Origin of the sequence: Sphingopyxis sp. BE259, from assembly GCF_031457495.1 — a bacterium.
Taxonomy (GTDB): Bacteria; Pseudomonadota; Alphaproteobacteria; order Sphingomonadales; family Sphingomonadaceae; genus Sphingopyxis.
Map to the genome: position 1 here is coordinate 1742460 of NZ_JAVDWM010000001.1, position 57671 is coordinate 1800130.

Here is a 57671-nt window from a genome sequence, read left to right on the forward strand (position 1 = left end):
GCCGCGCACCCGCTAAGCCACCCCGAAACAGAGCACTTGCTTTCGCGCATCCACTATGCGAAATGAATATTGATAACGTTCACATAATGATGATCGAGTGACAGGATGGGAGAGACAATGCGCCGACAGGCTCTGGTTATGGCCACCGCGCTGCTTTTGGCAGGAAGCGCCGCCGCGCAAACCCCGAGCGGCGATGCCGCAGCAGTTCATCCCGAACTATGGCCCGCGGCGAAAAGCCCAGCCACGATTTCCGACGCGAAGACCGAGGCACGGATCGACGCACTGATCGCGCGGATGACGGTCGAGCAAAAGGTGGGGCAGCTGATTCAGGCCGACATCAGCACGATCACGCCGACGGACCTTGAAACCTGGCCGCTCGGTTCGATCCTCGCGGGTGGCAACAGCGGACCGAATGGCAATGAACGATCGACCGCCGCCGATTGGGCCAAGCTGGTCGGCGATTTTCGCGCCGTGTCGATGCGCCCGCAGGCCAACGGCGTCGCGATCCCGATCATCTTTGGTGTCGATGCCGTCCACGGCCATAACAACATCCCCGGCGCGACACTGTTTCCGCACAATATCGGCCTGGGCGCCGCGCGCGACCCCGAGCTGATCCAGCGGATCGGCGCGGTGACCGCCGCCGAAATCGCTGGCAGCGGCATCGAATGGACCTTCGCCCCGACCTTGGCGGTGCCGCAGGATCTGCGCTGGGGCCGCAGCTATGAAGGCTATGCCGCTGATCCGGCGCTTGTCGCCGAATACGCGACGGCGATGGTGCTGGGCTTGCAAGGCGAACTCGCCAGCGGGCGGTCGATCGCCGCCGACAAAGTCGCCGCGACGGCCAAGCATTTCCTGGCCGACGGCGGGACGTTCGAGGGCAAGGATCAGGGCAACGCGCGGATCGACGAACAGGAACTGATCGCCAAACATGCCATGGGCTATCCCGCCGCGATCGATGTCGGAGCACTGACCGTGATGGCCAGCTTTTCGAGCTGGAACGGGGTCAAGCATCATGGCAACCAGGGGCTGCTGACCGACGCGCTCAAGGACAAGATGGGCTTTGCGGGCTTTGTCGTCGGCGACTGGAACGGCCATGGCCAGGTTGCGGGATGCAGCGTCACCGACTGCGCCCAGTCGATCAATGCCGGGCTCGACATGTTCATGGCGCCCGACAGCTGGAAGGGGCTGTACGACAGCACGCTGAAGCATGCGAAGGACGGCACCATCTCTGCCGCCCGTCTCGACGATGCAGTCCGCCGCATCTTGCGCGTCAAATACAAGCTCGGCCTGTTTCCCGAGGGCTACGTGGACCGCAGCATCGTGAAGGCGGTCGGCGCGCCAGAGCATCTCGTCATCGCGCGCGAAGCGGTCGCCAAGTCATTGGTGTTGCTAAAAAACAATGGCAGCGTCCTGCCGATCAAGCCCGGCGCGCGGGTGCTGGTCACCGGCCCGGCGGCGGACAATATGGCGATCCAGTCGGGCGGCTGGACAGTCAGCTGGCAGGGGACCGATGTCGTCCGCTCGGACTTTCCGAACGGCCAGACGATCTGGGAAGCGCTGGACAAATCGGTGCGCGAGGCGGGCGGTGTCGCGGCGTTGTCCGAGGGTGGCGTGTTCAAGGAAAAGCCCGACGTCGCGATCGTCGTATTCGGCGAAGACCCCTATGCCGAATTTCAGGGTGACGTGCCCACGCTCGACTATCAGCCGACCGGGGCGACCGACCTCGCGACGCTCAAGAAACTGAAAGCCGCTGGCGTTCCGGTCGTGGCGCTGTTCCTGTCGGGGCGGCCGATGTTCACCAGCCCCGAAATCAACGCCTCCGACGCCTTTGTCGCCGGGTGGCTGCCCGGGTCGCAGGGGGCGGGGGTCGCCGATGTGCTGGTCGCGGGCAAGGACGGCAAGACGGCACGCGGCTTTACCGGTACGCTGCCCTTCGCGTGGCCGGCCGACGCGCGTTCGCCGATCGACAAGCCGCTGTTCTCGGTCGGTTACGGCCTGAAATATGGCGAAACCCGCGTGGTCAACAAGCTGTCCGAAGACCTCGGCGTTGACATCACCAAAGCGCTGAATGTCGAAAATTTCTTCTCGGGCGGCCGCGCGCGGGCGCCTTGGGCGCTCACGGTCACTGACGCGGGCGGATCGCGCCCGGTCGAATCGCCGCCGACGGCAAGTCCAGGCGGGCTGATCGCGGCACGGTCCGTCGATGTGCGCGCGCAGGAGGACGGCAAGGCGTTCGTGTGGACCGGTCCTGCCGCGCTCCACCTGTCGGGCCCCTATGCCGACCTGTCGCGGCAATTGAACAACAGCTTCGCCTTGCGGATCGAATGGCGGATCGACGCGGTCGACGCCGCACCGGTCCAGATTGCGCTCGGCGGCAAGGCGTTCGACATCTCGGATTGGGTGAAAGCGGCACCAAAGGGGCAGGTTTCGACGATCAAAGTGCCGCTGCGCTGCTTCGCCGATGCCGGTGCCAATCTGCAACGCGTCGATTACGCGCTGTCGGTGCAGGCCGACAGAGGCTTTGCCGCGACGTTGCTGAATACGAATGTCGAAGCCGTGGGGACGAATCTGCCTTGCCCCCCGGTGGCAAAATGACGACACCTGTCTGAGGCTTAGCCGAAAAAGAACATCGGGAGAGACGATATGGCTTTGGCGCCAGACATGACTTCGAGCGCAGATCCGGCTGCCGAAACGGGGCAGGGGGCGCATGTCGATGCGCCCGAATTGCGGCTGTTCGTGATGGGACTGTTTTTCATCTTCGGCGGTATTACCAGCCTCAATGACGTCATCATTCCCAAGCTCAAAGAGCTGTTTACGCTGAATTATACCCAGGCGATGCTGGTGCAATTCTGCTTCTTCACCGCCTATCTGGTGATCGGGATTCCCGGCGCCAAGCTGGTCAAGAAGATCGGTTACATGCGCGGCGCGGTCGCCGGGCTGCTGACGATGATGGTTGGCTGCCTGCTGTTCATTCCCGCCTCGCAGAATGCGACCTATGCGCTGTTCCTGTTTGCGCTGTTCGTGCTGGCCAGTGGCGTGGTGATTGTGCAGGTCGTCGCCAACCCGCTGATCTCGCTACTCGGCAAGCCCGAGACGACGCACAGCCGGTTGACCTTTGCACAGGCGTTCAATTCGCTCGGTACCACCGTGTTTCCGATCGTCGGCTCGATCCTGATCCTGGGTAGCCTGGCAACGATGAGCGCCGATCAGTTGTCGGGGGCCGAACTCGATGCCTATCGCACCGCCGAAACCCAGGCGATCGTCAACGGCTACCTCGGCATTGCGGTGGCGCTTGCAGTGGTTGCGGGCGCGGTGTGGATGTTCCGCAATCGCCTGCAGGGTGAGCGGCATGAGGCGAGCGCAGGTCTGGCGGGTGTCGACCTGCTCAAGCGCCCGCGCTTCGGATATGGTGCGCTCTGCATCTTTCTTTATGTCGGTGCCGAGGTGTCGATCGGATCGCTGGTCGTCAACTATCTGATGCAGCCGGGTGTCATGGCATTGCCGGAACAGGCCGCGGGCAAGCTGATCGGGCTGTATTGGGGCGGCGCGATGGTCGGACGCTTCATCGGTTCGGCGCTGATGCGGGTGGTCAGCCCCGGCAAGCTGCTGGCGGGTGTCGCGGCGGGTGCTATTGCGCTGATCCTGATTTCGACCAACACCACCGGGATGCTTTCGGGTTACAGCCTGCTCGCCATCGGGTTGATGAACTCGATCATGTTTCCGACCATCTTCAGCCTGGCGTCCGAAAAGCTCGGCAGCCGTGCGGCCGATGGGTCGGGGATCATCAACGTCGCGATCTTCGGCGGCGCGGTTGTACCGCTCGCAACCGGCGCGATCGCCGATCTGACGGGCAGCCTTGCCACCGCATTGCTGCTCCCGGCGCTCTGCTACGCGGTCATCGCGGGCTTTGGCATTTACGCCCGGCGCCCCGCCGTCTGACACGGAAAACGCCGCGGGGCGGTGCGCTCTGGCGCGCGCTGCCCCGCGGCGTCCCGCCCCCTTGCGGGAAGCTGGATCGGTTTATGCCAGATCGGCGATTTCGATGCGGTTTCGCCCGCCTGCTTTCGCTTTGTACAGTGCCTCGTCGGCGGCCTTCAGCGCGCCGCGCGTTTCACCATAGCCAAACACATCGGCGACCCCACCCGAGAAGGTGATCTGACCGAAGGGTTCGTCGGTCTTGCGATTGATCAGGCGCCGTTCGGCCAGCCCCTCGCGCGCCTCGTCGAGCTTTTCGGCCGCCTGCGTCGGGGTCAGGCCCCGGAACAGCATGACAAATTCCTCACCGCCATGGCGTGCGACATGACAGCGGTCGTCCGAAATCCGTGCCAGCGTGTCGGCGATCGCCTTGATCACCCGGTCGCCGGCTTCATGGCCGTGCAGGTCGTTGACCTTTTTGAACTCGTCGATGTCGCAAAAGGCGACGCTGAGCGGTTCGCAGGCGGCGCGCGCTTCCTTGTGATGCCGTTCGAGCAGGATTTCAAAGGCGCGCCGGTTGGGTAGGCCGGTCAGGAAGTCGAGCTCGGCATCGCGCTTGGCGCGTTCGAGGCTGCGGCGGAGCGATTTCGCTTCGTCCTCGCTCTTACGCATATGGTCTTCGGCCTTGCGCGTGCGTTCGAGCATGACCTTGGCTAGGTCGGCGAGGCTGGAGACGATCCGGCCGGTTTTCTGAAGCTGTTCCAGATCATCGACATGCTGTTCGAGCTCGGTGCCGTAATCGCTGGTGACGGTCCGCGCTTCCTTGGCGTGGACGTGGAAAGATTCGAGGTTGGTTTCGAGCCGCGTCATCAACCGGTCGAGATCGGCATGGTCGGCGGGGGCACTGCTTTGGTCGTTCAGTTCGTTGAGCCATTGCTGGCTGATCCCGTCGGGCGATTGCGACCGCGTCGTGATCTGACGCGCCAGATGCGGGTTCATCCCCGAAAAGGCGGCATGCGCCAGCAACAGGTTGGCGGGCGACACGTCGAGGTCGTTGTCTACCAGAAACGCCATGATCGTGCCGATCAGCTGGTGCCTAGCAAGCTGCGCGAGGTCGCGGGTGCCGCCGCCGCTATCGGGCGGGGCATGGCGTCCTGCGGGGGGCACGCCTTGCGTCCGGCGTAGCCCCAGCCAATCCAGGAGCCGTCCTACCGGCTCGGTCGATGGTGTCGCTTTGGTGGTCATGCGAGAATTAACGGGCCGACATCGACGGTTTTAAGCCGAATTTGGCAGGAATTTGCGCTTGCACGCGCTGCCGTTGAACTAGTCCATGCAAAGCGATGTCAAAACAGCAGCTTAGTAACGCGACTTTTTTGTCACTGCTGTGGCGATGTCAGCGGCAGCGGTTCCAGCCCGGGCCGCGCACCGCCCGCCCCGGGGTCGCACCGCTATGTTCGCCGTTCTGGAGCACCGCGACGCCGTTAACGAACACATCGCGCACGCCGACTGAATATTGATGCGGTTCTTCGAAGGTCGAGCGATCAGCGATCTTTGCCGGGTCGAACACCACCACGTCGGCAAAATAGCCGGGTTTGAGCGCGCCGCGGTCCTTGATCCCCAGATTGGCGGCGGGGAGGGTGGTGAGGCGATACACCGCCTGCTCCAGCGAGATCAGCTTCTCGTCGCGGACATAGCGGCCGAGCAGCCGTGCGAAATTGCCATAGGTGCGCGGGTGCGCGCCCGATTTCAGGAAATCGCCCTCTGCCGCCTGCGACGCGCCATCGGAGCCGAAACTCATCCACGGCAGCTGGACCTGCCTGCGGACATTGTCCTCGGACATCAGGAAATACACGGTGCCGACGCGCGAGCCGTCCTCGACCACCAAGTCCATTGCGGTTTCTTCGGGTGATTTGCCACGCATCGCCGCGACCTCGGCCAGCGTCTTGCCGGTCAGCGGTTTGAGTGCGGAATTTTTGAACCCCGACAGGATCATCTTGTCGGCGCCCGCGCCGAGATAGAGATTTTCCCAGTCGCTGCCCGGCTGCTGCATCTCGGCGGCGACGCGGGCGCGGGTGGCGGGATCTTTCAACCGTTCGATCCACGCTTCCAGCCCGCCTGCCTGGACCCAGGTCGGCATCGCGGCGTCGAGCCCGGTGGCGCCCGCGGTATAGGTGTACATATCGGTTGTGATCCGATGGCCCGCGGCGCGCGCGGCCTCGATCTTTTTCACCACCGCGTCGAGTTTGCCCCAATTGCCGCGTCCCGCCATTTTGAGATGATAGATTTCGGCCGGGGCGCCCGAACGGCGCGAGATTTCGATGAGTTCGTCGACCGCTTCCTCCAGCCGGTCGCCTTCGGAGCGCATGTGGCTTATATACATGCCGCCGCATTTGGCGGCCTCGCTGGTCAGTGCGACCAGCTCGTCGGTTTCGGCATAGGAGCCGGGGGCATAGATCAGCGAGCTGCCGACGCCCATCGCGCCTTCGTTCATCGCCTGCCGCACCAGCGTGCGCATCCGGGTCAGTTGCGCGGGGGTCGGATCGACATCTCCTTCGCCCAACTCATGCACGCGCACCGTCGCGGCGCCGACGAAGCTCGCGACATTGGTCGAAACGCCGCGCTTTTCCAGATAGTCGAGATAGTCGCCGAGACTGGTCCATTCGATCGGGAATTTCAGGTCGCCCTGGCGCTCGGTTTCCTGGCGCTTCATTGCGGGGCTCAGCGGTCCCATCGACCAGCCTTCGCCCATCACCTCCAGCGTCACGCCCTGCCGGATGTCGCTCTGGCTTTTGGGATCGACAATCAGCGATTCGGTGGCCCAGCTCAGCATGTTGATGAAGCCGGGCGCGACCGCCATGCCGTCCGCCTGCACGACGCTTTTTGCCGTACCCGCGACTTTCCCTACCGCGACGATCCGGTCATCCTTGATGGCGACGTCGCCGATGACCGGCGGCTGGCCCGATCCGTCGTAAATCGCACCGCCGCGAATGATCAGGTCATAGACGGGGGCCTGCGCGGCGACCGATGCCGACAGCAGCATCGAACTGCACAGCAAGAGCAGCGAGGGTGCGAACTGCCGACGTAATGCCATCTATTTTCTCCTTGAAAGGATGCTGGGTTTGTCTCGCTCAAATCCAACCGTTGGTCCTGAGGAACCATTGAGCTTGTCGAAATGGTGTCTCGAAGGACGATCGCACTGCACCCTTCGAGACGAGGCTTCGACGGGCTCAGCCTCTCCTCAGGGCAAACGGAGTTTTTGTTTCGGTCTTCATCAACGCAGGCTTTAGCCGTGCAGGCTCATCAATGAATCCATCAGCCCGTCGTCGGCGCTGGAGCAGACGCCGAGCACCAGCGCCTCTTCAAACCCTTCGGCCACGACATAAGCGTGCCCCATCGACGAATCGAGATAGATGCCCTGGCCGGTCTTGAGCGTGACGGGATCATAGAATTCGGTGTGAATCTCGATCTCGCCTTCCAGCACATAGATGAATTCCTCACCGTGATGGCGGACGAGTTCGCCGAATTCGCGTGCGCTGTGGGCACGGATACGGGTGATGATCGGGATCATCCGTTTTTGGCGCAGGTCGGTGCAGAGGTAATGATAGTCATAATTGTCGGTGGTCACGCGCACCGCCTGATCGATCGTTCCGACGCTGCGGCGACCGGTGACGCGCGGCGCGGCGTCGCCCTCCTCTTCTGCAAACAGGTCCGACATGCGGATGCTGAGTCGCTGGCTGAGCTGTTGCAACTTGTCATAGCTGAGCGTCAGCCGGTCATGCTCGACCTTCGACAACGTCGAGACCGGGATGCCCGATTTCGCGCTCATCTCCTTGAGCGTCCAGCCGTTTCGGGCGCGGATGCTCTTCATCACGGTGCCGAGCGTGGGTGGGGCCGTACGAGCCGCCATCAATATTTCCATTCCATGTTTGACAATTTTCTAATCAGGATCATTATGTCCCTATTGGGTTAACAGTTGTTGGCCCTTGGTAAGACGTCGCGCGGCTTGCTGCAAGGTCAGACAGGGCGGGCCAGACAAAAGGGGAAAGAGATGCGTTTCATCCGCAAGGCGATGATCGGGCTGGCAGCGCTCGCGGCGCTGCCGCTGGCGGCGCAGGGGCCGCTGCCCGCGCCGACGGCCAAGAAAGTCGAGACAGTCGCGGCACCTGCCCCCGCGGTTCCAAAGGCGCCCGTCACGCTCAACGCCGCCGATCTTGAAGCGTGGATGGACGGCTATCTGCCCTATGCACTCGAACGCGCGCGGATCCCCGGCGCGGTTGTCGTCGTCGTGCGCGGTGATCAGGTCGTGCTGCAAAAGGGCTATGGCTTTGCCGATGTCGCGAAGCGCGCGCCGGTGCTGCCCGAAACCACGATGTTCCGCCCCGGTTCGGTGTCGAAGTTGCTGACCTGGACCGCAGTGATGCAGCAGGTTGAGGCGGGCAAGATCGACCTCGACAAGGACGTCAACGCTTATCTCGATTTCAAGATTCCGCCCTATCAGGGCAAGCCTGTGACGATGCGCAACATCATGACCCACACTGCGGGGTTCGAGGAATCGGTGCGCCATTTGATCAGCAGCGATCCCAAGGCGGTGATGACGCTGAAGGAGCAGATGCCGCTGGCGCTGCCGCAGCGCGTCTTTGCGCCCGGAACCACGCCTGCTTATTCCAATTATGCGACGGCGCTGGCGGGGTATATCGTCGAGCGGGTGAGCGGAGAGCCGTTCGACAATTATATCGAAAATCATATCTTTACGCCGCTGGGCATGACCCATTCGACCTTTCGCCAGCCGCTGCCCGCGCGCCTCGCGCCGCATATGGCAAAGGGCTATCCCGACGTGACGCAAAAGGCGAAGCCGTTCGAGATCGTCATCCCGGGACCGGCGGGCAGCCTGTCGGCGAGCGGCGCCGACATGGCCAAATTCATGATCGCGCATCTGAACGACGGTGCCGGGCTGCTGAAGCCCGAGACCGCCAAAGAAATGCATGATTTCAAGGCGCCCGGCGTCGGGCCGCTCAACAGCATGGCGCTCGGTTTCTACGAACAATGGGTCAACGGCCGGCGCGCGATCGCGCATGGCGGCGATACGGTGTGGTTCCATTCCTATCTGTGGCTGTTCCCCGAAGATGACGTCGGGGTCTATATCTCGATGAACAGCGCCGGGACGCAGGGCGATGCGGGCGCGGTGCGCAGCGCCTTGTTCCATAAGTTCGCCGACCGCTATCTGCCGGGCGAGGATAAGGTGGGGCAGGTCGATGCCAAGACGGCCGCTCAACATGCCCAGATGATGGTCGGCAATTATGTCAGCAGCCGCGGGTCGTTCACGAACTTCATGAGCCTGCTCGGGCTGTTGGGACAGGCGACGATTTCGCTGACCGAAGATGGCAAGATCACCTTCCCCGCGCTTGACGGGCTCGGCGCTGGCGCGCGCGATTGGGTCGAGGTCGAACCCTTTGTATGGCGCGACCGCGGCACCGGCGAACGGCTGGCGGCGGAGGTCAAGGACGGCCGCGTCGTGCGCTTCAGCGTCGATGCCGGGTCGCCGTTCATGGTGTTCGAGCCAGCCCCGCCGAGCGTCAATGCCGCGTGGCTCAATCCGGCGCTGATCGCTGCACTTGGCATCGTCCTGCTCGCCGCCCTGGCATGGCCGGTGCGCGCGCTGGTGCGGCGCAGCTTCAAGGCCGATTTCGCGCTCGAAGGCAAATCGCGCCGCGCCTATCGCTTGTCGCGGATTTTCGCCTGGCTGGTGCTTGCGGCGCTGGTGGGCTGGCTTGGGCTGATCGCAGCTTTCTCAGCCGACATTGGCAGCCTGGGCGGCCCGCTCGACTGGCTGATCCATCTGCTACGCATCCTGACCCCGGTGGCCGCATTCGGCCTGCTGGCAACCGCAGGCTGGCACCTGTGGCTGACGATCAAGGATAAGCGTCGCTGGACGATGAAGCTCGGTGCCGTGCTGCTTGTGCTGGCGGCACTGGTGCTGGTGTGGGTGACGCTCGTCTTCAACCTCTATGGCTTTGGAATGGTTTATTGATGGCGACGCAAATGACGCAAGAACTGACGCTCGACCTGCGGGTCGAGCGGTTTCCCTATCACCAGCCGTTCCGCATTTCGGGGCATGTCTTCACTGAAACCGCGCTGTTGGTTGCCGAACTGTCCGACGGCACGCATGTCGGGCGCGGCGAGGGGGCGGGGGTCTATTATCTTGGCGATGACATCGATCATATGCTGGCCGAAGCGACGCGGGTGCGCGAGGCCATCGAGCGCCGCGCGACGCGTGAGGATTTGCAGCAACTGCTGCCGCCCGGGGGCGCGCGCAACGCGCTCGACTGCGCCTATTGGGATCTCGAAGCGAAGCAGGCGGGGCGGCCGGTATGGGAACTGGCGGGATTGAAGCCGCCGCGCCCGCTGCCCTCGACACTGACGCTCGGTGCCGACAGCGCGGGCAATATGGCGAAAGCGGCGCTGGCGATCGATCCCGAGGCACCGATCAAGGTCAAGCTGACGGGTGATTTGGCCGATGACATCGCGCGCGTCGTCGCGATCCGCACCGCGCGGCCGCATGCGTGGATCGGGGTCGATGCCAATCAGGGCTATGATATTCGCACGCTGGCCGAGCTGTTGCCCGTGTTGGTGCAGACGCGCGTCGCGCAGCTCGAACAGCCGCTGAAGCGGGGGCGCGAGGCCGATCTCGACGGGCTGAAGCGGCCACTGCCTTTTGTCGCCGACGAAAGCGCGTTGACGCTCGCCGACACCGCGACGCTGGTTGGCCGGTTCGACGTCGTCAACATCAAGCTCGATAAATGCGGCGGGCTGACCGAGGGGCTCGCGATCGCGCGGCAGGCGCGGAAACTGGGGCTCGACGTGATGGTCGGCAATATGATGGGGACCAGCCTGTCGATGGCGCCGTCGTTCGTGCTGGGGCAGCTGTGCGACATCGTCGACCTCGACGGGCCGACGTTCCTGGCGCGCGATCGCGCACCAGGCGTCGAATATCGCGACGGGATGATTCACTGCCCCGCAGAAATTTGGGGATAGACGATAGTTGCATGTCCTAAATGGGTTGACAATTCTCTGATTAGGACAATAGTCTTTAATCTGTAAATTTCGTGAGTGGAGGGTGGAATGAGTCGATCATTCCCGTTGACGCGCCGCGCCATGGTGGCGGGCGCGGTGGGGGCTGCTGTGTCTGCGCCGATGATCAACCGCGGGGCGTTTGCCTTTGCGGCGGCGCCGGGCCGCAATTACTCGCGCCGCGCGGTCGATCTCGTTGCGTCGTCGCTCGTCATCGACATGCTCGCTCCGCTCAAGATCACGCTGTCGGCGGACTATGTCGCGCACCGGGTGACCGAGGCGGAGGCGGCCGAGTTTCGCGCCAGCGGCATCACCGGCTTTCACAACGCCTATGGGTTGGGCGGCCCCGATGCGAAGCAACAGGCGCTGACGTTCCTTGCGGGCTGGCAGGGCTTTGCCGGGCGCAACGGTCATGTGTTCACCCTCGTCGATAGTGTGGCGGATCTGGATCGTGCCAAGGCCGACCGGAAATGTGCGGTCATCATGGGCATCCAGAATGCCGAGCATTTCGAGAGCGTCGAGGATGTCGCGCTGTTCCGCCGCCTGGGTCTGCGCTGCGCGCAACTGACCTATAACAGCCAGAACCGGATCGGATCGGGCAGCACCGAACGGATCGACGGCGGGGTCAGCGATTATGGCGCCGCGATCATCGCCGAGATGGAAAAACAACACATGCTCGTCGACGTCTCGCATTGCGGCGACCAGACAACGCTCGATGCGATCGAAATCGCCAAAGGGCCGATTGCGATCACGCACAGCAACGCTCGTGCGCTCGTCGATCATCCGCGCGTCAAGACCGACGCCGCGATCAAGGCGCTGGCAGCCAAGGGCGGGGTGATGGGCATTACCGGGGTGCGGATGTTCGTGCGCACCATCGATCCGACCAACGTCGGCCATATGGCCGACCATATCGACCATGTCGCCAAGCTGGTCGGGATCGATCACGTCGGTATCGGGTCCGACGCCGACCTGCACGGCTATGACGACATGAAGCCGGACGAATATGCGCTGCTCAAAGGCAGCTACAAGGGCAGCTACGCCTTTCGCGACAAGATCGACATCGACGGCTTCGACCATCCGCTCAAGACCTTCGACCTTACCGAAGAACTCATTCGCCGCAACTATTCGAACGACAACATCCGGGCCGTGCTGGGTGGCAATTTTCGCCGCCTACTCGCCCAAGTCTGGGGGTAAGACAATGAAACAGGGACTTTATATCGCCGCGAGCATGATCGCACTTTTGGCTGCTGCTCCGGCGCAGGCGCAGGAACCGGGGGCGGTCGAGGCCGCAGGCGAAATCGTCGTCACCGCGCAAAAGCGCGTCCAGAATGTTCAGGACGTGCCGATTTCGATCGCCGTGGTGAATGGCGAAGAGCTTCAGCAACAGGGCTCGGCATCGCTGGTCGATTATGCGGGTTACGTCCCCGGCATGAATGTCAGCAACGGCGGCACGCCCGGTCAGACGACGATCACGTTGCGCGGTGTCGCCCCGCTAAACGCGAGCCAGACCGTCGGCATCTATCTCGACGATGCGCCGGTTGGATCGAGCGCGATCTACAACCGCGCGGGCGCGTTCACGATCGACCTGATGCCCTATGATCTGGAACGGATCGAGGTGCTAAAAGGACCCCAGGGCACGCTTTATGGCGCCAGCTCGATCGGCGGATTGGTGAAATATGTCACCGTCCAGCCGAACACCAATGCGTTCAGCGTCAAGGCGGGGGTCGAGGGCTTTGCGATCAAAGGCGGCGACGGTTTGGGCTGGGGGGCGCAGGTCATGGTCAATGTGCCGCTGATCCAGGACCGGCTTGCGGTCAGCGGCAGCTTTGCCTGGCGCAGCACGCCGGGCTGGGTCGACAGCGTCAATAATGCCGCGCTGAAGGATCAGAATGATTATGAACAGCGCGGCGGCCGTGCGGCGCTGCTGTGGACTCCGACGCCCGAGTTCAGCGTGAAGCTGGCCGGAATCTGGCAGTCGCTCGATTCAGAGGGCAACGCGCTCTATGCCGCCGACCTGACTGGCGTCCGGCTTGGCGACGGGCGTTCGTACAACAATTTTGTTCCCGAATCTTTCGACGTCGATCTCGACTATTATTCGGCGACGCTCGACTATGATTTCGGCTCGGCCACGCTGACGTCGGCGACGACCTACAGCAAGACGAAGAGCGCGCAGGTACAGGATGCGAGCTATGCCTTTGGCGTGCTCTTCCCGCTGCTCACCGGCGGCGCGGTGCCGCCGGGGATCACGCCGTTCCTGCTCGATCTCGGCCTGAAGAAATGGACGCAGGAAGTGCGGCTTGCTTCGCCCAGTGGCGGACGTTTCGAATGGCTGATCGGCGGTTTCTTCACCGACGAGACGACGAGCAATTCGCAGCTTGTCCGTTCGTTCGATATGGCAGGCAATCCGATCGCGGGGCTCGATCCGCTCGCGATCGTCGGGCTGCCCGCGACGTACAAGGAATATGCGATCTTCGGCAACGGCACCTTCAAGCTCAGCGATCAGTTTGAAATCACCGGCGGGTTGCGTTGGGCGCGCAACAAACAGACCTTCCGCCAGATCAGTTCGGGCGCCATCGTGCCGCAAGCCGACGACCCCGGCAAATCAGCCGAAAGCGTGTTCACTTACTCGATCAGTCCGCAATTCCACATCAACGAGGACGCGATGCTCTATGCGCGCCTCGCGACCGGCTATCGCCCCGGCGGACCAAATGTCATCGTCCCCAATGTCCCGCCGACGGTCGATGCCGACCGGATGAAAAACTATGAGGTAGGGCTGAAAGCCGACTTCGCCGATCGCATGGTTTCGGTCGATGTCGCGATCTTCCTGATGGACTGGACCGACATCCAGGTCGTGCGCTCGTTCGGCGGCGTGTCGGGCGGGGCGAACGGCGGCAAGGCGCGCAGCAAGGGGATCGAGGGCAGCCTCGCGCTGCGTCCGACCCCCGGCCTGACGATCAGCGCGACGGGCAGCTATACCGACGCGGTGCTGAGTGAAGACGTGCCCGACATCAGCGGCGTCAAGGGAGACCGTTTGCCCGCGGTACCGAAATTCAGCGGCGCGCTGCGCGCCGATTATGAATTCGAACTGGGCGGCGGCAACAAGGGCAGTTTTGGCGCCGGCATTCGCCACGCCAGCAACCGGCTGTCGCTGGTCGAAAGCGATCCGCTGGTCGCCACGGCCAAGCCCTATACGTCTGTTGATCTCAACGCGTCGATCACCTTCAATGACCATTGGACATTGCGCGCTTATGCTCGCAATCTGCTCGACAATCAGGGGGAAATGGCGCGCTCGACTTTTGCCAATGGGCTCAACCAGCCCAGCTTCCTTGGCATTTCGCCGCTTCAGCCGCGGACCGTCGGCGTCGCGCTCGACATGGCTTTTTGAGCGGATTGGAGTTGGCCACGATGAACGCGCCCACCGGCAGGCTGGAAAGCAGCCTGACCCTGCCGCAACCCTATCTGCTGTTCCTCGGCGATACGACCGAGGCGGGCTATGCCAAGACCGCCTTTGGTCTGGCCGATTGGGCGGCCGATCGCTGCGTCGGTGAGCTTGCGATCGGTGGCTGCACCGTCACCACCGGCCTGCCGCCGATGTCGCCCGCCGAGGCGCGGGCGGCGGGGGCGCGGTCGCTGGTGATCGGGGTCGCCAACCAGGGCGGTGTGATCGGCGACAGCTGGATCGCGGCGCTGGTCGAAGCGATGGAGGCGGGGCTCGACATCGTCAGCGGGCTGCACGTCCGGCTGGCGAGCCTGCCCGCGCTGGCCGAGGCGGCAAAGCGCACCGGGCAGCGGTTGATCGATGTGCGGACGCCGCCGCCGTCGATCCCGATCGGCAACGGGCGCAAACGCAGCGGCAAAAGGTTACTGACGGTCGGCACCGACTGCGCGCTCGGCAAGAAATATACCGCGCTCGCGCTGCACCGCGCCTTTGTCCAACGCGGCATCGATGCCGATTTTCGCGCGACCGGCCAGACCGGCATCATGATCGCCGGCGGCGGGATGCCGATGGACGCGGTGGTGTCGGATTTCGAAGCGGGGGCGGCGGAGATTTTGAGCCCCGACGCGCCAGAATCCCATTGGGATCTGATCGAGGGTCAGGGCTCGATCTTCAACCCGGCCTATGCCGCGGTGTCGCTTGGGCTGCTCCACGGTAGCCAGCCCGACGTGTTTGTCGTGTGTCACGATCCGACGCGCAAGGTGATCCTGGGCATGGAGAGTTTTGCGCTGCCGTCGATCGAGGAGGTCATCGATCTGACGATCCGCCTAGGCAGCCGGACCAATCCGGCGATCCGCTGCGGCGGGGTCAGCCTCAATACATCGAGTTATGACGCCGACGCCGCCGAAGCGCTCATGGCGGCGGAGCGGGCGCGGCTCGGTCTGCCAGTCGCGGACCCGATCCGCGGCGGTGCCTCCTTCGACGCGCTTGTCGAAAACGTTCTCGCATGACGGCCCGTTTTTGTGCCCCTGCGAAGGCAGGGGCCCATCTCCGGCCTTTGCGAAATCCGGCGAGCGGCTGTTGAGAATGATGGAGCAGGTGATGGGCCCCTGCCTTCGCAGGGACGCAAGCGAGGAATTAACCGATGCCGTCCAATTCTAGCTGGTTCCAGCGCTTCCTGCTGCCCGGACTGGCACTGAAAGCGGTGATCATCGGCGGCGGCTATGCCACCGGGCGCGAACTCGCCGAATATTTTGTGCCGGCGGGGCCGTGGGGCGGGCTGTCGGCAATGCTGCTCGCGACCTTGATCTGGAGCGTCGTCGCCGCGGTCACTTTTGCGCTGGCGCGCAAGATGGGCGCCTATGATTATCGCGCCTTTTTTCAGGGACTGCTTGGACCGGGCTGGGTCGCGTTCGAGCTGGCCTATCTGATTTTTGTTATCCTGATCCTTGCCGTGTTCGGCGCCGCGGCCGGCGCGATCGGCGCCGCGACCTTTGGCTGGCCTGACCTTGCCGGTTCCATATTGCTGGCCGTCAGCATAGTGGCCTTCACCGCCTTCGGAACCGACACCGTCGAGACGCTGTTCAAATATGCCTCGATGCTGATCTATGCGGTTTATGCGCTGTTCCTGATCTTCGCTTTGACCAGCTTCGGCGGCCTGATCTCCGAGGGTTTTGCCAATGCGCCGCCGCCGTCGGGCAATTGGGTTGCGGGCGGGCTAACCTATGCGAGCTACAACATCGTTGGCGCGGTGATCATCCTGCCGGTGCTGCGCCACCTGACCAGCCAGCGCGACGCGGTGGTCGCGGGGATCATCGCCGGGCCGCTGACGATGCTCCCCGCGATTCTGTTCTTTGTCGCAATGATGGCATTTTACCCCGCGATCGGGACGGAGACCTTGCCGTCCGATTTCCTGCTCCGCCAGATGGCGGTGCCGGGGTTCCATATCCTGTTCCAGCTGATGATCTTTGCCGCGCTGCTCGAAAGCGGAGTCGGCGCGATCCATGCGATCAACGAGCGGGTGTCGGGGGTCGTCGAGGCGCGCGGCCGCCCGCCGCTCGGCACGAGCGCGCGCGCCGCGATCGGCGGTGTCATTTTGGTCGGGTGCATGTTCGTTGCGGCGCGCATCGGCCTCGTCGATTTGATCGCCAGCGGCTACCGCTTCCTCGCCTGGCTGTTCCTGATCGTCTTTGTCGCGCCGCTGCTTACCATCGGCCTCTGGCGCCTGCTGCGCCCCGCTCCCGTTCGAATGGAGACCGTCCCATGAAAGCCGTCCGCCTGCTTGCTCTGTCATTGATGCTGTCGGTTGCGGCGCCCGCCTGGGCCGAACCGCCGAAGGACATCGTGGAAACGGTCGAAACCTTGCGCCAGAAGATCGGCGCGCCCGGCGTATCGATCGCGATCGTCGAGAATGGCCAGACGACGCTGTCGCGCGGCTGGGGCGTCCGCAAGCTAGGCGAACGCGCGCCGGTCGATAAACAAACGCTGTTCCAGACCGGATCGACCGGCAAGGCGATGACCGCGGCGGCGCTCGCGATCCTTGTCGATGAGGGCAAGATCGGTTGGGATGACCCGGTCATCAAGCATATGCCGTGGTTCCGCATGCACGATGCGTGGGTCACGCGCGAGATCACCATCCGCGACCTGCTGGTCCACCGCAGCGGGCTGGGGCTGGGGCAGGGCGATCTGATGTTCGTGCCGCGCACCCATTTGACGCGCAGGCAAACCGTCGAGCGTGTCGCTTACCTCAAGCCGAAGACCAGTTTCCGCTCGGCTTATGCCTATGACAATATCCTCTACGCGGTGGCTGGCCAGTTGATCGAGGAGGTCACAGGCAAGACGTGGGAAGTGTTCATGCGCGACCGCCTCCTGCGCCCCGGCGGGATGAAGGACGGGACGACCGACAGCGAGGACCGTTTCCGGATTCCTAACCGGTCATGGCCGCACGCGCGGCTGTCCGGCGCGCTACGTGGTCTCGGCCCGCAACAGGCGCTGAACGAACGCGACGAGTTGGGCCGCAACGGTGCGCCCGCGGGCGGACTGGCGCTCAGCGCCGACGACATGGCGGCTTGGCTCAAGATCCAGCTGGCCTATGGCGCGCTGCCGAATGGCAAGCGGCTGTTCAGCGAAGCACAGGCCAGGGAGATGTGGGCGCCGGTCACGCCGATGCCGATCACCCTGCTGCCCGACAGCCTGAAACCCGCGCAGCCGAACCAGCAGGCCTATGCCTTGGGCTGGCAGGTGCAGGATTATCGCGGCCACCGCATCGTCCAGCATAGCGGCGGCGTGTTCGGATCGATCACCCGCGTCGTGATGATCCCCGACAAGAATGTCGGCTTTGCGATCATGATGAACAGCGAAGACAGCGGCATGCTCCTCGGCCTCTATTACGACCTGCTCGACCACTATCTCGATCAACCCGACTATGGGTGGATCACCAAATGGGAGGATTGGTATCAATCGCGGCTTGCGGGCGGGGTCGCGTATCTGAAACAGACGCAGGCATCGCCAGCGAAGAGCGGTCCCTCGCTTTCGCTGACGGGCTATGCCGGGCGCTACCGCGATCCCTGGTATGGCGATGTGGTGATCGGGTCGGGGGCGAGCGGACTGACGATCGACTTTACTTCGACGCCGCGGATGGCGGGACGGCTCAAACATTGGCAATATGACAGCTTCATCACCGATTTCGACGACCCGGCGATCGAACCGGCCTATGTGACCTTCGCGCTTGATGCCGAGGGCAAGATCGCCGGGGTGACGATGAAGGCGGTGAGCAAGATTGCCGATTTCAGCTGGGACTATCACGACCTCGACCTGAAGCCGGTGGAGGACAAGCAGTGAAGCACCTGACGATCCTGCTGGCCGTCACCGCGCTATCGGCGTGCTCGACGGGCGAGCAGGCGGTGAAGGCGCCCGAGGCGCCGCTGCACAGCCGGATGCTCGTGCTCGACACCCACCTCGACACCCCGCTGCATTTCGAGCGGCAGGGGTGGAGCTTCGCCGACCGCCATGGGCTGACCGATGACATGGTCCAGCTCGACATTCCGCGGATGAAGGACGGCAACCTCGATGGCGGCTTCTTCGTCATCTACACCGAACAGGGGGCGCTCGATGCCAAAGGTTATGCGGACGCGCTGGCGTTTGCGCGAGCGCGGTCGGACCTGATCGATGCCACCATCGCCAAGCATGGTGACGCAATCGGTGCGGCGCGCGCCGCCGCCGATGCGCGGACACTGACCAAGGCGGGCAAGCTGATCGCGTATAAGTCGATGGAAAACAGCTATCCGCTGGGCGAAGACGTCGCGCTGCTCGCCGAGTTCCATCAAAAGGGCGTCCGCATGGCGGGGCCGGTGCATTCGAAGACCAACCAGTTCGCCGACAGCGCGACTGGCGAAGCGCGCTGGCAAGGCCTCAGCCAGTTGGGGAAAAAATGGGTGGCCGAAATGAACCGGCTGGGCATTGTCATCGATGCCAGCCATTCGTCCGACGCCGCATTCGACCAGATGCTGGCGTTGTCGAAATATCCGATCATCCTTTCGCACTCGAGCCTGCGCTCGACCAACGACCATCCGCGTAATCTCGACGAAGCGCGGCTGAAAGCGCTGGCGGCGAAGGGCGGGGCGATGTGCATTTCGACGATCTTCATGTCGGATATGAACATGACCCCGGCACGCGGCGAGTTGTTCGGGCAATATGAGCGTATCGGCACGCTCTCTCCTGCGCAGCAGGCCGAGCTCAACCGCAAATGGCGCGAGCTCGACAAGACAGAACCGCTGTGGGCCGCCGATTTCGAGCAATATATGGCGATGGTGCTGCGCGCGATCGAGGTCGCCGGGCCTGACCATATCTGTTTCGGCGCCGACTGGGACGGCGGCGGCGGGCTCGCCGGGATCGAGGATATTTCGGCGCTGCCCAAGGTCACCGAGCGGCTGAAGGCGGCGGGCTATTCGGACCCCGACCTTGAAAAGATGTGGAGCGGTAACGTCCTGCGGATATTGGCGGCGCAGCGGGCGCGCTGATCAGTCGGGCCGGGCGCCGCGCAGCGACAGCCGGTAACCGACCGCGAGTTCATTGACGATCAGCCGCGGGCGCGCCGGATCGGCCTCGAGCTTCTGACGCAGACCGCGCACCGCGATCCGCAGATATTCGACGCGTTCAACATGCGCTGGACCCCACACCGCCTTGAGCAATTGGGCGTGGCTGAGTACGCGGTCGGGGCGCTGGGCAAGCTCGGCGAGAATAGCATATTCCTTGGGGGTCAGATGCACCTCGTCGCCGCCGCGCGCGACGCGGCGATGGTCGAGATCGATCCGCAGGTCGCCGACGTCGATCACCGACACCGCTTCACCCGCCGCGCTGGCCCGCTGATGGCGCAGCGTCGCGCGGATCCGCGCCAGCAACTCGTCGGTGTCGAACGGCTTGGTCAGATAATCGTCGGCGCCCAGGTCCAGCGCCGCGACTTTTTCGGCGCTGTCGTCGCGGGCCGATACGACGATGATCGTCGCCGCCGACCGCTGGCGGATCGGACCAATCAGCTCCAACCCGTCGCGGTCGGGCAGGCCAAGGTCGAGCAGCACGACGTCGGGCTTTTCGATGTCGAGCAGCGCCAGCGCCGCGCGGGCGTCGGGCGCTTCGGCAACATCATGACCGGCCCGCTGGATCGTCGCGCGCAGCAGCCGCCGGATATGCGTGTCGTCCTCGACGATCAGGATTTTCGCGGGCCCCGGCATCGCACCGTCTTAGCTTCGCGGGCGGGCGCGGTCGAGGGCGCGATTGAGCAGCAGGACATTGACCCGCGGCTCGCCGAGGAAAACCAGCGCCGGGTCTTCGACCGCAGTTGCGACCAGCGCGCGGACCTGCGCGGTGGGCAGGCCGCGGGCGTCAGCAACGCGGCGCACCTGCGAAAAGGCCGCCTCGGGGCTGATATGGGGGTCAAGCCCCGAGGCAGAGGTCGTCACCAGGTCAGGCGGGACATTGGGGCCCGGTGTCGTTTCGGAAAGGGTGGCAACGTCGGCCTTGACCCGGTCGGTCAGCGCCTGCGCCGCCGGGCCGAGGTTCGATCCGGCCGACGCGGCGGCATCATAGCCGTCGGCGCCCGCGGCGGAGGGGCGGCCATGAAAATAGGTCGGCCCGGCGAATTTCTGGCCGATCAGTTCGGACCCGACGACGGTGTCGCCGTCGCGGATCAGGCTGCCGTTTGCCTGCGCCGGGAACAAGGTCTGGCCGATCCCGGCCAGCGCCAGCGGATAGGCGATGCCGAGCAGCGCGGCGAACAGCAGGGTCAGTACCAGTGCGGGGCGGACGGCGGATTTGAGGTCGTTGAACATGGATTTGTCCTTAAGCGAGGTGGAGGCCGGACACGGCGAGGTCGATCAGTTTGATGCCGACGAACGGCGCGATCAGGCCGCCGAGACCGAACACCGACAGGTTGCGCCCGAGCAGCTGGCCTGCGGGCATCGGGCGATAGCGCACGCCTTTCAGCGCGAGCGGGACGAGGCAGGGGATGATCAGCGCGTTGAAGATGATCGCCGACAGCACCGCACTTTCGGGCGTCGCCAGCCCCATCACGTTGAGCACCCCGAGCTGCGGGTAGAGGACGACGAAGATCGCCGGGATGATCGCAAAATATTTGGCGACGTCATTGGCGACCGAGAAGGTCGTGAGCGCGCCGCGCGTCATGAGCAATTGTTTGCCCAGCCCGACGACCTCGATCAACTTGGTCGGATCGCTGTCGAGATCGACCATATTGCCCGCCTCGCGCGCCGCCTGCGTCCCGGTGTTCATCGCGACGCCGACGTCGGCCTGCGCCAGGGCAGGGGCGTCGTTGGTGCCGTCGCCGCACATGGCGACCAGACGGCCCTCGGCCTGTTCGCGGCGGATCAGCGCCAGCTTGTCCTCGGGCGTCGCCTGCGCCAGGAAATCGTCGACCCCGGCCTCGGCGGCGATCGCCGCGGCGGTCAGCGGGTTGTCGCCGGTGATCATCACGGTGCGGATGCCCATCTTGCGCAGCTCGCCAAAGCGTTCGCGCACCCCCGCCTTGACCACGTCTTTCAGGTGGATGGCGCCCAGCAACTGGCCGTCCTTGACGACCGCAAGCGGCGTACCACCCGAGCGGGCGATTTCTTCTGTGATCTTGCGCAGTTCGACCGCGGCGGCATTTTCGCCCTGCGGATGCGCTTTGAGCACGGAGTCCACCGCGCCTTTCTGGATTGTCACCCCGGCGACGACGACCCCCGACAGACGGGTCTGCGCGGTGAAGGGAATGATCTCCGACCCCGCGGGCAGCGTTTCGACGCGGATCGCATAGCGTTCGCGCGCCAAGGCGACGACCGAGCGCCCCTCAGGGGTTTCGTCGGCCAGGCTCGAAAGCAGTGCCGCTTCGGCCAGCCGGTCGATCTCGATCCCGGTGAGCGGGCGGAACTCGCTCGCCTGACGGTCACCGATGGTGATCGTGCCGGTCTTGTCGAGCAACAGCACATCGACGTCGCCCGCCGCCTCGACCGCTCGGCCTGATTTGGCGAGCACATTGAAGCGCACCAGGCGGTCCATGCCCGCGATGCCGATCGCTGACAGCAAGGCCGCGATGGTGGTCGGGATCAGGGTAATTAGCAGCGCGGCGAGCAGCACCACCGGCACCGATCCACCGGCATAAGAAGCAAAGCCCGGGATCGTCGAGACGGCGATCAGGAAGATGATCGTCAGCCCGACGAGCAGGATGGTCAGCGCGATCTCGTTCGGCGTCTTGCGGCGTTCGGCGCCTTCGACCAACGCGATCATGCGGTCGAGGAAGCCCTGACCGGGTTCGGCGGTGACCTGCACCTTGATGCGATCCGAAATCACCCTTGTGCCCGCGGTGACCGCGCTGCGGTCGCCGCCCGCCTCGCGGATCACCGGCGCGCTTTCGCCGGTGATCGCGGCTTCGTTGACCGATGCGACGCCCTCGATCACTTCGCCGTCGGCGGGGATCAGGTCGCCCGTCTCGACGAGGACGATCTCGCCCTTTTCGAGTTGGCTGGCGGCGACGATCTCGTAAGTATCGCCGACGCCGAGCATCAGCTTGGCGCGCAGTTCGGCTTTGGTGGCGCGCAGCGACGCCGCCTGGGCGCGGCCGCGGCCTTCGGCAAGCGCCTCTGCGAACGTGCCGAAAAGCACCGTGAGCCACAGCCAGACAACGAGCTGAATTTCGAAACCGAGCGGCAGACCGGGTTCGCCGATCACGAGCAGCACAGTGAGCAACATCGCGACGGCGGCCGTGACGAACATCACCGGGTTGCGGACCAGCTGGCGTGGGTCGAGCTTGCGCACGGCGTCGCGCATCGCGGGCACGACAAGGGCGGCGCTGAACATCGAAGTGGGAGCGTTCATGGCTGTATATCCGTCAGAAAAGCTGGCCGCTGGTCACCGCGAGGTGATCGGCGATGGGACCAAGTGCGAGGCTGGGCAGGAAGGTAAGGCCGCCAAGTATCAGGATGACCCCGACGAGCAGCCCGACCCACAGCCCACCGGTGGTGGGGAACGAGCCGCTGGTCGCCGGGATATGCCGTTTGGCGGCCAGGCTGCCGGCGATGGCGAGCGCGGGGATGATCACGAAGAAACGCCCGAGCCACATCGCGACGCCCAGCATCCCGTTGTAGAAGGGCGTGCCTGCGGTCAGCCCGGCAAAGGCCGAACCGTTGTTTCCGGCGCCGGAGGTGAAGGCGTAAAGGATCTCCGAAAAGCCGTGCGGTCCCTTGTTGAGCGGTCCGGCGAGGCCCGCGGGCAGCACGCTGGCGATCGCGGTGAACCCCAGGATGACGAGCGGCAGGATCGCGATCGCGAGCACTGCGAGCTTGACCTCGCGCGCCTCGATTTTCTTGCCGACATATTCGGGGGTGCGCCCGACCATCAATCCGGCGACGAACACCGCGAGGATGGCGAACAGCAGGAAGCCATAAATGCCCGCGCCGACGCCGCCGACGACGATTTCGCCGAGCTGCATGTTGAACAGCGGGATCATGCCGCCCAGCGCGGTGAAACTGTCGTGCATCGCATTGACCGCGCCGCACGACGCGGCGGTAGTGATGACCGCGAACAAGGCGGAGGCGACGATGCCGAAGCGCACCTCCTTGCCCTCCATATTTCCGCCAGCGACCCCCAACTGGTGGAGCACCGGGTTGCCCGCAGCTTCCTGCCAATAAGTGACGGTAACCCCCGCGAGGAACAGCACGCCCATCGCAGTCAGGATCGCCCAGCCCTGACGCGTGTCGCCCACCGCCTTGCCGAAACACCAAGTCAGGCCGACGCCGATCGCAAAGATCGACAGCATCTGGACCAGGTTGGTGATCGCAGTCGGGTTCTCGAACGGATGCGCGCTGTTGGCGTTGAAGAAGCCGCCACCATTGGTGCCGAGCATCTTGATGGCTTCCTGGCTCGCCACCGGGCCGAGCGAGATCGTCTGGCGGGCGCCCTCCAATGTCGTCGCGTCGATTGACCCCGCCAGTGTCTGCGGCACCCCGCTCGCGATCAGGAAGATCGCATAAATGATGCAGATTGGCAGCAGCAGATACAGGGTGACGCGCGTTGTATCGGCCCAGAAATTGCCGATCGTCTTCATCTCGCGCCGCGCAAAGCCGCGAAACAGCGCGAAAGCGATCGAAATGCCGGTGGCGGCCGACAGAAAGTTGTGGATGGTCAGGCCCAGCATTTGCGACAGGTTCGACAGCGTCGTCTCGCCCGAATACCATTGCCAGTTGGTGTTGGTGGTAAAGCTGATCGCGGTGTTGAACGCACCGTCGGCGCCGACCGCGCCGAAGCCTTGCGGATTGCCCGGCAGCACGCCTTGCAGCCGCAGGATCGCATAGGTGAACAACAGCAGCACGACGTTGAACAACAGCATGTGCAGCGCATAACGCCGCCAGCCTTGTTCCTCATTGGGGTCGATCCCGGCAAGGCGATAGAAACCGCGCTCGACCGGGCCGAACACACGGTGCAGCGGGGTGGCGCGCCCTTCATAGAGTGCGAACAGCCACATCCCCATCGGCTTGGCGAGCGCGAGGGTGATGGCGACGAAGAGGAGGATCAGGCTCCAGCCGACGACGGTCATGTCAGGTTCCGATCAGAAACGCTCGGGCCGCAGCAGGACGGCGAGCAGATAGATGAGGAGGGCGGCGGCGGTGACGCCGGCGAGGATCAGCGAGGTGCTCATCGCTTACGCGCCGTCGCAAAGGCGCGCGTAACCGAGCGTCGCCGCGAACAGCAGCGCGATCAGGCCGAGCCACAAAATATCGGACATGGTTTCAGTCTCCGGCAAAGTCGGCCCCGCGGCGAATGTTGCGGGGAATCCGACAGGATGTGGGCGCCGCTACGCCCCTTCGCCGTAAAGTTTCGCGGGCGAATCCGCGGATCGGCGTAAAGTTTCCATAAAGTCGGGACCGCCGACGCTTGGCGCTGGTGCTCGCCTTCGGCTAAGCCCCGTCCATGCCATCGCCCGCGTCCCCGGAAAAACGACCGTCGCCCGACGCGTTGCTGCGCCAGGCGCGGCGCGAGGATCGCGGCGAGCTCAAGATTTTTCTCGGCGCCGCGCCAGGGGTCGGCAAGACCTATGCGATGCTGATGGAGGGCGCGGCGCTGAAGCGCGACGGGGTCGATGTTGTCGTGGCGGTGGTCGAAACTCATGGCCGCGCCGAGACGGCGGCGCTGCTGGCTGGGCAGGAAATCGCGGCGCGGCGCGAGGTGGAATATCGCGGCCGGACGCTGACCGAAATGGACCTGGATGCGGTGCTGCGCCGTGCGCCGACGCTGGCGCTGGTCGACGAATATGCCCACACCAATGTCGAGGGCAGCCGCCACCCGAAACGCTGGCAGGACGTCGCCGAATTGCTCGATGCCGGGATCGACGTCTATACGACGCTCAACATCCAGCATGTCGAAAGCCTCAACGACGTGGTCGCCAGCTTCACCCGCGTCCGCGTCCGCGAGACGGTGCCCGACAGCGTGTTCGAGGGCGCCGAGATCAAACTCGTCGATCTGCCGCCCGACGAGCTGATCGACCGGTTGAAGGACGGTAAAGTCTATGTGCCGCAGGAAGCGTCACGCGCGCTCGGTCATTTCTTTTCCAAACCGAACCTGTCGGCACTGCGCGAAATGGCGCTGCGCCGTGCGGCGCTCAGCGTCGATCGCCAGATGCTGCACGATCTGGACGCCAGCGGCGTCGCGGGCACCTACGCCGCGGGCGAGCGCATTCTGGTCGCGATCAGCGAGCAGCCGGGGGTCGATGCGCTGGTGCGGACGGCGAAGCGACTTGCCGATGGACTGAACGCACCGTGGACCGCGGTGCATATCGAAACCCCGCGCAGCGAGAATTTCGACGAGGACAGCAAACGCCGGATCGCCGCGGCGCTGTCGCTCGCCGCAACGCTCGGCGCAACGATCGCGACCATCCCGTCGGAAAATGTCATTGCCGGGCTGCGCGGCCAGATCGAGGCGCAGCGCGCGACGCAGCTGATCATCGGCCGCTCGCAGCGCAGCTGGTGGTTCGAACTGCGCCACGGGTCGGTGGTGGAAAGTCTGATCCGCGGCACGCAGGATCTGGCGGTGCATGTCATTCCATCGCCGCAGACCGCCACCGCCGAAAGCTGGTGGCGCGGCTGGGTGCGCGGCTGGGGGCAGCCCCGTGCCTATGCGGCGTCGCTGCTGCTGATCGCGGCGACGACGCTGCTGGCGAAATTGGCCCAGCCGCTGATCGGACGCGGCGCGATCGATCTGCTCTATCTGGTGCCGGTGATTGTCACCGCGACGCTTTACGGCCTGCGTCCCGGGCTGTTCGCCAGCATCGCCGCGGCGCTGGCGTTCAATTTCTTTTTCCTCGACCCGGTCCATACTTTTACCATCGCCGACCCACAAAGCGTGCTGACGATGCTGGTGCTGACCGGGGTGGCGGCGGTGACCAGCAACCTGGCCGGGCGGCTGCGGACGCGCGCCCGCATCGGGGTGCGCAGCGCCGAAGAAAATGCGTCGCTCGCGGCGTTCGGCCAGATGCTGGCGCGCGCGTCGGACCGCGAGGCAACCGCGGTCGCGACCTGTGATGAAGTGTCACGCCTGCTTGGCGTACGCTGCGTCATGCTCGCCGAAACCGACAATGTGCTCAGCCCGATCGTCGCGCGCCCGCGCGAAGCGGCAATCTCGCCGATCGATCAGGCGGCGGCCGAATGGGCGTGGAGCAGCGGCGAACCCGCCGGGCGCGGCACCGGAACCTTGCTGGCATCCGACTGGCAATTCCATCCGCTCAAGACCAGCCTCGGCGTTCTCGCCGTGCTCGGCATCGCGCGCGACGACGACAGCGCGCCGGTCGCCGCCGACAAGGCGACCTTGCTGTCGACGCTGATCGGGCAGGCGGCGCTCGCGCATGAGCGCCTGTATCTTGAGGACGAGATGCGCAGCTTGTCGGTACTTGAAGAACGCGACCGGCTGCGCGCCGCGCTGCTGTCGTCGATCGGCCACGACCTGCGGACCCCGCTGACCGGGGTAACCGCGGCGATCGAGGCGATCGGCGCCGAGCATCCGGACGCCCGTTCGCTGCCGACCGCGCGCGCCGAAGTGTCGCGCCTGCGCCGCTTCCTCGACAATCTGATCGAACTGGTGCGGATCGACGCGGGGGGAATCCATCTCAGTCTGGCGTCGGTCGATCTGACCGACGCAGTTGCCGGGGTCGTTCATGATCTGAAAGACATGCTGCGCGGACATCATATCGATTTTCAGGTTCCCGCCAGCCTGCCGTTCGTCAGGACCGACGAGCGGCTGCTCCATCATATCTTGCTCAACCTGGTCGCCAATGCCGTCCAGCACGGCGGCAACGCCGGGCCGATCGCCATCGTCGGGCGCCGCACCCCCGGCGCGCTGCTGTTGACCGTCCGCGATCGCGGGCCGGGGCTGGAGCCGGGAACCGAAACCGCCATTTTCGATACCTTCGCGCAGGGCGCTGGCACCGATCGGCATGGCGGCAGCGGACTGGGTCTGGCGATCGCCAAAGGCTTTGCCGACGCGCTGGGGATCGGTATCGCGGCGACCAATCACCCCGATGGCGGCGCCGCATTCACCCTGACCTTTCCCGACAAGCTCGTGGTAGCGATGGCCGACTAGTCAACGCGTCGTTAACCATGTTGCTGAAGCGAATTCTCACCTCATTCCGCCATGCCCTGCGGCATGAGCGCGCGTTCGCCTTTGCCAATCTGTCTCAGCGTTGTCGCATTTGCGATGGCTGCCGTCGCCGTCCTGCTGCCGACAACCGCCGCCGCAGCGATCGCGGCGCCGGTCGCCAAGATCGCCAATGCCAAAGATTTCATGGTCGGCAATAGCTGCCGCGCCACGGTGGCGGTGGCGTCGTCGGTGCCAGCTATCATCGCTTCTCAGCCGGTGGCCCAAGACGCGCCAAGCGCGCTCGATCGGATGCGGATGAGCCAGGAACAGACCGCACCGGTCGCCGACATCGTTCCCGCACGCGGCCAGCCCGGCGCCCTTCGCGCCGTCGCGGCGGGTGCCGACAGCTTTGTCGAACCCGCCCGCGCGCTGGCCAGGCGTCTGGCATCAGCCGCGTTGCAGTCGCGGGTCGATTGCAAAGTGCAGATCGCTTCGATAGCCACCCCCGCGTTGGACAATGATAGCGAACTCGGGACCATGGCGATCCCGGTTGAAACGACGCGCTTCGACGATCGCTGGGCGCGCGTTCGCCGCGCCCCGGCGGCACGGATGATACAGGCCCAACTCGATCGCGCCGCCGTGACGCGCGACCTCGGCGAAGCGACGACGCTGGAGCGCGTCAACCTGTGGGTCAACCGCCAGATTGCTTATGCCGATGACGACCGCAATTATCAGCAACGCGACTTTTGGGCGACCGCCGACGAAACTGTCGAACGCGGCAGCGGCGATTGCGAAGACTTCGCCATATTGAAAATGCATATGTTGCGCGCGGCGGGCATCGACGGTGATCGCATTAAGCTGGTTTTGCTGCGCGACCTGGCAATCAACGCCGACCACGCATTTCTGCTGGTGCGGTCAAGCGCCGGGTGGGTCGTGCTCGATAATATGACCGACCGCATCTATGACGGGCGCCAGGCCAATGCGGTGCGGCCGATCCTGTCGTTCAGCGGTAATCAGCGCTGGATCCACGGTTATCGCGATACGCCGCCGCCGATGGTCATGGCGGCAGCGACAAGTGGTAAGGCAGCGTCGGTGGCATTCGCCAGCGCGGCGCCCGCGGCGATCCAGCGCCCGTCCTTTAAGACTGCGGCAGCGGGACGAGCAGCGACCACGCTCGCGTCTGCCCATATGTCGATCGTCAACGAACTGCCGCGGATGTTCGGGCGACTGTCGTCTCGCGGAACCCGATAGGGCGCAGCGTCGCGGTCGCGCGACATTGGTTCTGCGGCATTTTTCGGACCATTGTCCAACGATCGTAAATAGCGCCAAATTGGCAGCATCGGGCCAGCCGCGACTCGCGCGATCAAACGCCCGCGCAACGCGGGCTTTGTCGGTCCGCCGCCAGGCATTAACCAATATCATTAGTGAATACGGCCCAATTCGGGCCGTTGCGCGCGCGGGCGGCTACCCGAAAGGCTAGGGACGCGCCCGCTGCGGCGCCGAAAAATAACATGCTGCATTAGATGCGATTAAATTGGTTTTGCAGCGCGCGACCGACGACCGACAATGCGGCGGGCGGGATTCGCTTATACCCCTTAGTGGGTATGTATCAAAATCCTCGTAGAATCTGTCATTAAGTTGTATAACCTTATAGGTAGTTATTGGATAACGAAACTAAAAGGTTAATTTATTCAACGTGGGGAGGGGTCCGCCGCGATGGAAAACAAAGCGTATTTGGGGTTCAGACCGAAGTCCAGACAAGTTGGGTCGCCTTGACTGAGAATTCAGGGGAGGCGGAAATGTCGCAGTTGATCAAGATTTCGCTGTTAGCGAAGTATGAAATCGCCAGGGAGGGGTTACGCAACATCCTTTCCGGCGAGAGCTTTCAAATTCAAGCATCGGTTTCCGATGCTTCGGCGCTGTTCGACCCGCAGGGGACGTTAGCTGATGACGTCGACGGCCATGTCATCGTCGTCGATGGCGGGGATACGGGCTTCGGGCTCGACGCGTGCCGTCGGCTTGCCGCGAAAAAAGTGCATGCCAAGCTGGCGCTGCTGTTCGATCATTACGTCTTCGAAGACGTGGTCGAGGCGTTTCAGATCGGCGTCGATGCCGTCATAGTCAAAGAAATCCTCTGTGCGCCGTTGGTCGAGTCGATCAAATTGACGGCGCTGGGCGAGAAAGTCTTTCCGTCACAGCTCGTCAACAATCTCACCAGCTGGGTTCCGGCCGCACTGGGCGGCGACTGGAAGAGCAGCGCAGCGTCGGTGGGCTTGTCCGACCGCGAGATCGAAATCCTCGAAAGCATCATGGCCGGGATGGCAAACAAGGTGATCGCGCGGCAATTCGGTATCTGCGAAGCCACCGTCAAGGTCCATGTGAAGGCGATCCTGCGCAAGCTGGGCGTCGAAAACCGCACCCAAGCGGCCACCTGGGGGGTCAAGAACGGCCTGGGGGAGCCGGTGCAGCTAAACCTTCGCGAGGTAAGACCCGTTCGCGCTCCGATTAGGCCGCCGCCTTTGACCGGACGCGCGGCCTGAACCGATCCGGTTGATCGGCGCCATCAGAAAAGGGCGCTGCGGCAGTGACCGCAGCGCCCTTTTCTGATGCAGAAGATAGGTCTTCAGCGTTCGGTGAACGCCTCCGACCGCGCGCGCAGGAACGGCTTGAATAAATAGCTGAGCACGCTTTTCTTGCCCGTCAGCACCTCGACATCGCAGATCATTCCGGGGGTGATCGGCAACTGGCGTCGCCCGCTTTTCAGATAGGCGACGTCGGTTTCGACGACGACGGTAAAATAGGCTTCCTTGGTCGCCTCGTCATACAGGCTGTCGGGCGAGATTTGGACGACGCGCCCCGACAAACCGCCATAGACCGCGAAATCATAGGCGGTGACTTTGACATTGGCGCGGTCGTTGACCTTGATGAACGCAATGTCGCGCGGCGCGACCCGCGCCTCGATCAGCAATTTGTCGCCGACCGGCACGACCTGCATGATCTTTTGTCCCGCCTGGACGAACCCGCCCACCGTCGTGACCTGGACATCGTTGACGATGCCATTGGCGGGCGAGCGGATTTCGCTGCGCTGCTGGCGCCCCGCGGCCCCGCGCAGCGATTCCGAATTGACCGCCATCTTGGCCACGATCTGATTGCGCTCGTCGAGCGCCTCCTGGCGAAATTCCAGCCCGGCCGAGGCGGCCTGGGCCTGCGCCTCGCTGATCGCGGCGGCGGCGCGTGAAGCGGCCTGTTCGGCGGCCGCCAGTTTGCCGCGCACCTCGGTCACTTCGCGCTGGGCGTTGAGCAACTCGGTTTGCGGCACGATCGACTTGGCGGCGAGCGGCGCCAGCAGGTCGACCTGGCTTTGCGCGAGCGACAGGCTCGATCGCAACGAAGCAATCGTCGCCTGCGCCTCGCCATAGTCGCGGCGGCGTTGTTCGACCGCGGCGTTGAGCGCCATCCGGCGGCTGCGCTGGGTCGCGGCGCGGACCGATTGCAGGTCCGCCTCCTGACTGCACTCGGCAGGCCGGACGCCGCTGGCATTGGGCGTGCAATCGCCCCCCGCCGCGCCATTGCCTTCGCGGCCCAGCCGCGCGGCGCGCGCCGCAAGCGAGCGGTTTTCGGCCTCGATCTGGCCGAGCTGTGACGAGGATTCGGTGTCGTCGAGGCGCACCAGCAACTGACCCTTGCGGACCGGCTGGCCCGACCGCACGACAATGTCCAATATCGTCGCCGGTTCGGCGGACTGGACGATCTGCGCCTTGCTCGACGGGATGACGCGCCCCTGGCCGCGGGTGACTTCATCGACCTGGGCAAAGCTCGCCCAGCTGACGAAAACGAACAGGCCGACGCCGGACGCCAGGATGATCCGGCGCGTGCCGACATAGGGCCGCGATCTGATCATGAGCCGCTCTCCTTTGTGGCGACGTCGAATTCGCCGCCCTGTTGCCGCGCCATCATGCGTGAGGCGCGGCTGGTTTCTTCGGGTTCGGGGATTGCCAGTTCCCAGCCGAGCGATGTATCGAGACGGCCGCCGGCATCATTATCGGCGCGCCGTTCCTGCATCGCGTCCAGCGCATTGCCGGACGATGCCTGGATCAAGCCTTGACCCTCGCCGGCGTCGCGCCCCCGCACCACCGCGCTGCGCGCCAGGATGGTCGGGATGGCCTCCATGCCGCTGTAACGGCCCGAAAACGCCCCCGGCGTGCCCCATTTGCCTGGCCAGCGGTAAAAGATGTGGGCGCCGAGCTGGGCGATCTTGACCAGCTTGGGTGCCCAATAGGGCGACACATAATTGGCGTGATAATGGGTCGCGTGGCCGACCGAGGTTTCGACATAGCCCGCCAGCGCGGCGCGTGCGATATCCTCTGCCTCCTGCCACTTCGCCGGATTGGGCCGTCGGTTAAGCGATCCATCGCAGGTGAAGCTGAACTGGCACACCGGGCGGTTGACCCCCTGATACACAACGCCGCAGATCGATTTCGGGAAGGCGGGGTGCAGGGCGCGGTTGATCACCACCTGCGCGACCGCGCGCCGCCCGGCGAGGGGCTCATACGCCGCTTCGAAATACACCGCCTGGGTCAGGCATCGCAGCGCGGTCAGTGCTGCTCTTTGATCGACCGTCACCGGATGGAATGGCCGCGCCGACGCGACCGGTCCGGTGGAAAAGGGGATCGCTTCGTTGCGCGTCATCGCCGTTGCGGGCGGCTGGATTGGCATCGCGCCCGGATCTTCAGTCAGCTTGATCAGCCGCACCATTTCAGGGTCGGTGATGGCGGGTGCGTCGGGGCTGATGTAGGCGGTATCGGCGCTGTCGCCATCGACGAAATCGGACACATGCGCCCACATCGTCCGCGACGTCAGTAGCGTCACCACCACCGCCATTGCGACCAACCACAATATTGTGCGGCGGTTGTCGTCGCTGGCGACGGTGCCGTATCGGCGAGCGGTTGCGGCGGTCATGACGCGGCTCGCTGGGCCAGGATTTCGTCGCGTGGTCCGTCGGCGACGATCCGGCCATTGTCCATGACGATCAGCCGGTCGACCAGTCCCAGCACTGTCATCCGGTGGGTCGCAATAACCATCGTCTGGCTGGCGGGGATCGCGGCTTGCAGGCGATCGACGAAATGCTTTTCGGTCTGGCTGTCCATCGCCCCGGTCGGTTCGTCGAGGAACAGCAGATGCGCCGGGCTCATCAGCGCGCGGGCAAGAACCAGAAAGCTGCGCTGCCCGCCCGACAGGCGCGATCCCCGCTCGCCGATATGAAAATCGAAACCCGCCGTGTCACGGCCCAGAAATTCGTCGGCTCCCGACCGGCGGACCGCATCGATGATGCTGGCATCGTCGGCGTCGGTGGCGCCGACCATCAAATTCTCGCGCACCGTGCCGCTGAACAGTTCGGCATCCTGACCGACGAAGCGCAACGTCGAACGCAGGTCATGCGGGTCATATTGGCGGCTTTCCAGACCGTCGATGCGATAGCTGCCATCGGTCGGATCATAGAGACCGCACAGGACACGCCCCAGCGTCGATTTGCCCGATGCGACGCGGCCGATCAGCCCGACGCGTTCGCCGGGTTCGATGATTAGGCTTACCCCCGCCAGCGATTCCCGGTCGGTATCGGGATAGCGGAAGCCGACATGGTCCAGCTGCAACCGACCGTCGCGGACTTCGGGAGTGATCGAGCGGCTGCCCTTGTCGCGCTCGTCATCCTGATCCATCAGCTGTTGCAGGCTGTTGAGCGTGACGAACGCCTGCCGTCCGCGCGTCATCAGAAAGGCAAGCTGGCCGACCGGTGCGAGCGAGCGGCTGGCGAGCATGACGATCGCGATGATTGCGCCCATCGAAATGGTCCCGGCGTTGAACAGATAGAAGCCGCCGATGATCAGCGCGATGCCGGTCGCCTGCTGGCACAACGTCGCCAGATTGACCGCGGTCGCGGTCAATTTCCGCATTTCTTCCTGCGTGTAGGCATTCGACGCCGACAGCCGCCGCCATTTGCCGAGCATCCGTCCCTCGGCGCGGCACGCCTTGACGGTTTCCAGACTGCCGATCGTTTCGACCAGCGTCGTTTGCAACATGCTGGCGTCGACCTGCGCGTCGGCGACCGCGGCGCTCATCCGCCGCTGCAGCACCCAGCCCATCGCGAGCATGACCACCATCGCGACCATCGGGATGACCGCCAGCCAACCGCCGAGCACGGCGATCAGCGCGACGAACACCACCAGAAACAGGATGTCGGTTATCAGCACGACCGTGGTCGAGGCAAAGAAATCGCGGACCTGTTCGTAATCGGTCACCCGGCGCGCGAGCGCGCCGGTGCTGCCGCGCTGGGTCGCCATCGGTAAGTTGAGCACCTTGTCGAGCAGCCGCTGTGACAGGCGGGCGTCGATGCCGCGGCCGACCTCGTCGATCAGTCCGGTACGCGCCAGCCGCAGCCCATATTCGACCGCGATGGCAAACAGCGCGCCGAGCGCGAGCATCCACAGGCTGGCCGCCGCCTTGTTCGGAATGATGCGGTCATACACATTCATCGTGAACAACGGCATCGCAAAAGCGAGCAGATTGATCAGCAGCGACGCGAACATCACATAGCCGTATTGGCTGCGCTCCTTCCACACCTCGCTCCAGAACCAGTGCTGCTTTGTCGCCTCGTCCCACGGGCGTTCGCGCGCGGTTTCGCTGGCGGGATCATGGCGCACAATGACGCCCTGTCCCGAATAGGCGGCTTCAAGCAGGCGGCGGTCGATCTGAATGTCGCTGCTGGCGCCGGGCAGGCGGACCCAGCAGCCGTCGTCGTCCATCGCGGTCAGCACCAGCGGCCGGTCGTCGGCCAGCAACAGAATGGCGGGGACGTCCTGCGTGTTCCACGCCGCGAGCGGCCGCCGCACGAGATGACAGCGCAGACCGACGGCGTCGAGCGCGTGATCGAGCTGATCGAGCGGCACCAGGCCGTCATCGTCGAGCGCCAGCCCCTTCTTGACCCGCAGGTCGGAGAAAGGACGCTCGAACAGCGCGGCAATTGCGGCGACGGCATCGAGCAATTCGTCGCCGTGCGCCGGGGTAGCGCGCCATGCTTCAAAATCTGCCGCGGGCGGAGGTTGGCGCGAACGCCGCGCGCCGCGGGCGTCTGCTGGATAATTCATGTGGGATCCCGCATCGCTTCCGGATTCATTTCGGGGGTCGGCCCGACCTTGAAGCGTTCACGCGCCTTGGCGGCGGCCGCGGCAGGCGGCTGGACATCCATCGCGGCGAGCAGGTCGTTGAGGGCCGCGAGCAATTTGAATTCGGAATAGAATTGGGCGAATTTCGCGGTCTCGGTGCGGACCTGGACGTTATAGCGGGTGTTCTGGGCATCGAGCACGTCGAGCAGCGAGCGGCGACCCACGTTGAACTGGGCGCGGTACGAGCGCAGCAATTCGTCCGAAACCCGGCTCTGTTCTTCCAGCTCCTTAACCAGCTTGCCCTGCGCGTCCCACGTGTTCCACGCGATCCGGACATCCTCTTCGGCTTCGCGGACCATCTGGTCCATCCGATAGCGCGCTTCCTTTTCGCGGCGGTACATTTCCTGCACCTTCGACCGTTTGATGCCGCCGTTGAAAATGTCCCAGCGCAGCACCAGCCCGGCGCGCAGGTCGTTGGTCTCGCCGCGGAAACCGTCGATGTCGTCGCCGATCCGCGCGTTGCCTTCGAGCGCCAGGGTCGGCGACATTTCGGCCTTCGACTTGCGGACGAGGGCGTGCGCGGCGTCGAGGTCGGCTTGCGCTTCGCGGACCCGCGGATTGCGGTCGCGCGCGCGGGCGAGGGCGTCTTCCAGCGTCGCTGGAATATTGCCCGCAAGCGACGGCGGCAGCGCGGCGCCATCGACCAGGTCGAGCCCGGTCAGGGTGCGGAACGACGCCGATGTGTTGACCAGATCGAGGTTGGCCTCGGTCACCCGCGCGCGGGCGGCCTGCTGGCGTTCTTCGGCCTGCTGCTGATCGGCGATGCTCAGCGATCCCTTGGCCACGCCTTCGCGCAGGTCGGTCACCAGCTTGCTATGGAAATCTATATTGTCTTCGGACGCTGCGACGATCCGTTGTTGCAACAGATAATCCAGATAATTGCGCGTGACCTGCAGGGCGATGAACTGCGAGCGTTCCTCGACGCGGAATGCGGCTCCATCGGTGCGCGCGGCCTGACGCTTGACCTCGTTGCGCCGGACCCCGCCGTCGAACAGCGTTTGCTCGACGCTTAATCCGCCTTCCATCGGATAAAGCTCGTTATCGGCGATGCCGAGCGCGCGGCGCGTGCTGTTTTCGAGGCGGCGAATACCGATCGATCCTTCGACTGATACGCGGGGCGCGAACAGCCGCTGCGCCTGCTCGCGTTCGAATTCGATCGCGGTCTTGTTCTCGACCGCCTGGTTGATTTCGGGGTTGGTCTGGACCGCGGTTTCGACCGCAGTCTTCAGTTCGATCCGCTGGGCCCAGCCGGCATCGTGGGTGGCGACGAGCGCGGCGGCGGTCAGCAACAAGGCTGCGGTACGGAATTTCGGCATCTTTTGTCCCCTGCATGTATCCGGTCGAAGTCGAAGATCCTTCTGCGTGATCCTTCACCTGCGCCGGTGTTTCATAATGTCCGACATCCCCGCCGGTTCGGTTTAGGCGTGACCGGCCGACGCCATTTGCTCCAGCTGCACCACGACGTGCTGCTGAGCGAGGTCGGCGATGAACGAATGGCCCGATGCGCTCTCGCCGAGCATCCCGGTAGTACCGCCGTCGCCCAGCATGATGCGGGCGAGCATAGGTTCGGCAGGAGCCTCGGGACCGAGCAGTGCGTCGATTTCAACCTGCGGCCCCTCCAACGCGGCCGCGACAATCGTGTCGAGCTCCGCGCCAGCGAGGTCGAGTATCGCTTCCGGCGGCAGCGCCATCTGCATCTGCTCGCCCGACGCGGCCGCGGTTGCCGGTTCGGGCGACAGATCGACATCGGTCCCTGCGAGCAGCTGTGCGTAGGTCGGTTCCGGCGCGGCGGTATCGCCGTCGTCGCTCTGCGCTTCGCGGCGATCATCCTCGTCCATCTGGCGCTGGGTGCCTTCGGGTTCGATCCGGGCGGTGGCCGGTCCGGAGAAATATTCGCGGACAAGGCCATCGGCCTTGGCCACGGGCAGGGCCGATGATTGCTCCGCGGCTTCGCTCGACACCCCGACCTGCTGGTTCGAAACCGCGGCCTCGTCATCGGGCGAGGCTGGCGGTTTCGCCGCCAGCGGGGTCGCCGCCGCAAGCCCGGCGACCAGCATGGCGGTCGAAACGCCCGCGTTGCCGTTGGTCGCCGCGACCCGCTGCTGATCGGCGAAATTGGTCGCAAAGGCCGCGTCGGCCAGCTTGCCGGTGCTGCCGTCGGCGCGGGTGTACAGGGCCTCGCCCTTGACCTGCACCTGTCCGTGCGCGGCGGTATAGGCCTGTCCGTCCGAGGTCAGCGAGATGCTGATGATGCCCTCGCTGATCAGTGAGCGGAATTCACCCGCATCGGTGACACCGTCGCTGTTGGCATCCTGCCAGATGCCGAACTTCGCGAAATCGGCATCGGCGGCGTCGAGCTTTCCGTCGCCATTGCTGTCATAGGCGGCGGCCAGACCTTGTAGGTCGGACAGGCCCATTCCGCCGAACACCAGTTCGGCGCCGTTGTTGATCTTGCCATCGCCATTTTTGTCGATCGCCAGCAGCCCGTCGTCGGCGCCGACCCAGGCGGTAGTTTCGGCAATGCCGTCGCCATTATAGTCAAAGCTGACCCCGGCGGCGTTCGATACGAATTCGACTCCGTCGCCGTCCAGATCGACCGCGATCGGCGGCGCCAGCGCGGTGATGGTCACCGACAGGTTGGCGGTTGCGGTGTCGCCATCGCGATCGGTGATGACATAATTGAACACCTCGGTCGCCGTGACCGTGATCGGGCTGGGCGGCTGGTAATTATACTGGCCGGTGGCAAAATTCAGCGTCAGCGTCCCGCCCATCGGGGTGGTGATCGCGTTCAGCGTGCTCCCGGCAATACTGCCGCCGGTCGACACGTCGATGCTCGATGCGCCGTTCCAGGTGTAGGTCGTCGTGCCGATGGTGATCGACAGCAACCGGCCACCATCGGCGCCGAAAAAGTCGTTGGCGTCGAGGTCGCCGGACACTGCCGACGGGACGATCACCGACAGCAGGGTCGCCACCAGATCCTCGAAATCATCGACCAGGATCGGTTCGTTGTTCGGTGCATTGTTCAGGTCGACGTCGCGCAGTCGCTGGATATTGAGCGGTTGCAGCGGGTTGTTGTCGATGCCGATCGCGGTAACGTTGACATTGTTGCTGTCGACGAAATTGTTCCACGCCGTCGCGGTCGCGGGCAACAGCGAATTGATGACCATCGGCGGGATGCCGCCGAACTGCGTTTGCTGGTTCGGGTTGCCATCGCTCAGGAAAAACACCTGATTGCTCGCGCCGGGAATGGTGGTGAAATTGGCCAGCGCGGTCTGGATCGCGCCGGTGTAGTTGGTGTTGAACCCGATGTCGTCCTGCGACGGCCGGGTGCCACCGGCCAGCGGATTGAGCGAGTCGAGATACGCGTTGGCGGCGGCAGCGGTCGCAAAGGACTCCGATGCGAACGAGCCGGACGAGAAGATCACGAACTTGATCGTGAGCGCGCCCGAGGCGGCACTGTCCAATTGCGCCAGCGCACTCTGCACGGCATCCAGCATCACATTGAGTTCGCCATTGTCGATGCTGTCGCTGAAATCGAGGATGAAGAGCGTGTTCACGTCCTGCATCGGCTGCGATGTCGATCCGGTTTCGCCCGTGGCGGTCGGCGCGTCATCTTCGATGACAACGCGGATCGCCGACGCGTTGGTCGTCGTCGTGGTGCCGTCGGACACCGAAACAGGGACGAAGAAGTCCTTGAGATCTTCGAGCGCGACGGTGGGGTGATCGACGGCGCGTGACAGCGTTACAGTGTAGGCGCCGTTCGATGCCAGGGTGACGCGGATGACTTCCGATCCGCCAACCGAGCCGATCAGGGTGCCGGTGCCGACGCCGGTCCAGGCGACCGGAACGCCACCCGCGGTCAGCACGGCGCCGGGATTGCCGAGCGTGGCGGTCAACGTCTCGCCAGCATCGGCATCGCCGATGGCCAACGTGCCGCTGAACGTCGTGCTGTTGGTGGTGTCGAGCGTCGCGTTCGGGGCCGTGTCGGGCAATCCGTTCGGCAGACCTTCTTCCGATACCCTTGCGATTGCGGTGCCGATCGTCGGGGCATCGTTGGTCCCGAACACGGTGATGGTCAGGGTCGAGCCGACCGACAGCGAGCCGTCGCTGATCGTATAGGCAAAGCTCTCGGTTAGCGTCTGGCCGCTGTCGAGCGCGTTGACGACGGGTTTGTCCTCGTCGAGCGTGTAGGTGTAGCTGCCGTTGGCGTTGATCACCAGCGTACCATAGAGGCCGACATATGTCCCCGCCGAGGTGACGGTGATCACCTCCAGATCGGGATCATTGTCGGCGACGTCGGCAAAGGTGCCGAAGGGCGCGCCGGGGTGCGCGATGTCCTGCAACACATTGCCGGTGGCGCTGGGGTCCGATCCGCTGACGCCGTCGAGCACCCAATTGGTATCGGCACGGGCGATCGGGAAATCATTGGCGCCGGTGATCGAGATGGTGATCGTCGCGATCGACGTGTCCCCGTCGGCGTCGCGCACCGTATATTGAAAGGTTTCGGTCAGTGTGGTGCTGGAAGTGAGGGCGATGACCGCGGGGTCGTTGGGGTCGAGATCATAACGATAGCTGCCGTTGGCGCCGATGACGATCGAGCCATAGTCGCCGGCAAGCGCGGCGCCGATCGTCCCCGAGGTCGGCCCGAACGCCACCCCGATGACGGTCAGGCCGCCGTCGGCCCCGCCATTGTCGGCCGATCCGTCCATGCCATTGATGTCGGTGCCGCCGATCCCGGTCAGCACATTGCCGTCGGCGAAAATCTCGCCATCGCGCGACACATTGTCTTCGTCATGCAAGGCAAGCGGTGCGTCGTCGCGGATCGCGAATTGCCCGGTGATATCGGCGGTCGTGCGCGCGGTGTCGCCGTCGCCGTCGGTGGCGATCGCGGTCAGCGTGATCAGATTGCTGCCCGACAGGAATTTCGTCTGATCGGGTCCACTGTCGGGCGTGTGCAGGATGGCGCGCGACTGGTCGAAGGTGACGAGGCCGCCAGGTGCCACCGAGATGCGGAAGACTTCGTGCGCCGAAGTGCGCCCGAAGATGACGCCGCCCTCGATCGACAGGATCACCGCTTCGCCGGTCAGCGAGTCGATCAACCCGATCGGTCCGGCGGTGATGCCCAGTTCATAGGCCACCGTGCCGGGACCATCGGCGCCGAAATCGGTCGTTGCCGTGAACAATCCCGACAGATTGACCGTCGCGTTGGTCGCAAAATCGCTTTCATCGACGGTCAGCGGCGACGCCGTGCCGCCAGCGGTGATCGAGGGGCCGTCGTCGGCAAAGCGGATGTTGCCGCCCAGATCGACCGCGACGGTGTCCGAAATGCTGTCGCCGTCGCGATCGACGATCGTCGCGGTGCCGCGCAGTTCGACCAGATTGGCAGCCAGCGACACCAACTGCGCCGCGTAGTTGCTGGACGAGCCCGGCAACGGATGGTCGATTTCGGCGAATTGGGTCAGCGTGACGACGCCGGTCGCCGGGTTCACCGCGATGGAAAAAATGGGCGTGCCGGCCGCGCTGCCGACGATCTCGCCGGAGACAAGGGCCAGCGTGACCGGCACGCCGTTGCTGGTCAGGGCGGAGGTCGCGGCCGCCGAGCCCAGCGCAAGGGAATAGGTCCAGGTCACCGTGCCCGCGCCTGCGGGGCCGTCGGCACCGAAATTGACCAGTGACGTCGAAAAGGCCGAAGACAGATCGGCGGTCGCGACGTCGAACGCACTGCCGCGCGTGTCGGCGTCCTGCGTGGTCAGGGTGATCGTGTTGCCGTCGGCATTGATCGCGTCGATCGACGGGCCGTCATCCTTGAACACCAGCGTGTTGCCGATCGCGACCAGCGCCGATGCCTGATCGCCGTCACCGTCGGTGACCGTGGCAATCAGCCGGATGATGGTCGGCGACAGCGTCACCGGGTCATCGGGGTTGGTCGCGTCGGGATGGCGCAAGGCGCGCAACTGGTCGAGCGTTGCCTGCCCATCGGCGGCGACGGTCAGCCGGAAGGCGACGATCGACGGTGAATCCTGCAGCCGTCCCTCGACGACATTGCCGATCGCCTGCAGGATGATCTTCGAGCCCGTCGCGACATCGACCAGGCCGGTGGCGGTCGTCACTTCGAACGTATAGCTGACCGTGCTGCCAACCTGATCGGCCCCGGTCACGATATTGAACAGGCTTGTGAAATTGGCGGTCGCGTTGAGCGCCAGATTGGTCTCGTCCACCGTCAGCAGACCCCCAGTCGGCGACAGGGCGGTGATCGACGGGACGTCGTCGGATACCGAAATATTGACGGTGCCGGCCACCACGTCACCGTCGGCGTCCGTCGCGATCACCTCCAGCGAACCAAGCTCGACAAGATCGTCCAGCGTTGTGTCGGGGTGCAGCGCATAATTGGATTGCAGCGTGACGGTCACCGTCGCCACATTGCCCGACACGCTGAGGTCGATCACGACAACCGGGTTTTCGTCGGCGTCCCAGCCGATGATCTGATTGTCGGATTCGAGCGTCCAGCTGAGCCCGCCGTCCAGCATCGAGATGTCGCCAAAACCGATCGACGCGATGGCGTCGGAACCGGGGGTAAAGACGATATTGCCGCTGCTGGAAACCGGCTGCACCGGCGACGGGGTCGAACCGCTTTCCAGATGCTGATCGTCGACGGTCAGCTGAATCGGGCCGCTGGCGGTCGGCAGTGTCCCGTCGGCGAGCCGGATTTGCTGCACCGCTGACGACTGGTCGCCGTCGCCGTCGGTGATCGTATAGGTGAAATCGGCGTGGATCGGAAACACGCTGATCTGCGGCACCGGATCAAAGGTCCAGGCGCCATTCGCCTGGAAGGTGTAGGTGCCGTTGGCGTTGCTGAAGGTCGTGGTGCCAGTTGCGGCAACCGCCACGACGGTGCTGCCGATCGTCACCGAAGTTACTGTTGCTCCATCGGCGCCCTGCGTGTCGTTGGTCAGCAGATTGCCAGAAATCGCAGCAGCGTCCTCGGCGACGGTGATCGACGGGGCCGACCGCGCGACCGGCACATCGTCGATCACGTCGATGACGATCACATTCTGGGTCACATTCCCGAATGCGTCGGTGACATTGTAGGTGAAGGTTTCGACCGCAGAGACGAGGTTGGTGCCATTGTTGGCGGTGACGCCATCGACGGTGCTGTTCAACGTGTAGGAATAGGTGCCGTCGGGATTAAGCGTCAGCGTGCCATGGGTGCCGACGCCATTGCCAGCCAGGCTGAACTCGAACGGACCGGTGCCGCCCGCAACATTGTCGTTGAGGTCGCCGGACACCGTTTCGGCGTCGCTGTCGGGATTGCTGCCGGTGGCGAGCGCGGCTTCGTTGACCGCCACTTGCACGGCGTCGGCGGACAGTCCCGCGTCGCTCAGGCGAATGGTCAGTGTCGTGGTCGATCGGTCGCCGTCACCATCGGCGATCGTATAGACAAAGATGTCTTCGGCGCCATCGGGTGGGACGATGTTCGGGTTGGCAACATAGACATAGCTGCCGTCGGCAGCGACGGTGAGCTGGCCATAGAGGCCGGTGATGACCGCGCCGACGCCGCCAATCGCGGGCGCCGACGGGTTCGCACCGACCGCGCGCACACCCAATATTTCGGCGCCATCGGCGCCCGCGATGTCATTGGCGAGCAGCCCGCTTGCGGCGTCGACTTCGAGCGTCTGGCCTTCGCCGACGTCGCCTTCGTCGGCTTCCGCCGCCGGGTTGTCGTCGCGGATCAGCACGTCGAGCGTTGCCGCCGCGACGGTGCCGTCGCTGTCGGTGATCTCGATCGCAAAGCTCTCGGTCAGCGCGGTATCGGTCGCGCCGCTGTGCAGGAGGCTGTTGTCGGTGAGTTCGTAGCTGTAGTTGATCGTTCCGCCGATGATGTCGCCGCCCGCGTCGAACACCGGCTCGAAATCGGTGATCGTCAGGATGCCCAGGTCGGTGGTGATCACCAGTCCGGCGACGATCGTTTCGCCCGCCAGCGTGATCGCGGTCGCACCGTCGGCGGCGCTGAAGGTGAAGCTGCCGGTCTGGGTCAGCGCATCGCTGTCGGGCGACGATCCGTCTGACAGATTGGCTTCCGATACCGTTGCTTCCGCTCCATCGGGGTTGAGCCCGTTGATGGTGACAATGTCGTCGCGGCCGCGGATGACCACTGTCAGCGTCGCGGTGGCCTCATCGCCGTCGCCATCGGTGATGACATAATCGAACGTCTCGGTCAGCTCGTCGTCGCCGTCGAGCCCGGCCACGTCGGGGTTTTCGGGATCCAGCGTGTACAGATAGCTGCCGTTCGCCGCGATTTGCAGCGTGCCATAGGCGCCGAACGTCAGCCCGTTGATGTCACCGCTCTCGCCGCCGAACGCGATAGCTGTGACGCTGGCGCCGTCGGCGCCCTGCACATCGGCTTCACCATCGGTCGCGTTCGCATCGCTGCCGCCGACGCCGGTCAGGACGTTGCCGTCGGCGGTCGCCGTGCTGCCCGATTGCAGCAGGTCGAGGTCGTCGATGGCGGTCGGGACATCGTCCTCGACCACGATGCTCAATGTGCCGCTGGCGCTATCGCCGTCCGAATCGGTCACGACGACGCCGAAGGCTTCAATCACATCGTCGCCGCTGGTCGCGTCGGCGAGAGTGTAGCTGTAGCCGATCGACGTCGCCGTGATGCTGGTGATGGTCAGGGTGCCAAATTCGCCCGTAATTGTCTGGCCAACTGCCGTCACCGTTTCGCCATTGATGCGGACCGTTCCCACGCCATCGGTGGCGGCGAAGGTGAAGGATCCCTCGGTCGTGGCGCCGCCGCTGTCGGGCGCCGATCCCGTCGGCAGGCCCGCCTCCGACACCAGCTGGCCGTCGTCGTCGCCGTCCGGCAACTGGATCGTGACGCCGCCGTCACCGATCGCGATCCGCAGCGTCGCGGTCGCGGTGTCGCCGTCGCCGTCGGTCAGGCGATAGGTGAAGGTATCGAACACGCCGCCCGGCGTGCCGGGATTGCGGACATAGCTGTAGCTGCCGTTGCTGTTCAGCGTCAGGACGCCGTAGAGGCCTGCGACGGGCGTTCCCGCGGCGACCGCGGCGCCGGTGCCCGAAACCGACGACACGCTGGCGCCATCGGCGCCGGGGGTGTCCCGGCCGCCGTCATTCTCGGCATCGGTGATGACATTGCCCGTGGCGGGGGTGAAACTGCCCGCCGCAATGCTGTCGAAATCGGCAACCGCTTCGGGGACATCGTCGATGATATCGATCTCGAAACTGGCCGATACGGTATCGCCATCAAGGTCGGTGATGCCGACGGTGATCAGTTGCGACGCATTGTCGCCTACCGTGTTGTCGGTCAGCTGAAAGAAATATTCAACCGAATCGGGATTGATCGCGATGATGTAGAACGTGCCGGTCGCCAGCTCGATCTCCTGACCCTCTTGGGTCACCGCAACGCCATTGATCGTTATCGCGGCGGGGCCGTCACCTGCCGCAAACTGGATCACCCCAGCGGTGAAGTCGGAGCCGTCGCCCTCGCGCGAGCCCGGGCTTTCGCCATCGCGTTCGGCAAGGCCCGCTTCATCGACAAAGGTGCCATCGTCGCCTGCGCCGGGCAGGGTCACACTGGGCGCGCGGTCGCCGATCCGGATCGTCAGCGTCGCGGTCGAAACATCGCCATCGCCGTCGGTCAGTTGGTAAGTGAACACGTCGCTGACCCCGCCGGGCGTCCCGGCCGAACGGATATAGGCATAGGTGCCATCAGGGGCGATCACCAGGCGGCCATACAATCCCTGCACGGGAGTCGCGGTCGGGCTGAAAACGGTCGCTGATGCGGCGCGCACGCCGGTGATCAGCGCGCCATCGGCGCCGGGTGTGTCGGCGCCCGCCGCGCCAGTCGCGGTGCCCGCCCCGGTGATGACGTTGCCGCTCTGCGGCGCCAGGCTGCCGGGCACCGTATCGTCGATGTCGGCGCGCGCGGTCGGCGCGTCGTCCTCGATCGTCAGCGTCAGCGTCGCGGTGCCGACGTCGCCATCCTTGTCGGTGACGGTGATCGTCACGGTGTCGGTGGCGGTGGGGTTGGTGCTGTTGTCGGTCAGCGTGTAGCTGTAACCGATCAGGCCCGGGGTGATGCTGGTGATCGTGACCTGGCCCAGCGGGGTTGCGATGACCTGGCCGACGGTGGTGACGACCGTCCCGTTGACTGCGACGACGACCGGCTGGTCCAGCGCGGCGATCTGGATCGTGCCGCTGGTCGATTCGCGCGGCGAGGCCGGATCGGTCCCGGCAGGCTCGGCGCCGCGCGCGGCCAGCGCCGCTTCGGACACCACCGCAGTCGCCGCGGTAACCCCGACGGTCTGGTCGGGGGTGGTGATCAGGATTCTGGGCTTGTCGTCCGGCGCGTTGGGAATGACTTCCAGATCGAGAATTTTCGGAAAGCCGAACTCGGTCGGCGGCAGCAGATTGCCCAGTGCGAAGGGATCGCCGATGTCACCCGGTGTCTGGGCGAAATTGCCGCCCGAACTTTGCGGTCGGCCGGCGGCGGGTTCGGGCTCCTGACCGGCGATCAGCGCGGCGACGGTGGGCGCCGGAATGTTGATAGGGCCGACCTTGATTTGCGGGATGCGCAGCGCGCCGTCGATGATGACCAGCACCTGGCCATCGGGCAGGGTGACGACCAGGTCGTTGCCCGACAGCTTGATCGCGTCGAGCCGCGTGCCGGGCGGCAACTGGATAACGCCATCGACGGGCAGGATGGTCGTTGCGCCGGGCGGAATGGCCCTTGCGATGGTCGCGATTTCGCCGACCTGTTCATTCCTCTTCAATTCCATCGCCTAATGCCCCCTGCACCTTCGATGTTCGCCGGTTCACACGGCAGCGACCTGTACGGGGCCGCTGCGGCAACGGGCGAACGGCACTGCGTTTTCGCGCCGGATGTCGCGCGAAGTTGCAATGCAAGCTCTTGTGATCGTGCTGGGTTCTCTTTGGCGACCGATGCCCGTGCCTTGTCACTGACCCGGCAAATACAAACCTCGGGGGGTGATTCTGCAATGGCAATTTTCGGTATGGGCACCTATACTTTTGTATAAGTGCAATATCTTATGAGTTAATTTTTTCTTAATATACCTATTTACCGTAAACCTATTCGATAAAGCTGTCACATTATGAGTATGATGGAATAAATTATGGCAATAAAATGACGATAAGTGAATAAGATTGTCGAATGGATTGATAAAAGGTTTGCGTTTTATTGACTCAAAATTTGCCAATGTGAATATTGTCAAATGATAAGATTGATAGTCTATTTTATCAATCCGGATGTTTCGATTTGCGCGATAACCACGTCTCCGCGTTTCAACATATATCGCCCGGTATAGCGCCCGCCGGGCCACCCCGTCGCCGGGGCGCGCTTGCCGCTATAGGCGAACCAGCTGAGCCCGCCGCCTTCGACAACCGACTGCTGGTCGTGAACAATCTGTCCCCTTGGCCCGGCGATCGAAAAGAACTGGAGATCCCCGGCGCGGGCGCCGATGGCATCGATCCACAGGATCATGGCTGCCTGGCGGCCGTCCAGCGTCGGCGGCGGATCGCGTTCGGTGACCGCTTTGGGCGGCACGTTTGAAGCAAGGCCGCCCGTAATAACCGCCGCCGTTTCGTATCCGATCATCTGGGCCGCAGCCGGGGTCCACAGCCCCGTTGTGCGGGTATCGACATTGCAGGGGGGCGAGGCGGCGGCGCCAAGGAAAGGGTCGATCGCTTCGCCGCGATACCGGACGGTGAAATGCAGATGCGGAAACTCGCTATTCCCCGACAGGCCGATCAGGGCCAGGCGCTCGCCCCCTGCCACGCGCTGGCCCGGGCGGACGGCGATGCTGCCTTGGCGCAGGTGGCTGTACTGCGTCTGCCAGCCGTCATCATGGTCGATGACGATGGCGTTACCCGCATCCTTGCCGTCCAGCCCGGCGCGGGCATCGACGCTGATGTCGGGTTCGCCGTCGCGGGTCCGCAGGACCGTGCCCGCTGCTGCGGCAACGACTGCAATGCCGGTCCGCATGTCGGCCATCGTGCGCAGCCGGACGTCGACGCCGTCATGCCCGTTGGTGGTCAGCAGCCCGCAGCGATAGTCGCGGCGGCCAGGTCCCGGATCATGGTCGAACAGCTTCTGGATCAGACAGGACTGCCCGACGGTGCAGGCGACCGGAAAGCCGAACGCGGGTGTTCCCGTCGGCGGTGGCGGCTGCAAAGCGGCGATCGCCATCGAGAAGGAAAGAAGGAACGCGTGCATCATGGCCGAGCTCTTGTTGCGGACTCGTTGGTCGCGGCGCAAAAGTGACGATGGCTGGAACTTCGACGCCGGCCGCCGCCAGGGGGCGTGGCGGCGGACACGGCTAGCCAGCGGGAGCTGACCGAACTCGAAGATCTGCCAAGTGTCGGAGGGCGAAATTGCCACCCGGTCGTCGGCAGAACTCTTACTTTTTACACCCAATCTCTGCAGACCTGCTCGGCTAAAGCAGGCATCGTCCGGATGATTCTTGCCCTGTCATCCTTGTGTCAAAATTGGCGGAAAGCGCAGTTTCCCGCCATTCCCAGATGGGGACATCGTGAAATTTGGCGCTTGGCGCGATGCTATTGCATTGGGACGCCGACAAAATGTTCCGGCGCTTTGACACAAAAAGGAGGGCAGGCCGCGGCCTGCCCTCCAAGTATGCAGAGGTCCGTCGAGGAGTGGCTCCCCGTACGAAGCCTTGTCCTCAGACGAACGTGATCATGTCGTAGGACGCGTTGCCCTGGCTGTACGCGTTGATCGCGGCAACCGAGTCATACGCACCAGCCGCAGCGAGCGCCGCGATCGGAGCCGAAGCGCCTTCCCAGAAGTCTTCGACCAAGACGACACCAGCCGCCGTGAAGACGAAGAGGTCAAGGGCGTCGCCCTGGCCATCCCAGTCACCGGTCAGGACGAAAGCGTCCGTCGCGGGGTCGAAGCCGGCATCGACGTCGAACACCAGGGTATCGCGGTTAGCGAGGTTGAAGTCGCGGCCCGATCCCAGGCTGAACGGCGCACCGATCACGTCGAAGCCGAAGCCCGGCGATGCATCGGTCGAGTCGAAGCGGAACAGATCCTTGCCCGCGCCACCCGACATATGATCGTCGCCTTCGCCACCGGTGATGGTGTCGTTGCCCGATTCACCTTCCAGATTGTCATCGCCAAGGCCACCGTTGATGGTGTCATTGCCGGTGTCGCCACGGATGCTGTCGTCGCCGTCATCGCCGTTCATCACGTCGTTGCCGAAGCCACCCGACATATAGTCGTTGCCATCGCCGCCCGACATGGTGTCGTTGCCGCCACCCGGATTGCCCAGGTTTTCGTACAGCGTGTCACCATACATGATGTCATCGCCAGCGCCGCCCGACATATTGTCGTTGCCAGCGTCACCCGCCAGCTGATCGTCGCCGTCGTTGCCATTGACGGTATCATTGCCGATGCCGCCATAGATCAGGTCGTCGCCATCATTGCCCGACAGATTGTCGGCGCCGTTGTTGCCAAAGATGGTGTCGTTATCGTCACCACCCGAGACCACGTCGTTGCCGTCGTTGCCGCTGATGTTGTCTTCGCCAGCGCCACCCGAAATGCTGTCGTTGCCGGTGTCGCCTGCGAGCAGATCGTCGCCGTCGTTACCTTCGATAACGTCGTCGCCTTCGTCACCGTTGATCGTGTCGTTGCCGTTGCCGCCCGAGATGAAGTCGGCATCGGTGTTCGACGGATCGAGCGGATCGAAGAAGGGATCCCCGTTGCCGCGGATCACGTCGTCGCCGTCGTCGCCATACAGGCTGTCGTCGCCGCCCTGGCCAGCAATGACGTCGTCGCCGCCGTCACCATGGACAAGATCGTTGCCGTCGTTGCCGTTCAGCGTATCGGCATCGGCACCACCGCCGATGTCATCGTCGTCCGCACCGCCCTGAACGAAATCGAAGCCGTTGCCACCACGGATCAAATCGTTGCCGGCATCGCCGTCGAGTTCGTCGTCGCCTTCTTCGCCGTACAGCGCGTCATTGCCTTCGCCGCCGTCGAGTTGGTCGCTGCCGTTCCAGCCGAGGATGACGTCGTCGCCGTCATCACCCCAGAGCAGATCGTCGCCTTCCCAGCCGTCGATGTAGTCATTGCCGCCTTGGCCAAAGACCTGATCGTCACCGGTGCCGGCAAAGATGCTGTCGGCATGGCCCAGTCCGGGGTTATACCCGCTCTGGTTATAGGCATAGTCGCCGTCGGCGTTGCGGTTCGGGCCGCCGTCGCCGAAGATCACGTCATTGCCGGCGCCGCCGTCGAGGCTGTCGACGCCGTTCGAGTTGGTGCCGCCGTTGATGTAATCGTCGCCGTCGCCGCCCGACACGACGTCGGTTTCGGTGCCGCCATACAGGTTGTCGTTGCCGAGCCCGCCGCTGATGACGTCATCGCCGGCATTGCCTTCGATACGGTCATCGCCCGATTGCCCGTTGAGCGTGTCGTTGCCGGCGTCGCCGCGGATGAAGTCGTTTCCGCCGCCACCCCAGGCCGTGTCGTTGCCGGCACCACCGAGCAGGGTGTCGTTGCCATCGGCACCGCCATTGTCATCGCCGGTGTAGACGACGTTGCCGGGTCCGACGACGACGAACGACGCTTGGTCGCCGATCAGCGTGTCGTTGCCGGCGCCGCCATCGACGCGATCATTGCCGCTGCGACCGATGACATTGTCATCGCCAGCATCGCCATACAGATCATTGTCGAAATTGTTGCCGTAAACGGTGTCGTTGCCGCCGTTGCCGCGTGCATTGTACGGCAGGTTGGCAGTCGAGGTGATCGCATTCAGATCGATGAAGTCGACCGAATTGGTCCCCAGAACCTGACCGCGCGAGGTCGGATTCTTGGGATTATTCGGTGCGCTAGAAGGTCCTACTGTAGGCATTTCGCTATCCTCTTCTTTCATGGGTCGCAAGGGATGCGTGGTCGCCGACTCGGCTTGATCATCCCCCCAATGGCCCCGAAAGCTCGAGGCCATGACAAGGGGATATGGCGGGGCAGGGGGACCGCACATTCCTGCTTGGGGACATGGCCGACAATTTTGTGAAGTGGTTCATTTTGGGGCATATCATCGCTGAACATCGCGGGCGATTTTCGCCGGATGCACGGATTTCCGCCGTTTCGGCGAAGGCCGAAACAGAACAGTTCGGAAAGAAAACTTGCTTGCTAGTTAAGTTTGCGGCCGAGCGCCGAGGTCGCGGGGCGCGACGAATTGCCTGGCGGCGGGGCCGCCTCGTTGACGCTGCGATCGGGCGCGCTGCCCAGCGACGACATCTGCGGACGCGCCGATTGCACGGGATCGGACACGGCCTTGGTTGTGCTGGCCATGACCGGGCGGCCGAGCGCCGACATGCCGGGCCGGTCGATCACATCGGCGCCGCAGCACCGGCCATCGAGAATCGCTTTCGCGTCGAGCCGACCGGTCGCGGCGAGCAGGCTGGCCCGCGCGACGAATTCATTGCGGTGCGCGCGCTCCAGCGTGACGCGCGCCGACAACAACTCATTCTGGGCATTCAGCACATCGGTCAGCGTGCGGTTGCCGCCGACCGCTTCCTTCTTGATGCCTTCCGCCGCTTCCTGTGTCGCCGCGACCGCAGCTTCCGCTGCGGTGATCGTGCTCTTGGCCGATTGCCAGCGCGTCCAGCTGCTTGCGACCTCTTCGGCCACCGTCCGCTGCGCGATGTCGGTTTGCGACAGACGCTGATCGCGCACGGCGCGCGCCCGGCGCACCTCGGCATGTTCGCGGGGCAGGAAAATCGGCACGCGCAGTTCCAGCCCGTAATAGAGTGATGAGCGGTCGTCGGGATATTTGCCCGTGAAGGTGTTGGTCGCGCCGCCGGTCAGATAGTCATAGCCGCTGACCGCGTCGAGTTGTGGCAGCAGGGCGCCGGTGGCGAATTTCACTCCCGACTTGCCCGCCTGGGCATTAAGCCGCGCGGCGCGGAGGCGCGGGGCAGCGTCCATGGCGATCTTTTGCGCCGCCGCGAGCGAAGCGGGAACCGCCGCGAGCGGCGGCAGCGGCGGGACCATGGTGCCCGACTGACCGCTCACGTTGCGGAACCGGTGGCCGTTGACGCCCAGTTCTTCGCTTGCGGCCAGCACCCCGGCCTGCGACGTCGCGAGCCGTGCCCTTGCCAGCTCCTCGTCAGTACGGGTCGCCTCGCCAAATTCCAGTCGGCGCGACGTCGCGCGCAACTGTTCACCGATCGCCTCGGTCTGCGCCTGCGAATATTCGACAATCTTGCGATTGAGGTGCACATCGGCGGCGCTGGTCAGCAGTTCCAGCAAGGTGTCCGACGTGATCGCGTCGAGCCCCGCGGTGGTTGCCTCCAACTCGGCCTTGGCGATCTTGACCGAATTATACGTGCGGTCACCGTCGTAAAAGCGCAGCCGCGCCTCGATCCCGGCCTGACCGGCGGTATAGCGGGCGTCGTTGGTGCTGCTGCCGTTCTTGATGTCGATCTCGCGCCGCTGGACGGTGCCGTTCGCTTCGATCGTCGGCAGATAGCCCGCTTCGGCGGCCTGCAGCCGCGCCTCTGCAACCCGCACCTGCTGGCGCTGCGCCGCAATGTCGGGACTCGTCGTGACGACGTTGCGGGCCAGCGCGGCCATCGTGCTTGACGGCGCGACCGCGGGCGACGCCGATTGCGCCAGCGCCGGAGTCGCGGCGATCGCCAACGTCGCTGCTGCGGCAGGCGCGCTCAAGGCGCTTGCCCAAAAAGTCCATGATTTCCGCACGTCACCCCTCCTGAATCATCGCAGATTCGAGTGCTGACCCCCATTTTTATAATGGTCTCAGAGTAATGCGGCGGGGCAAGGCGGGAAACTACCCTAACGGATATGTCCGAGGGGATAATAGACTCGATCCGCCGAATCGAAATAGACAATGAGCGTCGCTTGCAGCCGTCACGGCAGGCGACGCTATCGAGAGATTCGCATCAATCGACAGCCAACGCCGGGTAGAAAATGCTTCAGGCAACCCCGGTCGGCGCGCGCGTTCTGGCCCGTAACCAGAGCATCGCGCCAGACATCATGGTCGCGCGTGAATCCCCTGTTGCGAGCTTTGGCTTCGCTACGGGACAATGATTTTTGGGGGCCATAATGTCTGCGACGATGGAATTTTCCACGCATTACGCCGAAGCGATCCGCGATGACGCGCACCTGTTCGAAGGGGTGCCAGCCGTCGATGATCATGACGTCATGATGGACCGCTCGCCGCCGGTCGATGTTGCGGCGAACACGCGGCGACTTTGGCACGATTATCTGGCGCAATTCGATGTGACGTCGGCGATCCTGACCGTGGCCCTGCCGGGCGCGGGACCGCAACGGCATGCCTTTCTGATCGGGTTCGATCAGATACGCGGCGATGCAGCAGCAACGCGGCGCCTGCTGGCGATGATGGACGACGTCTGGACGCGGATCGGCGAGCAATCGGTGCATCATTTTCAGTTCTCCGGCGCGCTGTTTGGTGCGGCACATGGTCCGGCCGACCTGGATGCCGATGGCCCGCTTCACAACGGCATTGCCATCCAGATGAAGCGCGAAGGCAAGGCCATTCGCGCGCTGTTTTTTCGCGACGGCGGTGCTGCCCATTTCAGCGACAGCGATACCGCGTCGCTGCAATCGATCGCGCCGCTGCTCGCCGAGTCGGCGACCGGGGTCGCGCAGCTCGCGCAGCAATCGCAACGCTCGGCGATGCTAGAGGGCATGTTCGACCGGGTATCGATGGCGACGGCGCTGTTGTCCGCCGATGGTCAACCGCTGTTTCTGAACAGTGCCGCGACGGCGTTGGTCGAACAGCGCAAATGGCTGATCCGCGCCGCCGACGGCACGATCGTTGCTGCCAATCCCGCGCAGGCCAAACAATTGCGTGAAAGCATCCGCCGTGCCGCCACGGCGGCGCCGGACGCGCCGGTCGAGGATGTCTTCCGGCTCGACTGCCGCGACGGCGAATGGCGTCTGGCGTATGTCATTTCTGCCAAGTCGCGCACCGGCGACAGCACGACGCGCTGCGCCATGGTGATCATCATGGGACCGGGTAAAGTCGATGCGCCGACCTCGCTGCTCGAAGCGCTTGGTTTGCTGCCGTCCGAACAGCGCTTTCTGGGCCATTTCCTGAAATCGAGCAGCCTGTGCAACGCGGCGGAGGGATGCGGCCTTTCGGAAGAGACGGCGCGGACCTATCTCAAGCGCGTCCGCGCCAAACTGGGTGTCCACCGCCAGATGGAGCTTGCCGGATTGATCTCGGGGCTCGTGCTGCCACTGCACGCCGCGGATAGTCCTGCCCTCTGGGAGCGTTAAGCATGGCCTGGAACCCCCTCGCGCTTGGGCGGGCGTCTGGCAATTCGGACAATCTGCTCAAAAACCTGCTGATCCCGCAAAAACCGATCGCGACCCGGCTGATCCTGTTTTCGGCGATCACCAACATGGCGGCGCTCGCCATGTCGCTTTACATGATGCAGGTCTTTGACCGCGTGTTGACCAGCCAGAGCAAGGATACGCTGTTCTTTCTGTCGCTGGCGATCGCGCTGGTCATCGGACTGGGGTCGATGCTGGACGGAATCCGGCAACAGGTCGCCAACCGCGTCGGCACCTGGATGGCACAGCAATTGGGGCCAACGCTGTTGCTGCGCTCGCTGGAACAGCGGCTGATCGCGCCCAATATCAAGCTCGAGGCGCTGCGCGAATTAAACCAGGTCAAGAATTTCATCTCGACCCCGACGGTGTTCAGCGTCGTCGACATGCTGTGGGTGCCGCTCTATCTGCTGATCGTCTTTTTGCTGCACCCGATATTCGGGCTGATCGCAGCGGTCGGCGCGGCGATGCTGTTCGGGCTGACCTGGTATAACGAGCGTATCACTCGGACCTCGATCCGCGATTCGCAGGCGCTTGCGACCAGCAACATGCAATATGCCGAGTCGCTGGTTCGCAACAGCGAAGTGATCGACGCGATGGGCATGGGCAAGGACACCGTTGCGCACTGGCGCGAACGCTATGTCGCCGAAACCGAAGCGGTGGACGGCACCCAGTTTCAGTCGAGCAAGATCCTGGCGTGGATGAAATTCGTCCGCAATCTGGTGCAGGTCGCGGTGCTGGGCGTCGGCGCGCTGCTCGTGCTCGATCAACAGCTGACCGGCGGTGCGATGATCGCGGGTTCGATCCTGATCGCGCGGCTACTCGCGCCGATCGAGGCCGCGATGAGTTATTGGAAACAGTTCGTGCTGGCGCGCGAAAGCCTGCAAAAGCTGTCGCGCTTCTGCGACCTTCCGACCCCGCGCCCGTCGCAAATGGCGCTGCCCAAACCGTCGGGCGCGATGGCGATCGAAAATCTGACCTATGCCGCGCCGGGGATGAAAGGCGCCATCCTCAAGAATGTCAGCTTTGCGATCCAGCCGGGAACGTCGCTGGCGATCGTCGGGCCGTCGGCGTCGGGCAAGACAACCTTGTCGCGGCTGCTGGTCGGCGTGCTGAAGCCCCTGTCGGGGCATGTGCGCCTCGACGGCGCCGATACCTTCGACTGGATGCGCAGCGATTTCGGACCGAACGTCGGCTATCTGCCGCAAGACGTCGAACTGCTGCCGGGATCGATCCGCGAAAATATCGGTCGCTTTCGCCCCGACGCCCGCGACGCCGACGTGATCGCAGCGGCGAAGCTGGCCGATTGCCACGAAATGATCCTGCACCTCAACGGCGGCTATGACTGTGTGCTCACCGACGGCGGGCATCAATTGTCGGGCGGCCAGCGCCAGCGCATCGGGCTGGCCCGGGCGCTGTTCGGGCTGCCGCCGCTGATCGTGCTCGATGAACCCAATGCCAGCCTTGATGCGCGCGGCGATGCCGCGCTGCTGGCGACGATCAAGAAGCTGAAGGCCTTGAACATGACGACGATCATCGTGTCGCACCGCGCCAACCTGCTCGAACTGGCGGATAAAATCTTGCTGATGATGGACGGTCAGGTGGCCAAATTCGGCGATGCGCGGACGGTGGTCGAGGAAATGGCCGGCAAGCGGCGGGCAATCCCGACGGGTGAGGGCGCGCCCCCGGGCGGCGGTGCCAAGCCGAACCCGGCGATGTTCAAGCAAGGGGGGATGGACGCATGAACATTCCCTTTCGCCTGGGCGAGGACGGTGAACCGGTCCGCCTGGCGCTCCCGGCCCCCGACGACGGTCTTGATGGCCCCAAAGTGGGCCGGTCATTCCGGCTGGCGCTGATTTCGATCGGCCTGTTCATTCTGGCCTTTGCCATCTGGAGCTGGGCGGCGCCGCTCAACAGCGCTGCGATCGCCAGCGGGTTTCTGGAAGCCGCGGGGGGCGGCCGCCGCACCGTCCAGCATCTGGAGGGCGGCATCGTGCGCCGTTTCCTGGTCAAGGAAGGGCAGGAGGTGCGTGCCGGCGAGCCGCTGGTGCTGTTCGATGCGACGCAGAATGACGCCGCGGATGCGGCGATGCGGTCCAGCTTTTATGGCTTGCTGGCCCAGGATGCGCGGCTGACCGCCGAACGTCTCGGCCTGCCCGCCGTTCGCTATCCGGCCGAGTTGCTCGCGGCGGGCAGCGATCCAGAGGTCAAGGAAATCATCGCCGCCTCCAACGCCGAATTCGCGTCGCGGCGGCGCGGGCTGTCGGAACAGGCTCAGATCCTGGACCAGCGGATTGGTCAGTCGAACGCCGACATCCGCAGTTCGGGCGCCCAGATCGCGGCGCTGACCGATCAGGCGAAACTGCTCGACGACGAACAGATGGGCGTCGACATGCTGGTCGATGAAGGGCTTGAGCGCAAATCGCGGTTGCTGGCGTTGCAACGGCAAAAGGCGCTGGTCGATGGCGAGCGCGGCAAGCTGACCAACAATCTCGACCGGCTGCGCGACACGATTGGCGAGACGCGCGCCCAGATGGTGTCGCTACGCGGGCAGATGGTGCTCGAAGCGGCGGGCCAGCAGCGCCAGGTGCAGTTGCAGATTGCCGAAATCCGCGAAAAGCTGAAAGTCAGCGGCGACATTCGGGCGCGGCAACAGGTGATCGCGCCGATCGATGGCCGCGTCGCCAATCTGCGGCTGATTACCCCGGGCGGCGTCATCGGGGCCGGGCAGCCGATCCTCGACATCGTCCCGACTTCGGAAAAGATCGTCGTGTCGGCGCGGCTGCGGCCGATCGACATCGACATGGTGCATTCGGGTCTGAAGGCAGAGATCAAGCTCACGCCATATAAGGCGCGGGTGATCCCCAATCTGCTCGGAACGGTCAAAGAGGTCAGCCCCGATGCGATCTACGACAAGGACGCGCAGCAAATCTATTACAAGGTGATCGTCGAGATTTCGGCCGAACAGTTAAAGAAATACCCTGATGTTCGACTGATGTCGGGGATGCCGGCCGAAGTTTACATCGATCTTGGATCGAGTTCATTGATGCAATATTTGTTCCAGCCGATGATCGACAGTTTCAATCGATCTTTCCGGGAAGGGTGACCTCGGCGCGGATCTTGCTGGGGCAAGCACCGGGGGTCGGTCGGGACGAAAGGGGAAGAGGGTTGTCGGGATACGGAATCATGTTCCGGGGCGTCCACCAGGCGGTGCAGGGCACCGCGCTGGGCGTTGCGGTCATGTTCGGTATCGGCGAGACGACCCCGCTGTATGCGCGCGAGCCCGCGATCCTTCAGTCGGCGCCGCATCCGGTGCTGCGCCAGTCCACCGCCATGGCGCGGGTGCTGGTGCTGAGCGAGGGGCCGCCGCGCGATCGGGATCTGCCGGTCACCGCGACCATGGCGCGCACCGCTGGATCGGACGGTCCGTTCGCGGCGGTGCCGATCGTCTCCGAAACGGGTAAGACGGATTGGCCCGTTGCGCGTCCGGTTGCCGAACAGGATGCCCAACTGCGCGCCGCGCCGGTCGTCGATTGGGACGCGCCTTTGCCGTCGCCGCTGGCCGCGACGCCGAAGGCCGATGCCGTCGATACGGCGTCGCCTCCAGCGTCCGCACCCGAAGCATCGCATGCGGTCGCGGCACACCGGCCATTCCCCGCGTTCGTTGCCGATGTTTCCGCTGCACATTGGTTCGACGATCGCGGCGCGCAGCGGCAGTCGTTGATCGCGCGCAGTGCCGACGGATCGGAAAGCGGGCAATGGGGCTGTCACGACTGCCGGGACGCCGGCGGCAAAGCCGCAAGCCGCAAGCGCCCGCCGCTCGCGATACCGTCGGCCGGCGGCGTGGCCAGCGCCAAGGCGACAAAGCGCAGCGGTGCACCGCGCGCCACGGCAAAGTCGGTGCCGGTGCGACTGGAGCCGCTATTCTCGGCACGCTTTCCGCCGTCGGCGCCGATCACTACGTTCGACGCGCCGGCGCTGCCGACCGACATGGTTCATCTTGCCTGCGTCGTGGCGGCGCAGAACCGCATGGGGCCGCCGTGCTTCGCGGTGGGCGGCGCGATACGAACCAGCCGCAAAGCGCGGGCCGCGATGAGCCGGTTTCCGGCGTTCGATCCCGATGTCTCGACCGCGCCCTGGCTCGGCGATACAGGGTCACGCCGCGCCGCGCTGGCCATGCGGCCCGATGCCTCGAAATTGGGCGAGCCAGCGGGCGATCGTGAAGGCGCAGGCGAGGGTGACGCCGAGGCGGTGCCCGACATCGCGACCGGCATCGACGGCGCCGATGGTCAGGCGAACGAAACCGACCTGCTGGCGATCAAGACGCTGCCGCGCGGCGGGCTGGCGTTTTCGGGCGGCTATTCGTCGCTCGAAGGCCCGATCGGAACGGTCAAGATCGCGCGCACCAACATCGGCGCGCCGGGGCGCGACATCACCGCTTCGGTGCGCTATTCGAAAATCCAGCGCCTGGCCGAATTTGGCGTCGCCGACGCCAACTTCATGGGTAGCAAGCTGTCGGTCGCACCGACCTTTTTCT

General features: G+C 64.4%; 34 protein-coding genes (2 of these 34 cut by a window edge). 18 read left to right on the top strand and 16 right to left on the bottom strand.

What is annotated here, in order from left to right:
* The 3 genes from J2X44_RS08520 to J2X44_RS08530 form a co-directional block, all read left to right on the top strand.
* Nucleotides 1-16: the 3' portion of an MFS transporter gene (locus tag J2X44_RS08520; protein ID WP_310089077.1), read on the top strand. The gene continues 1181 nt to the left of window position 1, outside the view; the window shows 16 of its 1197 coding nt (coding positions 1182-1197); its start codon lies beyond the left edge, outside the window; its stop codon occupies nt 14-16.
* Nucleotides 17-117: 101 nt separating this feature from the next.
* The gene (locus tag J2X44_RS08525) at nt 118-2595 is read left to right on the top strand and encodes a glycoside hydrolase family 3 N-terminal domain-containing protein (RefSeq protein WP_310089078.1); all 2478 of its coding nucleotides are present in this window, start codon (nt 118-120) and stop codon (nt 2593-2595) included.
* Between the two features lie 48 nt (nt 2596-2643).
* Nucleotides 2644-3939: a sugar MFS transporter gene (locus J2X44_RS08530; protein WP_405053354.1), complete on the top strand. Its 1296-nt coding sequence runs from the start codon at nt 2644-2646 to the stop codon at nt 3937-3939.
* Nucleotides 3940-4020: 81 nt separating this feature from the next.
* Here J2X44_RS08530 and J2X44_RS08535 read toward each other — a convergent pair whose 3' ends face one another.
* From J2X44_RS08535 to J2X44_RS08545, 3 genes are all read right to left on the bottom strand, one after another.
* Nucleotides 4021-5160 carry a GGDEF domain-containing protein gene (locus tag J2X44_RS08535; protein WP_310089081.1) on the bottom strand — a complete coding sequence of 380 codons (1140 nt, stop codon included), beginning with the start codon at nt 5158-5160 and terminating at the stop codon, nt 4021-4023.
* 148 nt (nt 5161-5308) lie between these two features.
* Nucleotides 5309-7006 (bottom strand): D-aminoacylase, encoded by a 1698-nt coding sequence (locus J2X44_RS08540; RefSeq protein ID WP_310089082.1) that lies wholly within the window; start codon nt 7004-7006, stop codon nt 5309-5311.
* A gap of 192 nt (nt 7007-7198) precedes the next feature.
* Entirely contained in the window at nt 7199-7822 is a 624-nt protein-coding gene (locus tag J2X44_RS08545; RefSeq protein ID WP_310089083.1) for an XRE family transcriptional regulator, read from the bottom strand.
* A gap of 141 nt (nt 7823-7963) precedes the next feature.
* Between J2X44_RS08545 and J2X44_RS08550 the strand changes: the two genes are divergently transcribed.
* The 8 genes from J2X44_RS08550 (at nt 7964) to J2X44_RS08585 (ending at nt 19437) form a co-directional block, all read left to right on the top strand.
* Nucleotides 7964-9943 (top strand): serine hydrolase domain-containing protein, encoded by a 1980-nt coding sequence (locus J2X44_RS08550; RefSeq protein WP_310089084.1) that lies wholly within the window; start codon nt 7964-7966, stop codon nt 9941-9943.
* An 11-nt stretch (nt 9944-9954) separates the two neighbouring features.
* Nucleotides 9955-10947, top strand: coding sequence for a dipeptide epimerase (locus tag J2X44_RS08555; protein ID WP_310089085.1), 993 nt, complete (start codon nt 9955-9957; stop codon nt 10945-10947).
* An 87-nt stretch (nt 10948-11034) separates the two neighbouring features.
* Entirely contained in the window at nt 11035-12177 is a 1143-nt protein-coding gene (locus J2X44_RS08560) for a membrane dipeptidase (RefSeq protein ID WP_310089086.1), read from the top strand.
* 4 nt (nt 12178-12181) lie between these two features.
* Nucleotides 12182-14368 carry a TonB-dependent receptor gene (locus J2X44_RS08565; RefSeq protein ID WP_310089087.1) on the top strand — a complete coding sequence of 729 codons (2187 nt, stop codon included), beginning with the start codon at nt 12182-12184 and terminating at the stop codon, nt 14366-14368.
* A gap of 20 nt (nt 14369-14388) precedes the next feature.
* Complete coding sequence (locus J2X44_RS08570) at nt 14389-15429, top strand: DUF1611 domain-containing protein (protein WP_310089088.1); 1041 nt, start codon at nt 14389-14391, stop codon at nt 15427-15429.
* A 134-nt stretch (nt 15430-15563) separates the two neighbouring features.
* Nucleotides 15564-16685 (top strand): hypothetical protein, encoded by a 1122-nt coding sequence (locus J2X44_RS08575; protein ID WP_310089090.1) that lies wholly within the window; start codon nt 15564-15566, stop codon nt 16683-16685.
* On the top strand, nt 16682-18259 hold the full coding sequence (locus tag J2X44_RS08580) for a serine hydrolase (RefSeq protein WP_310089091.1): 1578 nt from the start codon (nt 16682-16684) through the stop codon (nt 18257-18259). The genes J2X44_RS08575 and J2X44_RS08580 overlap by 4 nt, the downstream gene beginning before the upstream one ends.
* A complete protein-coding gene (locus J2X44_RS08585) occupies nt 18256-19437 on the top strand; it encodes a dipeptidase (protein ID WP_310089092.1) in 1182 nt (393 codons plus the stop codon). The genes J2X44_RS08580 and J2X44_RS08585 overlap by 4 nt, the downstream gene beginning before the upstream one ends.
* Here the strand turns inward: J2X44_RS08585 and J2X44_RS08590 are convergent, their stop codons facing one another.
* From J2X44_RS08590 to kdpF, 5 genes are read right to left on the bottom strand one after another with little or no spacing between them, the layout of a single operon-like run.
* Nucleotides 19438-20148, bottom strand: coding sequence for a response regulator (locus tag J2X44_RS08590; RefSeq protein WP_310089093.1), 711 nt, complete (start codon nt 20146-20148; stop codon nt 19438-19440). It abuts the gene before it with no gap.
* Between the two features lie 9 nt (nt 20149-20157).
* Nucleotides 20158-20745, bottom strand: coding sequence for a potassium-transporting ATPase subunit KdpC (gene kdpC, locus J2X44_RS08595; protein WP_310089094.1), 588 nt, complete (start codon nt 20743-20745; stop codon nt 20158-20160).
* 10 nt (nt 20746-20755) lie between these two features.
* On the bottom strand, nt 20756-22783 hold the full coding sequence (gene kdpB, locus J2X44_RS08600) for a potassium-transporting ATPase subunit KdpB (protein ID WP_310089095.1): 2028 nt from the start codon (nt 22781-22783) through the stop codon (nt 20756-20758).
* A 13-nt stretch (nt 22784-22796) separates the two neighbouring features.
* Nucleotides 22797-24500, bottom strand: coding sequence for a potassium-transporting ATPase subunit KdpA (kdpA, locus tag J2X44_RS08605; RefSeq protein WP_310089096.1), 1704 nt, complete (start codon nt 24498-24500; stop codon nt 22797-22799).
* A 12-nt stretch (nt 24501-24512) separates the two neighbouring features.
* A complete protein-coding gene (kdpF, locus tag J2X44_RS08610) occupies nt 24513-24602 on the bottom strand; it encodes a K(+)-transporting ATPase subunit F (RefSeq protein WP_310089097.1) in 90 nt (29 codons plus the stop codon).
* Between the two features lie 272 nt (nt 24603-24874).
* Here kdpF and J2X44_RS08615 point away from each other — a divergent pair, with 272 nt between their 5' ends.
* From J2X44_RS08615 to J2X44_RS08625, 3 genes are all read left to right on the top strand, one after another.
* On the top strand, nt 24875-27535 hold the full coding sequence (locus tag J2X44_RS08615) for a sensor histidine kinase KdpD (RefSeq protein ID WP_310089098.1): 2661 nt from the start codon (nt 24875-24877) through the stop codon (nt 27533-27535).
* 114 nt (nt 27536-27649) lie between these two features.
* Entirely contained in the window at nt 27650-28783 is a 1134-nt protein-coding gene (locus tag J2X44_RS08620; protein ID WP_310089099.1) for a transglutaminase-like cysteine peptidase, read from the top strand.
* Between the two features lie 548 nt (nt 28784-29331).
* On the top strand, nt 29332-30072 hold the full coding sequence (locus tag J2X44_RS08625) for a response regulator transcription factor (RefSeq protein WP_310089100.1): 741 nt from the start codon (nt 29332-29334) through the stop codon (nt 30070-30072).
* Between the two features lie 83 nt (nt 30073-30155).
* Here J2X44_RS08625 and J2X44_RS08630 read toward each other — a convergent pair whose 3' ends face one another.
* The 8 genes from J2X44_RS08630 to J2X44_RS08665 all read right to left on the bottom strand — a co-directional run bounded on the left by J2X44_RS08630 (nt 30156) and on the right by J2X44_RS08665 (nt 51484).
* Complete coding sequence (locus J2X44_RS08630) at nt 30156-31433, bottom strand: HlyD family type I secretion periplasmic adaptor subunit (RefSeq protein ID WP_310089101.1); 1278 nt, start codon at nt 31431-31433, stop codon at nt 30156-30158.
* The gene (locus tag J2X44_RS08635; RefSeq protein WP_310089102.1) at nt 31430-32491 is read right to left on the bottom strand and encodes a cell wall hydrolase; all 1062 of its coding nucleotides are present in this window, start codon (nt 32489-32491) and stop codon (nt 31430-31432) included. Before J2X44_RS08635 ends, J2X44_RS08630 begins: the two co-directional genes overlap by 4 nt.
* Nucleotides 32488-34674 carry a type I secretion system permease/ATPase gene (locus J2X44_RS08640; protein WP_310089103.1) on the bottom strand — a complete coding sequence of 729 codons (2187 nt, stop codon included), beginning with the start codon at nt 34672-34674 and terminating at the stop codon, nt 32488-32490. Before J2X44_RS08640 ends, J2X44_RS08635 begins: the two co-directional genes overlap by 4 nt.
* On the bottom strand, nt 34671-36068 hold the full coding sequence (locus J2X44_RS08645) for a TolC family outer membrane protein (protein ID WP_310089104.1): 1398 nt from the start codon (nt 36066-36068) through the stop codon (nt 34671-34673). Before J2X44_RS08645 ends, J2X44_RS08640 begins: the two co-directional genes overlap by 4 nt.
* A 102-nt stretch (nt 36069-36170) precedes the next feature.
* Nucleotides 36171-45554: a DUF5801 repeats-in-toxin domain-containing protein gene (locus tag J2X44_RS08650; protein ID WP_310089105.1), complete on the bottom strand. Its 9384-nt coding sequence runs from the start codon at nt 45552-45554 to the stop codon at nt 36171-36173.
* Between the two features lie 470 nt (nt 45555-46024).
* On the bottom strand, nt 46025-47011 hold the full coding sequence (locus J2X44_RS08655; RefSeq protein ID WP_310089106.1) for a M23 family metallopeptidase: 987 nt from the start codon (nt 47009-47011) through the stop codon (nt 46025-46027).
* Between the two features lie 463 nt (nt 47012-47474).
* Complete coding sequence (locus J2X44_RS08660; RefSeq protein WP_310089107.1) at nt 47475-49664, bottom strand: calcium-binding protein; 2190 nt, start codon at nt 49662-49664, stop codon at nt 47475-47477.
* 281 nt (nt 49665-49945) lie between these two features.
* Nucleotides 49946-51484: a TolC family protein gene (locus tag J2X44_RS08665; protein WP_310089108.1), complete on the bottom strand. Its 1539-nt coding sequence runs from the start codon at nt 51482-51484 to the stop codon at nt 49946-49948.
* Between the two features lie 396 nt (nt 51485-51880).
* On the opposite strand from J2X44_RS08665, the gene J2X44_RS08670 reads away from it, so the two are divergent.
* The 4 genes from J2X44_RS08670 to J2X44_RS08685 all read left to right on the top strand — a co-directional run.
* The gene (locus J2X44_RS08670; protein ID WP_310249246.1) at nt 51881-53080 is read left to right on the top strand and encodes a hypothetical protein; all 1200 of its coding nucleotides are present in this window, start codon (nt 51881-51883) and stop codon (nt 53078-53080) included.
* A gap of 2 nt (nt 53081-53082) precedes the next feature.
* Nucleotides 53083-54879 (top strand): type I secretion system permease/ATPase, encoded by a 1797-nt coding sequence (locus J2X44_RS08675; RefSeq protein ID WP_310089110.1) that lies wholly within the window; start codon nt 53083-53085, stop codon nt 54877-54879.
* Nucleotides 54876-56240: an HlyD family type I secretion periplasmic adaptor subunit gene (locus J2X44_RS08680; RefSeq protein ID WP_310089111.1), complete on the top strand. Its 1365-nt coding sequence runs from the start codon at nt 54876-54878 to the stop codon at nt 56238-56240. The genes J2X44_RS08675 and J2X44_RS08680 overlap by 4 nt, the downstream gene beginning before the upstream one ends.
* Before the next feature lie 80 nt (nt 56241-56320).
* Nucleotides 56321-57671, top strand: the 5' portion of a protein-coding gene (locus tag J2X44_RS08685) for a BamA/TamA family outer membrane protein (RefSeq protein WP_310089112.1). It continues 875 nt past the right edge of the window; the window shows 1351 of its 2226 coding nt (coding positions 1-1351); it begins with the start codon at nt 56321-56323; the stop codon falls past the right edge of the window.

What these genes read in the sequence shown, in the direction of transcription:
- J2X44_RS08525 (WP_310089078.1), top strand. Translation starts at nt 118, where the DNA reads ATGCGCCGACAGGCTCTGGTTATGGCCACCGCGCTGCTTTTGGCAGGA.
- J2X44_RS08645 (WP_310089104.1), bottom strand. Translation starts at nt 36,068, where the DNA reads ATGCCGAAATTCCGTACCGCAGCCTTGTTGCTGACCGCCGCCGCGCTC.
- J2X44_RS08640 (WP_310089103.1), bottom strand. Translation starts at nt 34,674, where the DNA reads ATGAATTATCCAGCAGACGCCCGCGGCGCGCGGCGTTCGCGCCAACCT.
- J2X44_RS08620 (WP_310089099.1), top strand. Translation starts at nt 27,650, where the DNA reads ATGGCTGCCGTCGCCGTCCTGCTGCCGACAACCGCCGCCGCAGCGATC.
- J2X44_RS08560 (WP_310089086.1), top strand. Translation starts at nt 11,035, where the DNA reads ATGAGTCGATCATTCCCGTTGACGCGCCGCGCCATGGTGGCGGGCGCG.
- J2X44_RS08625 (WP_310089100.1), top strand. Translation starts at nt 29,332, where the DNA reads ATGTCGCAGTTGATCAAGATTTCGCTGTTAGCGAAGTATGAAATCGCC.
- kdpC (WP_310089094.1), bottom strand. Translation starts at nt 20,745, where the DNA reads ATGTTCAACGACCTCAAATCCGCCGTCCGCCCCGCACTGGTACTGACC.
- J2X44_RS08615 (WP_310089098.1), top strand. Translation starts at nt 24,875, where the DNA reads ATGCCATCGCCCGCGTCCCCGGAAAAACGACCGTCGCCCGACGCGTTG.
- J2X44_RS08660 (WP_310089107.1), bottom strand. Translation starts at nt 49,664, where the DNA reads ATGCCTACAGTAGGACCTTCTAGCGCACCGAATAATCCCAAGAATCCG.
- J2X44_RS08650 (WP_310089105.1), bottom strand. Translation starts at nt 45,554, where the DNA reads ATGGAATTGAAGAGGAATGAACAGGTCGGCGAAATCGCGACCATCGCA.
- kdpF (WP_310089097.1), bottom strand. Translation starts at nt 24,602, where the DNA reads ATGAGCACCTCGCTGATCCTCGCCGGCGTCACCGCCGCCGCCCTCCTC.
- J2X44_RS08680 (WP_310089111.1), top strand. Translation starts at nt 54,876, where the DNA reads ATGAACATTCCCTTTCGCCTGGGCGAGGACGGTGAACCGGTCCGCCTG.
- J2X44_RS08670 (WP_310249246.1), top strand. Translation starts at nt 51,881, where the DNA reads ATGTCTGCGACGATGGAATTTTCCACGCATTACGCCGAAGCGATCCGC.
- J2X44_RS08535 (WP_310089081.1), bottom strand. Translation starts at nt 5,160, where the DNA reads ATGACCACCAAAGCGACACCATCGACCGAGCCGGTAGGACGGCTCCTG.
- J2X44_RS08675 (WP_310089110.1), top strand. Translation starts at nt 53,083, where the DNA reads ATGGCCTGGAACCCCCTCGCGCTTGGGCGGGCGTCTGGCAATTCGGAC.
- J2X44_RS08655 (WP_310089106.1), bottom strand. Translation starts at nt 47,011, where the DNA reads ATGATGCACGCGTTCCTTCTTTCCTTCTCGATGGCGATCGCCGCTTTG.
- J2X44_RS08575 (WP_310089090.1), top strand. Translation starts at nt 15,564, where the DNA reads ATGCCGTCCAATTCTAGCTGGTTCCAGCGCTTCCTGCTGCCCGGACTG.
- J2X44_RS08530 (WP_405053354.1), top strand. Translation starts at nt 2,644, where the DNA reads ATGGCTTTGGCGCCAGACATGACTTCGAGCGCAGATCCGGCTGCCGAA.
- J2X44_RS08555 (WP_310089085.1), top strand. Translation starts at nt 9,955, where the DNA reads ATGACGCAAGAACTGACGCTCGACCTGCGGGTCGAGCGGTTTCCCTAT.
- J2X44_RS08570 (WP_310089088.1), top strand. Translation starts at nt 14,389, where the DNA reads ATGAACGCGCCCACCGGCAGGCTGGAAAGCAGCCTGACCCTGCCGCAA.
- J2X44_RS08545 (WP_310089083.1), bottom strand. Translation starts at nt 7,822, where the DNA reads ATGGCGGCTCGTACGGCCCCACCCACGCTCGGCACCGTGATGAAGAGC.
- J2X44_RS08565 (WP_310089087.1), top strand. Translation starts at nt 12,182, where the DNA reads ATGAAACAGGGACTTTATATCGCCGCGAGCATGATCGCACTTTTGGCT.
- kdpB (WP_310089095.1), bottom strand. Translation starts at nt 22,783, where the DNA reads ATGAACGCTCCCACTTCGATGTTCAGCGCCGCCCTTGTCGTGCCCGCG.
- kdpA (WP_310089096.1), bottom strand. Translation starts at nt 24,500, where the DNA reads ATGACCGTCGTCGGCTGGAGCCTGATCCTCCTCTTCGTCGCCATCACC.
- J2X44_RS08540 (WP_310089082.1), bottom strand. Translation starts at nt 7,006, where the DNA reads ATGGCATTACGTCGGCAGTTCGCACCCTCGCTGCTCTTGCTGTGCAGT.
- J2X44_RS08630 (WP_310089101.1), bottom strand. Translation starts at nt 31,433, where the DNA reads ATGATCAGATCGCGGCCCTATGTCGGCACGCGCCGGATCATCCTGGCG.
- J2X44_RS08635 (WP_310089102.1), bottom strand. Translation starts at nt 32,491, where the DNA reads ATGACCGCCGCAACCGCTCGCCGATACGGCACCGTCGCCAGCGACGAC.
- J2X44_RS08580 (WP_310089091.1), top strand. Translation starts at nt 16,682, where the DNA reads ATGAAAGCCGTCCGCCTGCTTGCTCTGTCATTGATGCTGTCGGTTGCG.
- J2X44_RS08590 (WP_310089093.1), bottom strand. Translation starts at nt 20,148, where the DNA reads ATGCCGGGGCCCGCGAAAATCCTGATCGTCGAGGACGACACGCATATC.
- J2X44_RS08550 (WP_310089084.1), top strand. Translation starts at nt 7,964, where the DNA reads ATGCGTTTCATCCGCAAGGCGATGATCGGGCTGGCAGCGCTCGCGGCG.